The sequence below is a fragment of the Paenibacillus sp. LjRoot153 genome, from assembly GCF_964253085.1.
GTDB lineage: Bacteria > Bacillota > Bacilli > Paenibacillales > NBRC-103111 > Paenibacillus_E.
This window is the reverse complement of record NZ_CAXUQH020000001.1, coordinates 2,190,515-2,248,185: the sequence shown is the minus strand read 5'-3', so window position 1 is coordinate 2,248,185 and position 57,671 is coordinate 2,190,515. Positions and strand designations below refer to the sequence as shown.

The 57,671-nt window shown below is 46.7% G+C and carries 46 protein-coding genes (1 of these 46 cut by a window edge); 6 read left to right on the top strand and 40 right to left on the bottom strand.

Annotated elements, in window-relative coordinates; translation table 11 throughout:
- The 3 genes from ACSQ8P_RS09905 to ACSQ8P_RS09895 form a co-directional block, all read right to left on the bottom strand.
- Nucleotides 1–317, bottom strand: the 5' end (the start) of a protein-coding gene (locus tag ACSQ8P_RS09905; protein ID WP_436235011.1) for an anti-sigma factor domain-containing protein. The gene continues 400 nt to the left of window position 1, outside the view; only the first 317 of its 717 coding nucleotides appear in the window; its start codon is at nucleotides 315–317; its stop codon lies beyond the left edge, outside the window.
- Nucleotides 314–886 carry a sigma-70 family RNA polymerase sigma factor gene (locus tag ACSQ8P_RS09900; protein WP_436235010.1) on the bottom strand — a complete coding sequence of 191 codons (573 nt, stop codon included), beginning with the start codon at nucleotides 884–886 and terminating at the stop codon, nucleotides 314–316. The genes ACSQ8P_RS09905 and ACSQ8P_RS09900 overlap by 4 nt, the downstream gene beginning before the upstream one ends.
- A 138-nt stretch (nucleotides 887–1,024) precedes the next feature.
- Nucleotides 1,025–2,704: a hypothetical protein gene (locus ACSQ8P_RS09895; protein WP_436235009.1), complete on the bottom strand. Its 1,680-nt coding sequence runs from the start codon at nucleotides 2,702–2,704 to the stop codon at nucleotides 1,025–1,027.
- Between the two features lie 264 nt (nucleotides 2,705–2,968).
- Here ACSQ8P_RS09895 and ACSQ8P_RS09890 point away from each other — a divergent pair, with 264 nt between their 5' ends.
- Nucleotides 2,969–3,724 (top strand): DeoR/GlpR family DNA-binding transcription regulator, encoded by a 756-nt coding sequence (locus ACSQ8P_RS09890; RefSeq protein WP_436235008.1) that lies wholly within the window; start codon nucleotides 2,969–2,971, stop codon nucleotides 3,722–3,724.
- Between the two features lie 58 nt (nucleotides 3,725–3,782).
- On the opposite strand, the gene ACSQ8P_RS09885 is transcribed toward ACSQ8P_RS09890, so the two are convergent.
- The 8 genes from ACSQ8P_RS09885 to ACSQ8P_RS09850 form a co-directional block, all read right to left on the bottom strand.
- Nucleotides 3,783–5,042: an MFS transporter gene (locus ACSQ8P_RS09885; protein WP_436235007.1), complete on the bottom strand. Its 1,260-nt coding sequence runs from the start codon at nucleotides 5,040–5,042 to the stop codon at nucleotides 3,783–3,785.
- 160 nt (nucleotides 5,043–5,202) lie between these two features.
- Nucleotides 5,203–6,834: a beta-N-acetylhexosaminidase gene (nagZ, locus tag ACSQ8P_RS09880; RefSeq protein WP_436235006.1), complete on the bottom strand. Its 1,632-nt coding sequence runs from the start codon at nucleotides 6,832–6,834 to the stop codon at nucleotides 5,203–5,205.
- 27 nt (nucleotides 6,835–6,861) lie between these two features.
- Nucleotides 6,862–7,677, bottom strand: coding sequence for a carbohydrate ABC transporter permease (locus ACSQ8P_RS09875; RefSeq protein ID WP_436235005.1), 816 nt, complete (start codon nucleotides 7,675–7,677; stop codon nucleotides 6,862–6,864).
- Entirely contained in the window at nucleotides 7,674–8,558 is an 885-nt protein-coding gene (locus tag ACSQ8P_RS09870) for a carbohydrate ABC transporter permease (protein WP_436235004.1), read from the bottom strand. The genes ACSQ8P_RS09875 and ACSQ8P_RS09870 overlap by 4 nt, the downstream gene beginning before the upstream one ends.
- A 14-nt stretch (nucleotides 8,559–8,572) precedes the next feature.
- Nucleotides 8,573–9,919 (bottom strand): extracellular solute-binding protein, encoded by a 1,347-nt coding sequence (locus ACSQ8P_RS09865; RefSeq protein WP_436235003.1) that lies wholly within the window; start codon nucleotides 9,917–9,919, stop codon nucleotides 8,573–8,575.
- Nucleotides 9,920–10,013: 94 nt separating this feature from the next.
- Nucleotides 10,014–11,612, bottom strand: coding sequence for a response regulator transcription factor (locus tag ACSQ8P_RS09860; RefSeq protein ID WP_436235002.1), 1,599 nt, complete (start codon nucleotides 11,610–11,612; stop codon nucleotides 10,014–10,016).
- Nucleotides 11,609–13,423, bottom strand: coding sequence for a sensor histidine kinase (locus tag ACSQ8P_RS09855; RefSeq protein ID WP_436235001.1), 1,815 nt, complete (start codon nucleotides 13,421–13,423; stop codon nucleotides 11,609–11,611). Before ACSQ8P_RS09855 ends, ACSQ8P_RS09860 begins: the two co-directional genes overlap by 4 nt.
- A 189-nt stretch (nucleotides 13,424–13,612) precedes the next feature.
- Nucleotides 13,613–14,056 (bottom strand): OsmC family protein, encoded by a 444-nt coding sequence (locus ACSQ8P_RS09850; RefSeq protein ID WP_436235000.1) that lies wholly within the window; start codon nucleotides 14,054–14,056, stop codon nucleotides 13,613–13,615.
- 652 nt (nucleotides 14,057–14,708) lie between these two features.
- On the opposite strand from ACSQ8P_RS09850, the gene ACSQ8P_RS09845 reads away from it, so the two are divergent.
- Complete coding sequence (locus ACSQ8P_RS09845; RefSeq protein WP_436234999.1) at nucleotides 14,709–15,389, top strand: DUF559 domain-containing protein; 681 nt, start codon at nucleotides 14,709–14,711, stop codon at nucleotides 15,387–15,389.
- A 217-nt stretch (nucleotides 15,390–15,606) separates the two neighbouring features.
- Here ACSQ8P_RS09845 and ACSQ8P_RS09840 read toward each other — a convergent pair whose 3' ends face one another.
- Nucleotides 15,607–17,373 carry a methyl-accepting chemotaxis protein gene (locus ACSQ8P_RS09840; RefSeq protein WP_436234998.1) on the bottom strand — a complete coding sequence of 589 codons (1,767 nt, stop codon included), beginning with the start codon at nucleotides 17,371–17,373 and terminating at the stop codon, nucleotides 15,607–15,609.
- Nucleotides 17,374–17,581: 208 nt separating this feature from the next.
- Between ACSQ8P_RS09840 and ACSQ8P_RS09835 the strand changes: the two genes are divergently transcribed.
- Complete coding sequence (locus tag ACSQ8P_RS09835; RefSeq protein ID WP_436234997.1) at nucleotides 17,582–18,526, top strand: diacylglycerol/lipid kinase family protein; 945 nt, start codon at nucleotides 17,582–17,584, stop codon at nucleotides 18,524–18,526.
- Here ACSQ8P_RS09835 and ACSQ8P_RS09830 read toward each other — a convergent pair.
- From ACSQ8P_RS09830 to pdhA, 6 genes are all read right to left on the bottom strand, one after another.
- Nucleotides 18,523–20,697 (bottom strand): AMP-binding protein, encoded by a 2,175-nt coding sequence (locus tag ACSQ8P_RS09830; protein WP_436234996.1) that lies wholly within the window; start codon nucleotides 20,695–20,697, stop codon nucleotides 18,523–18,525. The two genes, ACSQ8P_RS09835 and ACSQ8P_RS09830, sit on opposite strands and share 4 nt — an antisense overlap.
- 108 nt (nucleotides 20,698–20,805) lie before the next feature.
- Nucleotides 20,806–21,537: a glycerophosphodiester phosphodiesterase gene (locus ACSQ8P_RS09825; protein WP_436234995.1), complete on the bottom strand. Its 732-nt coding sequence runs from the start codon at nucleotides 21,535–21,537 to the stop codon at nucleotides 20,806–20,808.
- A 187-nt stretch (nucleotides 21,538–21,724) separates the two neighbouring features.
- Nucleotides 21,725–23,140 (bottom strand): dihydrolipoyl dehydrogenase, encoded by a 1,416-nt coding sequence (lpdA, locus tag ACSQ8P_RS09820; protein WP_436234994.1) that lies wholly within the window; start codon nucleotides 23,138–23,140, stop codon nucleotides 21,725–21,727.
- Between the two features lie 4 nt (nucleotides 23,141–23,144).
- Nucleotides 23,145–24,470 (bottom strand): dihydrolipoamide acetyltransferase family protein, encoded by a 1,326-nt coding sequence (locus tag ACSQ8P_RS09815; protein ID WP_436234993.1) that lies wholly within the window; start codon nucleotides 24,468–24,470, stop codon nucleotides 23,145–23,147.
- A 34-nt stretch (nucleotides 24,471–24,504) separates the two neighbouring features.
- Complete coding sequence (locus tag ACSQ8P_RS09810; RefSeq protein WP_057311951.1) at nucleotides 24,505–25,485, bottom strand: alpha-ketoacid dehydrogenase subunit beta; 981 nt, start codon at nucleotides 25,483–25,485, stop codon at nucleotides 24,505–24,507.
- Nucleotides 25,486–25,532: 47 nt separating this feature from the next.
- Nucleotides 25,533–26,615, bottom strand: coding sequence for a pyruvate dehydrogenase (acetyl-transferring) E1 component subunit alpha (gene pdhA, locus ACSQ8P_RS09805; RefSeq protein ID WP_436234992.1), 1,083 nt, complete (start codon nucleotides 26,613–26,615; stop codon nucleotides 25,533–25,535).
- Between the two features lie 218 nt (nucleotides 26,616–26,833).
- On the opposite strand from pdhA, the gene ACSQ8P_RS09800 reads away from it, so the two are divergent.
- Nucleotides 26,834–27,565, top strand: coding sequence for an alpha/beta hydrolase (locus ACSQ8P_RS09800; protein ID WP_436234991.1), 732 nt, complete (start codon nucleotides 26,834–26,836; stop codon nucleotides 27,563–27,565).
- Here the strand turns inward: ACSQ8P_RS09800 and ACSQ8P_RS09795 are convergent.
- The 12 genes from ACSQ8P_RS09795 to ACSQ8P_RS09740 form a co-directional block, all read right to left on the bottom strand.
- A complete protein-coding gene (locus tag ACSQ8P_RS09795; protein ID WP_436234990.1) occupies nucleotides 27,557–28,378 on the bottom strand; it encodes a lipoate--protein ligase family protein in 822 nt (273 codons plus the stop codon). The genes ACSQ8P_RS09800 and ACSQ8P_RS09795 overlap by 9 nt on opposite strands.
- Nucleotides 28,379–28,452: 74 nt before the next feature.
- Complete coding sequence (locus tag ACSQ8P_RS09790) at nucleotides 28,453–30,273, bottom strand: peptidoglycan D,D-transpeptidase FtsI family protein (RefSeq protein ID WP_436234989.1); 1,821 nt, start codon at nucleotides 30,271–30,273, stop codon at nucleotides 28,453–28,455.
- Between the two features lie 140 nt (nucleotides 30,274–30,413).
- Nucleotides 30,414–32,591: a methyl-accepting chemotaxis protein gene (locus ACSQ8P_RS09785; protein WP_436234988.1), complete on the bottom strand. Its 2,178-nt coding sequence runs from the start codon at nucleotides 32,589–32,591 to the stop codon at nucleotides 30,414–30,416.
- 180 nt (nucleotides 32,592–32,771) lie between these two features.
- On the bottom strand, nucleotides 32,772–34,055 hold the full coding sequence (locus ACSQ8P_RS09780; RefSeq protein ID WP_436234987.1) for a peptidase U32 family protein: 1,284 nt from the start codon (nucleotides 34,053–34,055) through the stop codon (nucleotides 32,772–32,774).
- A gap of 25 nt (nucleotides 34,056–34,080) precedes the next feature.
- On the bottom strand, nucleotides 34,081–34,971 hold the full coding sequence (locus ACSQ8P_RS09775; RefSeq protein WP_436239490.1) for a peptidase U32 family protein: 891 nt from the start codon (nucleotides 34,969–34,971) through the stop codon (nucleotides 34,081–34,083).
- Nucleotides 34,972–35,033: 62 nt separating this feature from the next.
- Nucleotides 35,034–36,131, bottom strand: a complete 1,098-nt coding sequence (gene mltG, locus ACSQ8P_RS09770; RefSeq protein ID WP_436239489.1) for an endolytic transglycosylase MltG — start codon at nucleotides 36,129–36,131, stop codon at nucleotides 35,034–35,036.
- 126 nt (nucleotides 36,132–36,257) lie between these two features.
- Nucleotides 36,258–36,557 carry a DUF1292 domain-containing protein gene (locus tag ACSQ8P_RS09765; RefSeq protein WP_436234986.1) on the bottom strand — a complete coding sequence of 100 codons (300 nt, stop codon included), beginning with the start codon at nucleotides 36,555–36,557 and terminating at the stop codon, nucleotides 36,258–36,260.
- The gene (locus tag ACSQ8P_RS09760; RefSeq protein WP_056610485.1) at nucleotides 36,554–36,862 is read right to left on the bottom strand and encodes a DUF1292 domain-containing protein; all 309 of its coding nucleotides are present in this window, start codon (nucleotides 36,860–36,862) and stop codon (nucleotides 36,554–36,556) included. Before ACSQ8P_RS09760 ends, ACSQ8P_RS09765 begins: the two co-directional genes overlap by 4 nt.
- Nucleotides 36,863–36,868: 6 nt before the next feature.
- Nucleotides 36,869–37,285 carry a Holliday junction resolvase RuvX gene (ruvX, locus tag ACSQ8P_RS09755; RefSeq protein WP_068665576.1) on the bottom strand — a complete coding sequence of 139 codons (417 nt, stop codon included), beginning with the start codon at nucleotides 37,283–37,285 and terminating at the stop codon, nucleotides 36,869–36,871.
- A gap of 17 nt (nucleotides 37,286–37,302) precedes the next feature.
- On the bottom strand, nucleotides 37,303–37,563 hold the full coding sequence (locus ACSQ8P_RS09750) for an IreB family regulatory phosphoprotein (RefSeq protein WP_028555746.1): 261 nt from the start codon (nucleotides 37,561–37,563) through the stop codon (nucleotides 37,303–37,305).
- A 110-nt stretch (nucleotides 37,564–37,673) separates the two neighbouring features.
- Nucleotides 37,674–40,301 carry an alanine--tRNA ligase gene (alaS, locus tag ACSQ8P_RS09745; RefSeq protein WP_436234985.1) on the bottom strand — a complete coding sequence of 876 codons (2,628 nt, stop codon included), beginning with the start codon at nucleotides 40,299–40,301 and terminating at the stop codon, nucleotides 37,674–37,676.
- Nucleotides 40,302–40,392: 91 nt separating this feature from the next.
- Nucleotides 40,393–40,560, bottom strand: coding sequence for a hypothetical protein (locus tag ACSQ8P_RS09740; RefSeq protein WP_157256823.1), 168 nt, complete (start codon nucleotides 40,558–40,560; stop codon nucleotides 40,393–40,395).
- Between the two features lie 138 nt (nucleotides 40,561–40,698).
- Between ACSQ8P_RS09740 and ACSQ8P_RS09735 the strand changes: the two genes are divergently transcribed.
- On the top strand, nucleotides 40,699–40,929 hold the full coding sequence (locus ACSQ8P_RS09735) for a DUF3951 domain-containing protein (protein WP_436234984.1): 231 nt from the start codon (nucleotides 40,699–40,701) through the stop codon (nucleotides 40,927–40,929).
- Between the two features lie 381 nt (nucleotides 40,930–41,310).
- Here ACSQ8P_RS09735 and ACSQ8P_RS09730 read toward each other — a convergent pair whose 3' ends face one another.
- From ACSQ8P_RS09730 to ACSQ8P_RS09695, 8 genes are all read right to left on the bottom strand, one after another.
- Nucleotides 41,311–42,420: an SGNH/GDSL hydrolase family protein gene (locus ACSQ8P_RS09730; RefSeq protein WP_436234983.1), complete on the bottom strand. Its 1,110-nt coding sequence runs from the start codon at nucleotides 42,418–42,420 to the stop codon at nucleotides 41,311–41,313.
- A 181-nt stretch (nucleotides 42,421–42,601) separates the two neighbouring features.
- The gene (locus ACSQ8P_RS09725; RefSeq protein WP_436234982.1) at nucleotides 42,602–43,357 is read right to left on the bottom strand and encodes a Cof-type HAD-IIB family hydrolase; all 756 of its coding nucleotides are present in this window, start codon (nucleotides 43,355–43,357) and stop codon (nucleotides 42,602–42,604) included.
- A 126-nt stretch (nucleotides 43,358–43,483) separates the two neighbouring features.
- A complete protein-coding gene (locus ACSQ8P_RS09720) occupies nucleotides 43,484–44,536 on the bottom strand; it encodes a Gfo/Idh/MocA family protein (RefSeq protein WP_436234981.1) in 1,053 nt (350 codons plus the stop codon).
- On the bottom strand, nucleotides 44,536–45,516 hold the full coding sequence (locus ACSQ8P_RS09715) for a Gfo/Idh/MocA family protein (RefSeq protein WP_436234980.1): 981 nt from the start codon (nucleotides 45,514–45,516) through the stop codon (nucleotides 44,536–44,538). Before ACSQ8P_RS09715 ends, ACSQ8P_RS09720 begins: the two co-directional genes overlap by 1 nt.
- A 38-nt stretch (nucleotides 45,517–45,554) precedes the next feature.
- On the bottom strand, nucleotides 45,555–46,727 hold the full coding sequence (locus tag ACSQ8P_RS09710) for an ROK family transcriptional regulator (RefSeq protein WP_436234979.1): 1,173 nt from the start codon (nucleotides 46,725–46,727) through the stop codon (nucleotides 45,555–45,557).
- Between the two features lie 47 nt (nucleotides 46,728–46,774).
- Complete coding sequence (locus ACSQ8P_RS09705) at nucleotides 46,775–47,617, bottom strand: carbohydrate ABC transporter permease (protein WP_436234978.1); 843 nt, start codon at nucleotides 47,615–47,617, stop codon at nucleotides 46,775–46,777.
- Nucleotides 47,618–47,644: 27 nt separating this feature from the next.
- The gene (locus ACSQ8P_RS09700; RefSeq protein WP_436234977.1) at nucleotides 47,645–48,592 is read right to left on the bottom strand and encodes a carbohydrate ABC transporter permease; all 948 of its coding nucleotides are present in this window, start codon (nucleotides 48,590–48,592) and stop codon (nucleotides 47,645–47,647) included.
- Between the two features lie 63 nt (nucleotides 48,593–48,655).
- A complete protein-coding gene (locus tag ACSQ8P_RS09695; protein WP_436234976.1) occupies nucleotides 48,656–50,107 on the bottom strand; it encodes an ABC transporter substrate-binding protein in 1,452 nt (483 codons plus the stop codon).
- A gap of 311 nt (nucleotides 50,108–50,418) precedes the next feature.
- Between ACSQ8P_RS09695 and ACSQ8P_RS09690 the strand changes: the two genes are divergently transcribed.
- On the top strand, nucleotides 50,419–51,591 hold the full coding sequence (locus tag ACSQ8P_RS09690) for an ROK family transcriptional regulator (protein ID WP_056610466.1): 1,173 nt from the start codon (nucleotides 50,419–50,421) through the stop codon (nucleotides 51,589–51,591).
- A 135-nt stretch (nucleotides 51,592–51,726) separates the two neighbouring features.
- Here the strand turns inward: ACSQ8P_RS09690 and ACSQ8P_RS09685 are convergent, their stop codons facing one another.
- Entirely contained in the window at nucleotides 51,727–55,773 is a 4,047-nt protein-coding gene (locus tag ACSQ8P_RS09685) for an FIMAH domain-containing protein (protein ID WP_436234975.1), read from the bottom strand.
- A gap of 764 nt (nucleotides 55,774–56,537) precedes the next feature.
- Nucleotides 56,538–57,608 (bottom strand): AI-2E family transporter, encoded by a 1,071-nt coding sequence (locus ACSQ8P_RS09680; RefSeq protein WP_436234974.1) that lies wholly within the window; start codon nucleotides 57,606–57,608, stop codon nucleotides 56,538–56,540.
- Nucleotides 57,609–57,671: the final 63 nt, after the last annotated feature.

Sequence of the window (57,671 nt, the reverse complement as noted above, 5' to 3'; positions counted from 1 at the left end):
ACAATGCCTACGACGATACCGAGTACGATTACTGCGGTTAATCCATAGATCCATGTAAAAGATCGACGCTTCTTGTGTTCTTCTGGTTCCATTGTAGCAATAGACTTCATCACTTGCTGCTTTAAATCCGGCGGAACTTCCAATTCTTCCATGTGGAAAGGTAGTGTAAACCAGACGGATTGCAATTCTGGCAGCTCTTCTCTGCATGAGTCACAGGTACGCAGATGCCGTTCGAAAGAAGCACGTTCCCATTCCGTACATTCGCCTGTTAAATAATTAATGAGATAGCTGCAGTCAATAGGTTCTTGTCCTTTCATACGTCACCCTCCCCTCGTGATGTCAAATGCTTACGAAGTATTTTTAAGCATTGATGTAGTCGGCTCTTTACGGTGCCTACTGGTTCATTCTTTTGGGATGCAATCTCACTTAACGAATAGCCTTCCCAATACATCATTTCGATCAATTCAATCTGATTCGTTGACAAATGCACATAGGCTTGTTGAATTTGTTCAACCGTCGACTTACGGGATAAGACCGACTCTGGAGTCGCTTCCCCCGAAACAAGTGCATGCTCCCACTCACGAGGCTCAAATTGAATGACTTGGTTGTGTTTACGATTTTTGCGTAAATAATCAATCGTAATATTGCGTGTGATCGTAATGATCCAATTGACGAATACGCCTTTGCTGGCATCATAGCCCTTGCCTGTTGTCCACAGACGCGTAAACACCAATTGTACGATTTCTCTAGCTTCCTGCTCATTCTTCATGGATTTCATAGCAAACGAGTATACAAGCTTAGCATAACGATCATAGAGCTCTTCCAAAGCAGAATGCTCTTTCGCCATAATTAGCTTCATAAGCTCCCCATCTGTTCGATTTCGCATAGCTTGGCTCTCCCCGAGTGAAATTGATGTCAATTAACTCTTACATTACCATATTTTCAGCTCGTATAGACAAAAACTCCAACCTTTCCGCATCAAGCAGAAGGTTGAAGTTCACAGTTACAGCTTTTCTGTTGCCTGTTACCTGATTTCAGTTTTCGTTGGGTCTAGTACGAACCACACCTTGCCTACATTTTGTCCAGTTGTATCCCCAGGGTTTTTATCTTTAATCCAATAGTACAATGGCCAACCTTTATATGTGTTTTGCTTTATTCCGTCAGTTCGAGTGAATTCGCCAAATTCACTTGCATTTAAATCACTCGACACAGTCAGATTCGCATCATAGAAAATCGGCCAGTTCACAATACATTGACCAACACAGGAGTTCACATCGGCTTTATCTTTTGTAAACAAGTACAGCGCCATGCCATTTGCATCGACCAAATACGTGCCAAGTTGATCAGATTTGCTTGTTTTCACCGAACTATTGACGGCTTTCGTACCGCTGAAAGTTACTGGATCAACAAGAAACCATACATTACCCACATTTTGTCCCGTCGTGTCACCCATCTTCTTATCGTCTACCCAGTAGTATAAAGGAAAACCTTTGTAGGTCGTTTGCTTCTTCCCATCCGCACGAATGATCGTTCCAAAATCAGCCGAGTTCATTCCTGTAGGTGCAGCAATGTGATCGGCATAGTATAAAGGCCATTTCTCCAAGCATTTTCCGGCGCAGTTGCTGACGCCTTTCGTATCTTTGTCGTAATAATAAAGTGACATGCCCAACGCATCCGTCAAATAGTTGCCAAGGTCGGCTTTGGTCCCTACTGCAATCCCAGCTGCCGGCTTAATGACATACCAAAGTTTACCAACCGCATCGCCTTTCGTATCCCCTGCCGCTTGATCCATAGCATAATAGTATAAAGGCCACCCTTTGTACATCACTTGCTGCTTACCGTCTTTACGCATGAACACACTAAAATCGGCTGCGTGAAAGCCTGCAGGCACCATCAGTTTATCATCGAAATAAACGGGCCATTTCGCTAAGCAAGCATCTACACAAGAATTCAGATCCCCTGCATCTTTTGTAAAATAGTAGAGTGTCATTCCCTTGGAATCAGCCAGATAGCTTCCTAGCGTATCGTTTTTCTTTAATTGTAATGATTTGTATGTAAGTTCTTCCAGCATATTCGCTGCAAGGATACCCTTCTCGGATAACACAGTTGCGAGTGTTTTGTCAGTGCCTTTCAATGACGCGCGCAAGGCTTCAATTGTCGCAGTTGCCACATTCATGTTGACGACTTGCTGTACACTTGCGATTTTGGATAAACCCTTCTGCTCAGCAAAAGCAAGTGTCTGGGCGAACTCAAAATCTGTTCCTTGCTTGTAACCGACGGCTTCCAATAACACCTTGTAATAAGCCTGAGCTGTGATGCCAGACAAGGGATCAAATTGGTCTCCGCCCGTGCCTTGCCAACCTAGCTCAGGGTGCGCTTTGAGGTAACCAAGAACCGCTTGGCCCTCTTTATAGACAAGACTCGCATCCTTAAAATTATTCATCCCACTGTAAGCTAATGCCTCAGTCTCCAGCCCTTTTAAACGTAGAAACATAATCGCTGCTTGAAATCTCGTTGTAGACTTATTTAGATATTCAGTCGTAAGTCCGCTGCCGTCTCCTTGTAAGATACCCAGATCGCCTGCCACATCTGTCTCCGATTTCACATGCATTTGCTCAGCTGCAATCGCAGTCAAAGCGGTCAGACCCATGACAACACCTAGAAGTACAAAAGCTGAAATGACTAATTTCTTCAAATATCTCATACCCGTACACGCCTCCTTAGTTGGGGTGAAGCAAACTCAACTTCTGGTTGAATGCTTTTCCTAATAAGGTAACGAAGCGGCATTGGTATCGGTTTGTACTTCTTCATAAATTAATCAAAAAGATTGAATGAAACAACATTTGATCCGATGGACGACCTTCCTTCGCCATGATAAGATATAAGGAAGCGTTATTTTTGGCAAAATAAGCATATTAACATAGAATCGTTACTTAGCTTTCCAGAGGGAAAGCTGTTAGGAGGCACCATGGGAAAGACCGATGTTCGCCGAGATGCCATCATGCATGCAATCAAAGATAAAGGCTCCATTGCCTTGACGGATATTGTGAAGCAATTCAATGTCTCTGAAGCAACTGCACGACGAGATCTAGAAATTCTCGAGCAAGAGAAACGCTGTATCCGCACCTTTGGCGGGGCAGTGCTTGAGAGCTTGAAAGTGGAAGTCCCCTTCTTTAATAAAATGGACCTCTACACCGATGAAAAGAAAGAAATCGCCGACAAAGCCCTTCGTTACATCGAAGATGGCGATATTATCGGGCTAACAGGTGGTACAACAACGACCTTCATCGCCAAAAAGCTGAACCAATTCAAAAACTTAACCGTCATTACGAATGCCGTGAATATTGCCTACGAGCTCATCGGCACGCCGGGGCTGCAGCTGATTCTAACTGGTGGTGTGATTCGCACACAAACCTTTGAGCTATCAGGTCCGCTGGCGAATGCCACACTCGACAATCTCAGTATCCGCAAAACATTCATGGGCTGCGATGGCATTTCCCTCTCCCGCGGCATGATGATCTACAATGAGCTTGAAGCAGAGACGAATCGCCGTATGATGAAGCAATCTATGGAAACATATCTCGTGGCGGATCATTCCAAGTTTAGCCGAAGCTCTTTGTTTGTTATTGGCGAGGTACAGGAAGCTGTTGGCATCATTAGCGACTCCGCCATTACACCTGAAATGAAGTTGGCGTTCAAAGAATCCGGAACACCATTTCTTTAAAAACAAAAAGCGATATCGCTGGCCATCAAAGCCCAGAGATATCGCTTTTTTCATTCTTTTATTTCAGTTCACTGCTCGGCTGTGGAATTGGAGCAGACTTCATTTTCAAAGACGGCACCATAATACCAACACCGATAACAAAGAGCAACGCCGATGTGAGGTAGATCGATTCAAGTGAGAAAGACGCTTTAATCGTCCCCGCCAGACTCATCGTAATGACCATGGACCCCATAAAGAGCGGCGTTAGAATACCATTCACGCGCCCAACGAAAGATTCCTCGGTATTCCCTAGAATCAACGTACTAATTCCGATCTGGATAGCTGGCATCACAAGACCTGAGATAAACTGCATTAGAAGTGCCAACCACACTAAATGTGTAACACCTAGCATAGCAAAAGTGACTGCGCTGACCGCCATACCGATGGTGAGCATCGCTTGTGGGGATATTTTTTTGGCAAAGGCCATCGTTACACCACCGCCTACAATCATAGCAGCCCCATTCGCCGCCATGAACCACTGCAAGCTCGACTTCTCTAAGCCCAATTGCTCAGTTACTAGAAAAATGCCAAGTGGGCTTATCAACCCAATCGCTAGACCAGCAACGGCAAAACAACCGCCAAGGATGACTAGCATACGGTTCCTCAACACATATCGGAAGCCTTGACCCATTTCCGTGAAAATATGCGTAGTGCGCGGCTCCGATGTATCTTCTTTCATATCTTTAGGCAGGAATGTAAGAACCAAAGCTGACAACAGGAAACATGCTCCCATGATCGCCACGGCCGTTTCGATTCCGAAACGATAATAGATGAATGAGCCCAGCATTGGCCCCAAAATCATGAAAATCGCCATCATCGATTGAAACATCGACATCCCTAATTGCATTTGTGAAGCAGGGACATGTACTTTAAATAGCTTCATGTTGGAAGGTTGGGAGAATTGGGAGAGAATCGAGGATACCAAGGTAGCAAAGAAGATCGCTTTCCAAGATCCCATATACAACGTGATCAAAATAACAAACACAGAAGCTGCGCTAAGTAAATCACACCACACCATCGTCAGCTTTGGCCTCCAGCGATCGGCGAATGCCCCGCCAATGAAGGAGAAGATAAATATCGGAGCAAACTCCGCTACGGAGATTAATGATAGTGAGTAAGGATCATTATTCGTCATGTCCGTCACATAAAGCAGAATTGCAAAGTTACGTATCCAAATTCCGATTTGAAGCAAAATGCCTGAAATCATAATTGTTTGAACGAATCGATTGGTAAAAAAAGATCGCATCGTTGGCTCAGATAGAGCGTTTGCTTGACTCATTTGAAAAAAAACACCCCTTTATAATTAGATCGCTTGTGAAATGCGTGAAATGTGCGCATTGTTCCTACGTAACGGGAAACGAAAAGTTTCACAAGCCTTTCTGATTTTACTAAGAGATGATGAAAGTTACTAGATATAAATTCTGTATATTTATTTTCCCCTAGTCCTGTCTCCATCCAATCGGGTATTGCTCCGATAAGGTCACAGGTAACCGCCCAACAGCTTCTTCACGCCCAAGCAACACATTAGCAAGAGAAACCATCGCTAGCGGTCGATTCTCATAGCAGGCATAGTACGTTTTCACTTCAGGGAACTCAAGCAAGTCATACGGATTACGTCCTGCCGCGACGATTAGATGCAGCCCATCCAATTTTGCCAAAGCTCTGACCAACGCGGTTTGACCTACGGAGAAGGTCGCATTGTAGGTGACGATAACGACTTGCTCAGCATTTTCACAAACCTTGATCATCTCTGCAATATCCTCATAACTTGGTTGGAGCCCTAAGTAAACTTCACGAACCGGCTCCCCAGTCAACTCGGACAACACGCTGCCTAGAGTTCCCTCACGATCAACAACCTCATCGATTTCCGTCCCCGATTGGACTTCTGTCCAGATCACGCAAGTTTTATCGTTAATTTGAAGGTTCTTACCAACTTCATCCTTTACCTTCGTGATGCTTTTACGACTCAGTTCTTTTGCTAGCTCCTGATGCTCTGGTGTCGAGATCGGCCCCTCCGGAAGCGGAGTTAGTGTATCAAAACGTATTTCACGCTTATATTTGTACGTCATAATACGTAGAACAGACTCATCAATGCGCGCTTCAGCAATTCGACCGCTTTCCACTGCTGCAACGACCGCTTCTATAGCTGCAATCTGACGCTCCCATGCATGACTAACCAACAGAATATCCGCGCCCGCTTCTAATGCGCGAACTGCACCTTCCGCTACGCCAACCCCTTCAGAAATCGCCTTCATCTCTAAGCAATCCGTCACGATAAGTCCTTTGAAGCCAAGCTTACCGCGCAGTAATTCCGTCAGTATCTTATACGATAACGTCGAAGGTACACTACTGTCTTCCAACGCTTTAAAGACCACATGTGCGGACATAATCGCATCTACGCCGCCTTCAATCGCCTTGATGAACGGGGCTAGCTCCAGCTCCATCAATCGCTCCATGCTATGCGGAACCACAGGTAAATCATGATGCGAGTCCGCCGTGGTATCCCCATGTCCAGGGAAATGCTTCACCGTTGCGATTACACCCATGTCTTGCAAGCCTTTAACAGCGTGAGTGCCCATATCACTGACAATTGCTGCCGTCTCACCATAAGAACGGACACCAATTACGGGGTTTAGCGGGTTATTATTAATGTCTAAACAAGGAGCTAAGTTCATATTTACGCCCATTTGACGAAGCTCTTTGCCCATCACTTTCGCGCTGGCATAAACGCCAGATGGTGCAAAGGCAGCACCCAACGCCATATTCCCGGGCAGTAACGTTGCTCCTTTTTCAACCCGTGAAACCATTCCACCTTCTTGATCCACCGAAATAAACAACGGCTGACCGCCACTTTTGAGGGAGATGTCTTGCAAATCGGCAGACAGTTGAGCAAGCTGATGAGCGTCCATCACATTACGACGGAAATAAATGACGCCGCCAATCCCGTACTCCTCGATTAATCGTGTAATATGAGGATTCGGTTCCAGTGCGTCAAATCCACAAGCGAATAATTGGCCAACCTTTTGCCGTAAAGTGAGTGGCTTATAGTTCGAATTTCCTGCTGATGACATGTATGTACACGCTCCTTGAGAGTTTATTTAGGCTTTGATATTTTCTATGATGCCTCTCTGTAGAAGGAGATACATCACAACAACCGGAATTATACTGATCATGATCGCCGCGCATAGCGAACCATAGTTCATATTTAATTGGTCATAGAAGGCTACCATACTCACGGGGAGCGTCCTCAGCTTCTCTTTGGTCAGAAATAAATTAGCCATAATAAATTCATTCCAGCTCGTTAGAAAGTTCAACATGAATACAGTAAACAGGGACGGAAGGGAAATCGGGACGATGACACGACACAATAACCCGTAAATGGAGAGCCCATCCATGATACCTGCTTCTTCCAATTCATTCGGGATAGAGGTCAGGAAGCTGCTTACCATAAATACGGTCCAAGGCAAACCTAATGTCACATAAGGCAGAATTAAAGCTAGCGGTGTGTTATACAGATGCAAGCTCCTTAGCAGCATATACAAAGGGACCAGCAAGGAAGCTGCAGGCACAAGCAGGGCCAAGATCAGAACCCTTTTCAGAACAAGACTTAGCCTTGGAAAAGACATTCGAGTTAGCGCATAAGCGGTCGCAGTTCCTAGCGCTAGTGAAACGATAGCTGAAACCGTCGAATTGATCACACTATTCATAAAATAATGGCCAACATGTGCGCCAGTCCAAGCATTCCAATAATTCGATAACGAAAGCTCTGTTGGAAAGGACCATGGCTCTGTAATAATTTCTTTATTTGTTTTGAAGGACGAATTCAGCATCCAACCTAATGGAAATAAAATCAACCCGATGTAGATCATCAATACCGCATGTGGGAAAACACGACGCAGGAGGCTTCCTCTCACACTCGCACCTCCTCCTGTTTTCTTGTGAACCAGCCGAATACAGACGTTAATATAGCCGTAAAGAGGAGGATCAGCACCGCGATACTGTTAGCGTAGCCATATTCGCCGATACGATAGGCTTTTTTGATCATATAGGATGCCATAACTTCCGTTATGCCATAGGGATTTCCGCCCGTCATGACAACCACAATGTCCATGGCTTTCATGCCACCCGTAATAGATAAGAGCATCATAACCACGATGACGGGTCTAAGCAGCGGCAAAATGATCGACCAAGCTTGCCGGATGCTTCCTGCGCCATCCATTTGAGCGGCTTCCACCAGATGCTTCGGAATCGCGTAGATCGCAGTTACCACGAGTACCACATAGAACCCCATCCATTGCCAAGCGTTTGTGATCAAAATGGCGAGCATCGCTGTCGCCCCATCTGCCAGCCAAGCATGCTGCCAGCTCGACAAACCGACAGCTTCTAATACTTGATTAAGCAGCCCCGCCTGTGGATGATAAATAAATTCCCAGAGCACACCTACAACCGCAGTCGATAAAATCGTTGGAAGGAAAATCAAGGCTTTATATAACCCGATCCAACGCTTTATTTTACTCACAAGTAATGCGATAGCTAATATAATGGGAATTTGAATCCCGATGGAAAAGGCAATGAAGTACATATTATTCCGCACGGCAATCCAGAAATAGGGATCTCGAAAAGCAGCTGCGAAATTGTCCAGCCCATTAAATGTTGCCGGGGAGATGCCGTTCCACTCCGTAAAACCGTAACGCAGCGACATCAGCATTGGATAAATGAAAAAAATCGCAAATAGAAGCAGCGTCGGCAAAGTAAAGAGCGTGTACGCCCATGCATTTCTTCCCATTTTGTTCATATGTCATCCTACTACTATTTGGAATGGGTTTCTTCTTTGTTCGAAGCGTCTTGCTGCTTCTGTAATTCTGTCATTAGTGTGGCCGGATCTGTTCGCCCGCCAAGCAACTCCTGCATCCCGCGTTCAAGCTTTTCGCGAACCTTCGTTTGAATGCGGGAATCGAAGGCTGGGAAGGTTCCTTTACTATTGGCAAACACTTGCAATATTTCCGTAATCAATGGATTCACTTGACTCGTATCCTGCAGCTTCATCGCCGGTGGCATGCCCTCTTCAACGAGCTGCCTCTTCTGCATGGATTCTGTATACATTTGCTTAATAAATTCTTTGATTGCCTGCAATTGTTCTGGGGTCACCTTTTGGGAGAAGCCATAGGCATTGGACCAGCCGCCATTAATATACCCGTCACCAGGCCCACCCATGGAAGGGAAGTTCATGAAGCCGACATCACGAGCAATGACTGATTTCTCAGGATCAAGAAGCGGTGTGTTCGCCCAGCTGCCATCAAACATGAAAGCTGCGTTTCCACTGCTGAACGTATTTTGCTGCTCGGCATAAGCAAGTGCTAAACTGCCATCTTGAAAATAGTCTTTCTGAATGAGCGTTTTATACTGTTCAAAAGCTTTCAATACCTCTGGGTCCGTCCAATGCTTGCTCCCATTCAGGAAGCCCTCGATCGAATCCGCGCCTGCCGTGCGCACCCACATCGTATTAATCATCATATTAATAACCCACGAGTCCTTTGCCGCCATGGCAAAAGGGGTGATTTTGGCAGCTTTCAGCTTCTCTGCTGCGGCTACCAGCTCGTCCCAGGTTTGGGGCAGCTTGATTCCCTGCTCGGTCAAAATCTTTTTGTTATAGTACAGGCCTTCCACATAGCCTGCCATCGGAATCCCATAGATTTTTCCATTCACCGTAAACTCTTCGAAGCTATAGAACTTATCTGTTAACCCAAGCTCTTGCAGGATAGGGGTAAGGTCCAGCAGTCGATTTGCCTTCACATAATCCTTCGTATCCGTCCCTCCGAACAGGTCGAATATTTCTGGCGGATTACCTGCAGCCATTTCTGCTCGCAGCTTTTCGAAACGATTCACCTTATCCTCCACACCATCTAACGTAATCGTCAACCCTGGCACTTTGGCTTCAGTCGCTTTGACAACTTCCTGCAGCATCGCGAGTCGTTTCTTCTGCGTATCCTTCACCTGTGTATGCCGAATCGTTAGTAGAATGGGTGCATGCTGGACGCCTTTACCACTAGACGCATCACGCCCTGGATCCGTTTTATCCGAAAAAATACTGCATGCCGACAACATGAACGTGAGAGCCATGACACCTGCGCTCCAAATCAGTGTTCGTTTTCTCATCCACTCGGTTCTCCTTTAAGCTTACCATTTAAGTATAATTGAACCCCTATACGTACTAAAGACAGATAAATTCCTAATCTAGGGGCAAATTCCTCTAGTTCCCTTCCTTTCGCTTATCACGATACTCGGAAGGAATTTCGCCAGTAAACTTCTGAAATACCTTGGTAAAATAGCGCCGTTCGATATAGCCCACGCATTTCCCAATATCCGTAATGCTTTTGTCACTGTGAAGCAACAAGGATTTCGCCTGCTCCATCCGATGCTTCGTGACATGCTCCACAAAGGTTTCCCCAAAGTGTTGTTTAAATAACAAACTGAAATAGCTCGAGCTAATACCTAAGGAGCTGGCTATATCCTCAATGCCAAAATCCGTTGAATAATGCGTTCGGATATACTCCTTGGCAGCAGCCATGAGGAGTTCACTATTTTTCTTTTTATTCGTACCTTCGAGCCCGTTCGATACAAGTTGTACCATTACCTGCAGCAAATGCGGGATACTTTCGCTTTTATCCAGCTCACGCCAAATCTGTTCTTCTTCCTGATTATCGAGGGCATTCATTTCACGCAGCTCTCGCAGCACATGCAAAATCAAATAGTGCAGCATCTGATACGCGCGAGCAAACGATCCTTCCGACAGACCTTCCAGCAATAATTTAAGACGATCCAGCCCATCCTCGGTCTTCGGACGATTCAGCTGCTTCATCCCCGTAACGATCTCCTCTACCAAAAACCAAAGCGAACTATTCGCGTCCGAAGATTCTTTGACCTCTTTGTAAGGAAGCACAGATTGCTGCTTATCTAAATTCAACTGCATAAATCTCTGCAGCTTTCGATACGTATTCCCTAGCTGTTGCAAACCTACTGGCCCTGGAAAGTAGCCCACGCTAATCCCCAGCCTCACAGATTGACTTACATTTCGTTGCAGCTTAGCAGCCAACTCACGCAATTTCATATCTACGGAAGTAGGGTCTGCCTCCTCCCACGCCATGAGCAGAGACCATTCCCCTTCACGCATCTGAAGAACTGTGAACTGTGATTTTTCGTCTGCCAAAGAATCCTGTAGGACATTCCGCACAGCGAAGTTCCACAGCTTACGTTCTTGTTCGGTCCACAGCAATGATTTCTGAGAATAATTATCCACATCGATAATGGCGAATACATATCGCAGTGTCTCTAGATCCCCCTGATCAATGGGAAGCTGAGTACTCGCCGTAATATCGGAATAGTCCATCATGATATCCTGCAAAATCTTCTCGTAGGCCAAACTTCTGATTTTCCCCCACTTGAGGAGTTCTTCCTGTTGATTCTGTTTCTTCGCTCGAATTTCGCCGGCAAGCTTACGAATCGAATTCTCAAGCTCTTCGTAATTGATCGGCTTTAAAATATAATCACTAACCCCCACCCGCAGGAGTGAGCGCACATAGTCGAAGTCCTGATACCCCGTCACCATCAGCACCGTGCAGTCTTCATTGATTTCCCGAAGCTTATGGATAAACGTAATTCCGTCCATTTGCGGCATCCGAATATCACTCATCACGATGTCCGGGATATGCTGAACACAGAGCTCCAAGGCCTCCAACCCATTTTTGGCTTTGCCTACAATATCGATTTCAAGCTCTTCCCACGGAATGACCGCTTGCAAATTACGTAAAATGTTAGGCTCATCATCTGCCAAAATCGCTTTTAACCTCACCCTACATCCCTCTTTCTTTTCGGAATAACAACCTTCATCGTCGTACCTTGACCTTCTTGTGAACAAATAAACATCCCGTAGTGCTCTCCATATTGAATCCGAACGCGATCGGCAACATTACTTACACCAAGGCCTCTACGCTCTTCATTCGATTCCAGAATTTCACGAAATGGCGTCTCCATCTCGGTTTTATAATGGAATTTCGCTAGCTTTTCGTTACTAATACCAACGCCGTTATCCGTTACATATAGCCCAATACGATCCCCTTCGTCCACAACCTTCACCGAAATTAGTCCCATATAATCAATCGGTTCAAAGCCATGCTGTAAGCTGTTCTCGACCAAAGGCTGCAACGTCATCTTCAAAATCTCCTCATGGAGCAGTTCCGGAGGCGCCTCAATGGTATATTGAAACTGATCCTCAAAGCGGAACTCCTGAATTTCCAAATAGCTGCGCAAATGCTCAAGCTCCTGCTTTAATGTAATCTCTTCCCGGTTCTCCATCCCGATTCTCAGCAAATTCCCAAGCCGGATCACCATCTGGCTGACTTTCTTCCCTTGGTTTTGGATGGCTAGTACATTGATGGACTCGAGTGTATTAAAAAGAAAATGAGGCTTAATCTGCGCTTGCAGCAGCATGAGCTCGGCCTTGTTCTTGCGATCCTGCTGGCGCTTCACCTCTTCGAGCAGATCCTCGACCCTTACAACCAGACTATTAAATCCTCTCGCTAGCGCTGTGGTTTCATCCTTTCCGCTCACTTCCAAACGGGTAGTCAGATCACCACGCTCCACCTTTTTCATAGAGGACAGCATGCGAAGAATCAGTTGAATAATACGCCTTACGAAGACAAGGTTATACACCAGGGCAAAGAACAAACAAATAAACGTAATGCCTGCCACCAGCTTCATAATCGTCTCGATTTCTCCAGCGACATACTTCCATGACGTGATCGATACGACACTCCAATCCTGAACCCCCATCCCATTAATATTCAAATGATAGAGGGATATTAGACTTTTTTCATTTTGAAAATCGGCCTTGAAACTGTAATTGTTGAATCCAAGATCCAATTTACCCTGGGTTAATTGCAGGACATTCGCCCCTTCTAAGCTTTGTTTATTATCGTAAAAAATAAGACCATTTTTGTTGATCAGCAGATATCGTTTGGAACTTTGCTCGCTCGTATTGAAGGATTTGAATATCTGATCCAGCTCATTAAATTTAAATTTCAACAGCATATAGCCGAGATTATCCATCGTCCAAAAATCCTTCACCATTCGCGCTTGATAGAATTCACCGCGGCCTGAACCAAACTCCTTGAACTCGGAGGGTCCAATCCAGAGTGGACTGCCATTCAGCTCCTGGATGTGCTGGAAGGCCATGCTTTGCTGAATCGTTTGCCAGGGAATCGAGCTTCCGCTCGTTCGTCCAGCGCTAAAGGATTTGCCGCTATTGTTGTAAATGACGACGGATTGAACAGGCGAGTAGGTAAGAATCGAGCCGCGAAGCAGCGTATCAAATGTATTCAAATCATACGAGGAAAGGGGATCCGCATTCGTTTTCGCAGCATCAATCGTACGATAGATGCCTTGAATGCTATCTTTGACCATCCAGAAATCGGAGAAATAGTTCGCTTCCTTGAACATGTAGTAAATATTACGGGAGATCGCTTGCAGCGTGACTTCTGTTAAATCCCCATATTTTTTCTCAATTAGCTGCTGGGAGACCGTGTACACCGCTGACCCTAGGACGAATAAGGGGATGATGATGAATAGTAAAAAACCGATAAATACTTTCTTGTTCAGATTCATCGCTGCACTGCTCTCCTTCAAGATAGACTAGGACATCGGACTCGTTCAAACACTTCAGTTCGGGCAACCTTCAATGAAACTTCAATGAGACTTCAAGTGCTGGAGTCAAATAATTCAGTCGAGCAAACTTCAAGCGTTGGAGCCAAAGACTTCAGTCGAACAAACTTCAAGCGCTGGGGTCAAACACTGCTACGCTCCCAAGACTCGAATCTCGGGCTCGACGCTGATATGTACATTGCCTCGCAAGGCTTTGCTAATCATGCAGGTTTTTTCCGCACGGAAGGCCGCTTTGCTTATTTTATCCAGTTGAGCTTCGGTCATATGTGGTGGCACAGAAATACGAGGACGATGTACGATCGCATTTGCTTTCATCGTTGGTCGGTTCTGGACGTAGATGTGGGAATGGAGTTCAAGGGATACGATGCCTTCTCTTGCGAGCAGCGTGCCCAGTGTAATTATGTAACAAGTTGCCGCGGCGCCGAGCAGCATTTCTTCCGGGTTCGTTCCCACACCGGGTCCGTCAAATTCGCTTGGTACGGAAATTGATGTCTGGAAGCCATCTGCTTGGAGGTGACCGGTCCCATCTAGACCGCCTGTCCATGTGGCCTTAAGTTCAAAAACTTGCTCTGGCATGGGAAGTGCGCCTCTTTTCTTTATGTCATAAGCGCGGTAATAGCGCCCAGGTATCGGGTACAAAGACCCTAGCCATCTTTAACAAACCTTTGGTTGATTTGATTTTATTGTAAAGGAAGAGCGCAGGATTCACCAGCCAAGAACAACATAAAAAATCGTTCCCGCACCTGATCAGCACGAAAACGATTATCTAAACTTCAATTGATCTCTATGAAATTGCGTAATTCATGTGTTGGAATCAAAACAATGAAAGCCCTACCTCTCTTCCATCCTTGCGGCTCCAATGACCGCGCCAGTGCGAATTGCGTTACAAACACTTACTGCCGAAACACTTACGTTGCCTCGGGTTTACCATAAATGAGCTGATGGACTGCGCATTGGGAGAAAAACAAACAAGGAGAGGGGATTACTTTCTTCTCGCTAATCGTTCGTGTGGGGTAAATGAGGCTAAATATGAAGTGTTTATATGGTTTCATTTCAATCAACTTTAATATTATATAACAATAGTACAAGCGTGTCAATACGATGGTGATATACGGAAAGTGTGTGCTACAATATAGAAATAGTTGGACGTAAAGCATACGCCGCTTTTCTAATTTCAGCCTTGGCTGATATAGAGAAGCGGCTTTATTTATTTCAAGGAGGCATCCACATGAAAGTTGAATTTGAAGTTGCACATGACAGCTTTATCGCTTACCACGCGTCTACTCGAAAAGGTGACTCTCTTCGCAGATTGTTGGATGGCCACAGTCATGCTGAGAAATTATTTCTTTTGCAGGTTTGGTGGCCGGCATTTAAAAGCTTTGTCGATCTTCATCCCGAATTTGAAGTGAAAGACTTCCGAGATGGAACCCGATTCCTTGATTTTGCTTTTATCAAACATACACTCAAACTTGCTATCGAAATCGATGGTTTCACAACCCACGCCTCGCAAATTAGCCGCTCCCAATTCTCGGATCACCTCATTCGTCAGAACCACCTTATCATTGATGGCTGGAAAATCCTCCGTTTCTCCTACGACGATATCAAAGATCGCCCACGCATGTGCCAACAAGTCTTACAACAATTTATGGGCCGCTATCTGGGCATGTATGATGGCTCAGTCAAATTGATGAGCTACGTGGAGAAGGAAGTCTTGCGTTATGCGATTACCAGTGAAAATCCCCTTACAACTCAAGATGTATGCCAAGTACTCACTATCGAAGCTCAGAAAGCACGACAACTTCTCAAGGTCATGCATGAGAAAAACATGCTTGAACCCGCAGGAAAAGGGACACAACGGATCAGATGCTACCGCCCTACAGCTGAAATACTTCAGCAAATGATGGGATAGTGCGAAGAGATACGGCGGGTTCGACTCGTTCAGCTCCAATAGTGATGTTTTTCATCACTAACTTCATGATTTGCGGCTGATTTGCCTCGCTCCACCTACTTTAGTGATGTTTTACATCACTTACTGCATCAATTACGGCAGATTCGACTCGATCCGGCTTCTATAGTGATGTTTTTCATTACAAAAACCCGCAGGCACACACGCCCGCGGGTTCACTCTACACCTTAAATTTCTGCAGCGAAATTTGCAATTCTTCCGCCAGTCCAGCCAATGACTTGGCAGAATTCTCAATTTCCTCCGTGGTAGACATTTGCTGCTGACTCGCAGCCGATGTCTCTTGGCTGACGGAAATCCCCGTCTCCGAAACGGAGCTCACAATGCGCATCACTTGCTCGATGCGCAAGTTCGCATCTACGAGCTGGTGGATGTTCCGGTTCACATCTTCCACTTTCGTATTCACCTTCTCGACCGAAGTCTCGATATGTACGAACGATTCCTGCGCTTCCTCCGATATCGTCAATCCCTCTTGCACTTTCCCTGCACCAGTATGCATGGAACTTACTGCTTGATTGATCTGTCTTTGGATCGTCGACACCAGATCCGTAATGTTACGTGCAGAAGTGGACGACTGCTCCGCAAGTTTACGTACTTCCCCAGCAACGACCGCGAAGCCACGCCCAGCTTCCCCCGCACGTGCTGCTTCAATCGCTGCGTTCAAGGAAAGCAGATTCGTCTGTGTCGAAATCTCATTAATAACATTGACGATTTCACCAATTTTGTGTGCATTTTTACCCAATGCTTCGATAACTACATTAACATCACGAACCGCGTCCGAAATCTCAGACATTTGCCCCGCGATCGAAACCACCGATTGCTTACCATGCTGAGCGGCCTGCGTCGCTTGATTCACCAGCGCAGCAACCACTTGTGCAGACTCATCAATTTGCTTCGTACTAGTCAGCATAAGACCAACTGCCTCATTCGCTTGTGTCACTCCAGCAAATTGCTTATCGAAATCTTCCGACAACTGCTGACTGGACGTTGCAACCTGTTTCGCTGCTAGAGAGCTTTGCTCTGAGCTAGCAAGAAGCTCTTGAGAACTCGCTGAAAGCGTTAAAGCATTATCTGAGATTTGCATAACTAAGCTGCGTAAGCTTCCCGTCATGACATTAAAGGAATTCGTTAATTTACCGACCTCATCCTCATAAGGGTAGTCCCCTTTAACGGACAGATCTCCACCTGCTGCCTTTTCCATGTTTTCTTGGAGTTTGCGAATAGGCGTAGAAATGATCATATTCAGCGCCAAAGCGCCCATAGTCATCACAACAATCGCAATAATGATCGTAAGTATAATGACCCAATGCGAGGTTGCGGAATCCGAACTACTGGATTTTTGGAATTGTTCAGCTGCAGATTCTTTGAGCCCGACGAGCTTATCCAATGCTTCTACCGTTTTATCACCTTGTGGAGATACTTCATTATTGTAAACCTGATAAGCAACTTGATTATTTTGCGTCGCTTGATCCATAGTTTTAGTGACGAATTCACGGTATTTCAGATTCATCTCCTCGAAGCTTTTGAAAGCCCCAGCCTCTTCCTCATTGAGCGCAATCCCTGCAATTTTTGTAACTAATTCTTTATTCGTACCTGAGTTCTCATCCAACTTGGCTTTGAGCTTGGCCTTATATTTCACATCCGTGGATAGCATCATCTCTAGCAAATTAGATTCGGTTTCATTGAAATTTGTTTTTAGTTGATTAATCCATTTGACAGATAGCAGACTTTCCTCGTACATTCTAGTAGAGTTGCTAGACATCTTGTCCATATAATGATAGCCCGTGATACCCACAATTAATAAAAATAAGATAGCAATCGCATTCATGAACAGCAATTTAAAACGAAGTTTCAGATTACGAAGGATGGACAGGTTGACGTTGAGCTTTCCTGTGCTATGCATGCTGTTCAATTTCGATTCGAATTTCAAAGTTACCCATTCTCCCCCCGAGTGTAAATCATAAAGCGGTTTCCCTCATGGAACATAACCTAACATCAGAATTAATTAATTTACCTATGGTTTATTTTACAAAACAGCGCCCCTTATGTAAAGGAAAATTCGTCTAAAACCTAAGTACAGCAATCGTTTTACTTACCAAAAACTACCACTTCAACGAATAGATAAGGGGCAAACACACATGGAATCAATCGGAATCATCGTGAACCCGCTTTCAGGCAATGGCAGAGGAGCTAACATATGGGGAGAAATCCAATCCTACCTCCAAGAGAATCGAATCTCTTATCTAGCCAAATTAACAACCCACGCAGGTGAAGCGACGCAACACGCCATAACGTTGATTCAAGAGCATCACGTTCAGCGGATTATCATCATTGGCGGAGATGGCACCGTTCATGAAGCAGCAGGCGGAGTTTGGCAGCTACATAACAGCCATAGCTCCTCCCCAATCTGCTCGCTCGCTGTTATTCCAGCAGGAACAGGCAATGATTTTGCGAAAGCCTACGGCATACCTAATCATCCACTTGAAGCTCTACAAATTGCCCTTCATGCCCCCAACACAGTGCAAATTGACCTTCTCCATGCTATTCATATTAATCAAGTTGCGGTTAATAGCATTGGCGCAGGCTTTGACGGGATGGTCGCCAAAATTACGAACGAAGCCAGCTACAAAAAATTCCTAAACCGCCTAAGACTAGGCAAGCTATCCTATTTCATTTCTATACTTCGTGTGTTCGCAACTTATCAACCATCCACCGCTTGGTTAGAAGTAGACGGCAGCGTAACAAAATTACCTAATATGTGGCTGGCTGCCGTAGCGAATATTCCTTTTTACGGAGGTTCGATTCAAATATGCCCAACTGCAAGTCCAACTGACGGTATGGCCGATGTTGTTGTTATTCAAAGTAAAAGCCGCTTTCGCCTCCTGCCCGTTCTTTTCACCGTGTACCAAGGCAAGCACACACAGCATCCTGCTGTATCCTTTTATAAAGGAAAATCGATTTCTATTCGAACAGAAAAGCCCTTGCTTGTCCAAGCAGACGGGGAGTTCGCTGGCTCCACTCCTCTTCAAATCGCACTCATTCCCGCTGCTATTTCCGTCATCCGTTCAAAACCCACAGCTTAAGCTGTGGGTTTACTTCCTTCATCACTCGCTAGTGCCCATTGTTTCATCGTCACATAATCAATCTTTCCACTCCCCAATAGCGGCAGCTTCTCGATATAACGAAACTCAGAAGGCATATAAATCGCCGGCTGCCCCTCCTGCCTCATCAACTCGCGAAGCGCTTCATGAGGACTCACCTTACTTGTGTGATAAACAATGATTCGCTCACCTTTTCGCCGATCAGGCACATGTACCGCAGCGCAGACCGCAGGTTCCACCAAACTCTTTGATACAAGCTCTTCCACCATGAGAAGCGATACTTTTTCGCCACCTATTTTAGCAAAAGACTGCAAACGTGCTTGAATGAACAAGTATCCTTGATCATCCAACGTCACAATATCCCCTGTGCTATACCACTCTGAAGCAGGAACGAAGCCCCGACTATGAATCAAATACCCTTTCATCACGTTCGGACCTCTAACTAGCAAGTGACCACCTGCCGCAATCCCTTCAACGTTTTCCACAATAGCCTCAATCCCTGGCAGCAATTTGCCTACTGAACCTTTCTTTCCATGCATCGGTGTGTTCAGTGAAATAACGGGAGTCGTCTCCGTTGTTCCATAACCCTCTAGAATGCGAATCCCGAATTTATCCTGCCAAATTTGACGAACTTCCACTTTCAGCCTTTCAGCACCAGCCACAACATATCGCAATGAATGGGCAAAATCATAAGGATGCGCCGTTCTTGCGTAAGCTCCAAGAAACGTGGACGTACCGAATAAAATCGTAATATTCCGGTCATAAACGAGCTCTGGAATGACTTTGTAATGCAAGGGATTAGGATATAAAACCAGCTTCACTCCCGAAAGAATCGGAAGCATCGTCCCCGCTGTCAGTCCGAACGAGTGAAACATCGGCATACTGCCAAGCACGCTATCTGAACTATTAAAAGCAATAACAAGCCTCGCCTGCTGTATATTCGCCCATATATTTCGGTGCGTCAGAACGACACCCTTCGGTTTACTCTCACTGCCTGAAGTGAATAGCACAGCTTCATTAAGACCAGCACCCACTGGCCCCTTCTGCCGCAGTAAAAGGTCCAACAAACCATGGAACTTATCTTGTAAAGTTAGCGCTTCCTTAACGTCCTCGAGATAAATAATGGAGTAGATCCCCCTAGCACCCTGGATAAAATCCGATAGACCTGCCTTCTCGATAAAAACTCTAGATGTCAACACAGTACTCACTTCGGCCGTTTCACAAGCTTCCAGCATCGCCTGCCTGCCGGCAGAATAATTCAATATCGCTGGCGTTACGCCTAATCGGAATAGTGAAAACAACGTCACCACATGCCCCGCGGCATTGGGCAGCAACAGTGCTACTCGCTTCTGCCCCTGAAGAAGCTTCCCCAATCGAACTGCCAATGTATAACTAGTCAACCGTAGTTTCCGATACGTCAATGCAGAATTACTCATCACATCTTCGCAAATAACCCTCGATTGACCATGCTTATGAGCCGCCAAAAGCAGTTCATTGAATAAGTTAATCTCTGGCCGGAGTCGACTTTCAAGCAAATGATGCAGCAACTTATTGCGGATCGCCTCCGTTGCATGCTCCTTTTGAACTTTTCTCGTGAAGCGCTCATCAGCTGCAGGCACTTGAAAAGCTTCACCAAACGCAATGTTCACCTGTGGGAACCAGCGTTGTTTGATTTTTCCACGTAAATACGATAGCTTCGAATGCTCCAAACCTTCAATGGCGATCGGCACAATTTGAGCCTGAGATCGTAGGGCAAGGTACCCGATGCCGCCGTATATTTTCATCATGCCACCTGTCGTCGTGATCCGTCCTTCTGGAAAAATGACAAGTGGAGTTCCACTTTGAATCGTTTTCAGCATTTTACGAACCGCATAAGGATTGGAGGAATCCACAGTCATATGAGCCCTGAAGTGGAGTACCCACGCAAATCGCTTCGCAATGTTCGTATTTACAACAAATGCCGCATCTTTAGGCAAAATTAAAGCGAGCATCACCGCATCCAGCAACGATACGTGATTCGGGATAAGCACCGTTTTTCCCGTCATAACGAGATTCTCCATGCCTGTCACTTTCACCTTAAAGGCGAACAGCACAAACAGACGCAAGCACGGAAGTAAAAGCCTTACTAGCGTAACGAACATCCATTTGAACATGGAAATTCCCCCTATTGGTATCTCGTTCGAGTCTGTCAATAGTTCATTGTATGCGGGAAAAAGAAATAAGACCTCGGCATGTGTATGCTTCGGTCTATTTATTCTTGGCTATGTATTTAGATATGCTTTCAACCTGCCTGGAAAATCTGTGATAATCCCCGTGACTCCTGCTTCGATCATCCTTTGGTAGTCCGAAAGTTCATTCACTGTGTAGGGGTAGACAGCAAGTCCATCTGCCGTGGCCAAAGCCATATCCGCTCGATCAAAGGAATGATGATGCGGATGCAAGGAGTAGACCTCAACCTCAAGCAGCTTCGCATATGCCGCATGGTCAATGAGATTCGCTGCATACAGCAAGCCTACCTTCAACTCAGGCTCTGCCCGTTTTAAGCGCTGAATCACTTTATGGTCAAAAGAAGAAACTACGACATCCTCGTACCGATTTGCCTCTTGCAAAAAAGCCAGCAGCGCTTTCTCCATACGCCCCTCATAGGCATGTTTCACTTCCACATTGACGAGCGTACCCTCCGGCACTAGATCAAAAACCTCGCTTAGTAACGGTATGCGTTCCCCTTTGAACTTCTCCGAAAACCAAGCTCCCGCGTCTAGCCTCTGGATATCTGCCCATTGTTGATTGCAAATAAGTCCTGAACCATTTGTTGTTCGATCCAATGTTTCATCATGGCAAACGACAATCTCGCCATCCTTTGTAATATGTATATCCAGTTCAATAGCTTGTGCGCCTTGCTCTAGGGCCAACGCAAATGAAGCCAGCGTATTCTCTGGCGCTTCGCCAGCCGCGCCGCGGTGTCCAATGATGATCGGTTTCGGTGTATGCATATTCAACGCTCCCAACGTTTTAGCTTACATGACTTGCTCTACAAATTATATAAGCAGCCGATTCGAAGCGTCAATCGTCATGATTTTCCCGACCTCCTCTAGAAATTAAAAGAGTCCCGTAGAGCGGCTTTTCAGCCAAACTCTCGGGACTTTTATCTAAAGGCAAGGAATAACCGTATGAAATGAATTATTTACCCAACTGGTGAATCGGGTGTCCAAGTGCACCTTCAGCAGCATCCATGATCATTTCTGTCAATGTTGGATGTGCATGGATCGTAAGTGCGATATCCTCCAAGTTAGCACCCATCTCAACCGCAAGCGCTAGCTCACCGATCAAGTTAGAAGCTTCTGGACCTACGATTTGACCACCAAGCAATTGGCCTGTTTCTTTGTCACCGACAAGCTTTACGAAGCCTTGAGCCGCGTTCAAAGAGTTCGCACGTCCGTTAGCCGCGTAAGGGAATTTACCAATGGTAACATTGATACCTTGCGCTTTCGCTTCGGTTTCGCTTAGACCAACGCCAGCAATCTCCGGATCGGAGAATACGACAGCAGGCATTGCTTTGTAATCAACGATACTCGCTTGACCAGCAATCGCTTCAGCCGCCACTTTTGCTTCATAGGAAGCTTTGTGTGCCAAGGAAAGACCAGGAACAACATCACCGATTGCGAAAATGTGAGGAATGCTCGTTCTACCTTGGTTATCGACTTCAATCAAACCGCGGTCTGTCATTTTCAAGTTAATGAGGTCTAGACCAAGCTCGCCATCTGTGTTCGGACGACGACCAACAGTTACAAGAACGTAATCTGCTGTGACTTGTTTCTCTTCGCCTTTAACTGTGAATGTAACCGTAACATCGTTGTCTGTTTTCGTGCAGGACTGTGCCAACGCTTCCGTATGAACTTCCACGCCAACTTTCTCTAAGTTCTTAGCAACCAGCTTCGTTAATTCTTTCTCGAAGCCAGGAAGAACGTGATCAGAGCCTTCCAACACAGTAACTTTCGTACCGAATTTCGCATACGTTTGACCAAGCTCGATTCCGATATAGCCACCACCGATAACGATCATGCTTTTCGGAATTTCAGGCAAGTTTAAAGCTTCTGTCGAAGAGATGATTCTTCCACCGTAAGGGAAAGCTTTCAACTCAATCGGACGGGAGCCCGTTGCGATAATACAGTTTTTGAAGCGGTAACGCGGTGCTTCTGCATCATTGAACACACGTGCTTCGTGCTCGTTGATAAACATCGCTTCACCTTGGAACGTTTGGATCTTGTTGCCTTTGAGCAAGCCGCTAACGCCGCCTGTTTGTTTGGCAACGATGCTGTTTTTCCAAGCTTGTACCTTCGCAAAGTCCACTTTCACGTTCTCTACGGAGATCCCGATGCTGTCGGCATGCTGAGCGTGCTCATACGTATGTGCTGCTGAGATCAAAGCTTTGGATGGGATACAACCGCGGTTCAAACATACGCCGCCCCAAGCATCTTTATCAACAATAAGAACACTTTGACCCAGCTGTGCTGCACGAATCGCAGCAACGTAACCGCCAGGACCTGCACCGATAACCAACAAATCTATATCTAAAGAAGCATCTCCTACAACCATGATGTTACACCTCCAAGACGAGAAGCTCTGGATCAGCCAGAAGCTGTTTGATGTAGTTCAAGAAGCTTTGTGCTGTCGCTCCGTCTACGATACGGTGATCGAAACTCAAGGAAAGCGCCATAACGTGTGCTGCAACGATTTGTCCGTTTTTCACAACTGGTTTCTCTGTGATACGTCCTGCACCTAAGATCGCAACTTCAGGGAAGTTGATAACCGGTGTGAAGAACATACCGCCAACGGAACCAATGTTCGTGATGGAAATGGTGCCGCCTTTCATTTCATTCGGAGACAATTTGCCTTCGCGACCGCGCACAGCCAAATCTTTAATCGCTGCTGCGACAGACCATACGTTTTTACGGTCAGCATCATGGATAACAGGAACCAGCAAACCGTTGTCTGTATCTGTTGCGATCCCGATGTTGTAGTACTTTTTGTAGACGATTTCTTGCTTCTCTTCGTCGATCATAGCGTTCATAACCGGGAATTGACGGCAAGCTGCAACCAATGCCTTCACGATGAAAGGAAGGTATGTCAGTTTCACGCCTTTTTTCTCAGCTAGAGGCTTCGTGCGCTCACGAAGAGCGACAAGTGCCGACACGTCGATCTCATCCATCAATGTCACGTGCGGAGCCGTGTACACGGATTTCACCATCGCGTTCGCAATGATTTTACGGATGCCTTTGAACGGAATCCGTTCTTCGACGCGATCGCCTGTTGAAACTACCTGCGCTGCTGCGGCAGGTGCTGTTTCGCCAGCTGCTGCTGCTGGAACAGCTTCCGTTGCTGCCGGAGCGGCTGTGCCAGCTCCTCCAAAGCCTAGCACGTCCTCGCGTGTTACGCGGCCGTGCTTCCCTGTAGGCGTCACCTCTGCGAGTGTGATGCCTTTCTCTCTTGCCAGCTTGCGCACGCTAGGCGTCGCAAGCACTTCGCGGCCCGCGCCACCTGTTGGCGCGGCTACCGGTGCTGCAGCGGCCACAGGCGCTGCTGCTACTGCTACCGCTGCTGCTGGAGCAGCAGGTGGTGTTGCCACAGCCACGGCTGGAGCCGCGTGGCTGGATCCGTGATGCATCGAAGCCGCAGGCATCTCGCCTGTCACTTCAATCGTCATCACAAGCTCACCGATTGTGCAGACTTGTCCATCTTTGACAGCAACGCTGACGATCTTGCCTTCAACTGGACAAGGAACTTCAACGACTGCTTTATCATTCTGTACTTCCATAAGAATCGTTTCGTCAGTTACGGTGTCACCCGCTTTAACTAACATTTTCACGATCTCGCCTTCATGTATGCCTTCACCAAGCTCTGGGAACTTGTATTCAAACAATGCCACGTGTACGACCTCCTGTTACCTTCGACTGGGTGAATTAAAATTCAAGTACTTTCTTAATTCCAGCAATAACGCTAGCTGGACTTGGCAACCAAGCATCTTCGATTTGTGCAAATGGATACACCGTATCTGGTGGTGAAATACGTAGAACTGGAGCTTCCAAATGTAGAATCGCTTTTTCATTAATTTGAGCAATAACCTCTGCCGCTACACCAGATGTTTTTTGCGCTTCTTGAACGATAATCGCGCGATTTGTTTTCTTAATGGAAGTTACAATGGTGTCAATATCCAATGGAAGAAGTGTACGAAGGTCGATAACTTCAACTTTCACACCTTCTGTTTTTTCGATTTCTTCAGCGGCTTTCATGGAAGTGTGAACCATAGCGCCGTAAGTAATGATGGTAACGTCTGAACCTTCTTTGACAACATTCGCTTTACCAAGCTCGACTGTGTATTCGCCTTCTGGTACTTCGCCGCGGAATGCACGGTATAAGTTCAAATGCTCCATGAAGAAAACAGGGTCATTATCGCGAATAGCTGCAATTAGTAGCCCTTTCGCATCGTATGGATTGGAAGGAACAACGACTTTAATCCCAGGTGTTTGAACAAGAAGACCTTCAAGTGCATCTGTATGAAGCTCAGCCGCTTTAACCCCGCCGCCAAATGGCGTACGGAATACGATTGGGGAGTTATAACGACCGCCGGAACGGTAACGCATACGAGCTGCTTGCACGCAAATTTGGTCAAGTGCTTCGTAAATGAAACCTACGAATTGGATTTCAGCGATTGGGCGGAAGCCTTGTACGCCTAAACCAACCGCAAGTCCCCCAATTGCGGACTCAGCAAGAGGCGTATCGAATACGCGCTCTTCGCCGAATTCTTTTTGTAAGCCTTCTGTTGCACGGAACACGCCACCAACATTACCAACGTCTTCACCGAACAAAATAACATTAGGATCTCTTTCTAATTCTACGCGCATCGCGTCTTTTATCGCTTGAATCATTGTCATTTGTGCCATGACTACTCTGTGCCTCCTAAAGTTAAAACTTGTTTCGAACGTTTGCTCTATTTATACAATTCTTTTTGTTCTTCTAGATGTGAAGGTGTAACTTCGAACATGGAGTCGATCAAACCAACGACTGTCATTTTCTCTGTTTCTTCAGCTTTTTTGATGTGCTCAGCAACAGTAGCTTTCGCTTCTTCCTTCACTTGAGCTTCCTCTTCTTCGCTCCAAAGACCTTTCTTCGTCAAGAACAAACGCATACGTGTAAGCGGATCTCTTGGTTCCCAATCGGACTCTTCGTCTTTGGTACGGTATTTCGTCGTGTCATCGGCCAAGGAATGTGGACGGAAACGGTATGTCAATGCTTCGATCAACGTAGCGCCTTCGCCTCTGCGTCCTCTTTCAGCTGCTTCTGTAACAGCTTGAACAACAGCTAGAACGTCCATGCCGTCAACTTGCACGCCTTTGATACCCGCAGCAACGGATTTATGTGCAACAGAAAGAGCTCCTGTTTGTTTCGAATAAGGAGTTGTAATCGCGTAACCATTGTTTTGTACAAAGTAAATGACAGGCAATTTAAATGCGCCTGCAAAGTTCATACCTTCGTAGAAATCGCCCTCGGAGCTTCCGCCGTCACCTGTGTATGTGATTGCTACACGCGGTTGGTTGCGCTTTTTGAAAGCCATCGCTACGCCTGTTGCGTGAAGAATTTGTGCGCCGATAATAATTTGTGGCATAAGTACGTGAACATCTTGCGGAATTTGTCCGCCATGTTGATGACCGCGGGAATACAAGAATGCTTGATAAAGTGGAAGACCGTGCCATACCAATTGCGGCATATCGCGGTAACCTGGGCAAATGAAATCGTCTTTATTAAGGGCAAATTCGCTTCCAATCATGGATGCTTCTTGACCTGAAACTGGTGCATAGAAACCTAGACGGCCTTGACGACCTAGATTTACTGCTCTTTCATCCCACACGCGTGTAAATACCATTCTTCTCATTAATTCTTTTAATTGTTCATCGCTAAGCTTCGGCATTTTGTCGGGATTTACGACTGTGCCATCTGGAGCAAGAACCTGCAATGGCTCAACCTTTTCTGTGGTCACTTCATAATTTGCTTGGCTGACAAGTGGCTTACTCATACCATTTCACCTCTTATATGATTTTGGTGCCTACTATCTGAACTTCTGTTATAGTATTATTATAATCCTGTTTTGGTGAATTGTACACCAGTAGTGGCGGGGTATCTCACCTTTTTTACTGACAGTGAATAGTACAGTTTAACAAAATATATAATACAGTTTATAGGGAAACAACAACTGCTATAATACACCTACCCCCATTGAGAAGGAGATCCACGATGACAGACGACTCCCGTTTGTATAAGCGTACTATTGTAAAAGATGAAGTAACCTCGAGCCTGCTCGGAGAAAATCGTCCCCTGCGGATTTATCTCCCCCCTGGATATAACGAACTGCTTTCTTATCCCGTTATTTACTGCCAAGATGGTGAACAGTTCTTTAATTTCGGCAGAATTGCTACAACCCTTACTCGATTAATCCTAGATGAGGATCTGGAGCCTGCCATTGTTGTCGGTGTCGACGTGAATAATGCGAATCGAACGTCCGAGTATGCGCCTGAAGGGGAGCGTCATGATGCCTACTGTCAATTCTTCGCAGAGGAGCTTCTTCCTTATGTAGAAAGTCGTTATCCCGTCCGTACGGAGCGTTCAGAACGCATTCTTGCAGGAGATTCACTTGGAGGGACAGTTTCCTTGCATCTCGCCTTAGATTATCCTAGCCTTTTTTGCCGAGTTATATCCTTATCAAGCGCATTTTTCGACATAACTCGTGAAAGAATTAAACAAGAAGATGACTTATCTTGGTTAGAGATTTATATGTTGATTGGCACAGAAGAAACCGACGTTACAACAGAGCGGGGCACCTTCGATTTCGTCCGGGAAAACAGACTGACGCACACATTTCTGCAAGACAAAAATGCCACGCTTCACTATACAGAGAAACCTGGCAAGCATATATGGGGCTTTTGGCAACTTGAACTGCCAGCGGCGCTGCATTATTTTTTAGGATGAAATGGCATAGCGATCCTTCATCAGCGTAATCATATCATCAATCTGTGAATCGTCGGGATAGCCGGCGATTTCCTCAGCTTGACCGAGCTGAATGCCTCGGCTTTTCATCACCTGTCGTAACTGCTCAACAAACTGCTCCGCTGTTAACGGTATGTGCAAACACTCTGCTAAGCTCGACATGCTTTCCTGCACAACAATCGGATAATCATGTTTTGTTGCTGATACGGCAGCCCTCTCATAAAAACCACGAGCTAATGCAGCCTTCTCCTCGCCGCGGCCTTCTACGATAATGAAAGCTTGTACAGAAATGGCAAGCTGCTGTCTGCGTTGTGCAATGCCGCAAAATTTACGCCCTCCAATGCTCAGATCGAATTCTCCTGGGCAAAATGAACCAATAATTTCCCCTTGGTCAATACGATTTGTAATGGAAGCCATCACCTCTCGAATCAATCCGACCATCAGATCGAAATCTTTGCGATGCTCCATATCACCCGCTTCCTTCGGGAGCAGTAAGGAAATATTAACGACTCCCTTATCTAACGGCACTGCCGCGCCACCAGAATTACGTACAGCGGTATCATAACCTTGACTTCGCAGCCATTCGTCTGCATTCGCTGCGTCTGGCAATCTGCTATCTCTTAATCCCATAACGAACGCACGCGGGTGCCGCCAAATATGTAAGATGGGAGATGTTCCATGCCCAATTTCACGGCATAAGAGCTCTTCTAAAGCAAAAGCATATAATATCGGTTTAGGTTCTGTGTCATTTGAACGATCTAGCAATCGTAAGGTTGAAGGCAGTTGGGTCGCCATAAGGTTAGGTCTCCTGAGTTTAGTATATGTCATCAGCATGGATAGCCAAATAGGCTTAACATCCATCATACCTGTTATTTGCTGTTTGACAACCCTTGGCTCGCCAAAATGTCCATGATCCCCTTAAATAAAGGAATCGCCTTATTACTTTCTGTTGGGTCTGTATTTTTGATTACGACGGATACGGCATATCGAGGAGCTTCCACAGGCCCATAACCAATGAACCATTGATTCACTTTCTCTTGGTTGCCAGTTTGAATTTGTGCTGTCCCTGACTTACCTGCCAGCTTCCACTTCGCGCCTTGCAGACTTTGACCCGTTCCTTCTGTGACAACCTCCCTCATCCAACTCAGCAAGGTACGACTCGTTGCCCCTGATATTTTGCCATCATCAGAAGCTAAACTTTTAACAGGAAATGCCTCCATCTCACGCCCCGTTTGATACTGGATTTCTTGCACAACCCTTGGGGTAAAGCCCTTCCCATTATTCAACAAGGTCACAACCAAATTCGACGCCTGTAAGGGAGTCATTCTGACATCCCTTTGGCCAATCGCCGTTTGCATCAAAACCCCCTCATCATTCTCTGGGGTATGTGCAGCAAATAATTGCCCTCTCTCCTCGGAATCAAATTGTTCAAAAACATCTCTCGTATCCGTTTTCCCTGTCCAGCCTACCTCATTTAATACACCTAGCTTATTGGCATATTTCTCTAGTTGAGCGGCTGTTAGCCGCTGCATGACGTTCGCAAACACGATATTACATGATTGTGCAAAGCCCTCTTCCAAGGTTAAAGGTCCGTGCCCATCTTTCCTCCAGCAAGTAAAGCCATACTTCCCAAGTGCCCCTTCACAATCAAAAGTTTCCGTAGGCGTCACAACCTTCTCATCCAATGCTGCTGCGGCTACAATTGTTTTGAAAATCGAACCAGGCGCTGTCGCCTTAAGTGCGTAATTACTCCAATTATTACTGGCTAGATCCACCTGCAACGGATTATAGTTCGGTCTGCTTGCCATCGCGATGACATCGCCTTGCGCTGCCTCCTGCACAACTGCCGCTCCCTCGCGAATATTCAGCTTATCCATTAAGGCTTCAATTTGCTGCTGCACACGGCTGTCTAAGGTCGTAATTAACTTCACAGGGTAGAAAGAGTTATCCGGTGCAATCATCCGTGCGTCCAAACCCGCTAGAGGCCTCTTTCCCGCATCCGTGAAATATGAAATTGAGGTTTCACCCACACCGCGAAGCCATGCGTCGAACGACTTCTCAAGGCCTGCTCCCCCAATTTTCGTGGTCAGAGCAACTCGCCCTTTTTCCAAATCCGAGCCGTAGATCTGCATCACACGATCTGGATTTTGACCGATAAAGCCAACTAATTGACGCGCCGTCATTCCAGTAGGATAGCGGTCTTCCATTTCTACGACCTTAATATTGGCTAACCCTAACCCATCTATCTCCTGTACTTGTTGCGAACTCAAGGAGAGTGCCTTCCCCCCATCTTGTGTCCCCCATACTTGCGGCTCTTTCAAATTACGAGCAAATGCCACCCAGCTTTCTTTATTCGTCTTCAAAATGCGAGCAAGTTGGCTCACTTCCTGCCCATTCATCGTAAATTCGCTATTGATCGGGAAAGCGACTAACGCTTTCACAATTTTGCCAGTCAATGGCTGTAGATTGCGATCCAGTATCTCGCCTCTTCCGCTCTCTAAGACAAGTGCGCGTTGCCTTTGAATCACGGAATTTTTCACCAAGTTGATTCCTCGTGATGAATAGCTTTCCGTTGCGGCGATTTGGATCCAGAATAACTTGCCGAATATACCTACAAACAAAAGCAGAATCAAAAAGAGCATCAAAAACATACGTCTTTTCTCCATCGATGATAATTGATTCTCACTCATTGTACGATCCCCTTTTCTATGGCTCAAAATGACCTTATCGCTTTCAGTATCGGCATTCTAACTTCACATCAAACCGCTTCCACTCTGCGAAAATGCAAAAAAATCCACCCTCCTAATGGAGAGTGGACTCGTCTTCGCTATTATACTTCGAATTTGGATAATGTATCGGTCAATGATTGGGACAGTTGATCCAGCTTGTCCGATAATTTCACCAGACCATCACTAATGCTCAGCTGTTCGGAGCTTAGAGAAGCAACTTCCTCGGAAGTGGCCAACGATTCCTCAGCAACTGCACTGACATTCGTCATCGCATCAGACAGCACCACTTGTGATTGTTCCAGCGTAGAAATGGAATCACTTACGGTGCTCAACTGAACAATAAAGCCACCCATATGATTCGTTACTTGTTTGAAAATCGTATCTGCTTCCTTAACAGCCATAATCTGCTCTTGGAAGATTGGGGTTGCTGTTGAAAGAACTTTGACGGTTTCATCGATCTCACCTTGAATCGTTTCCGTAATTTGACCAACAACATCAATAGATTGTTTAGACTGATCAGCAAGCTTACGAATTTCATCCGCAACAACCATGAAGCCTTTGCCCGCTGTACCTGCACGTGCCGCTTCAATTGTGGCATTCAAGGACAAGATATTAGTTTGCTTCGAAATGTTATTCAAGAGATCCAGAATTTTACGGATCGAACGTGTACTTTCTTTCAGACGATCCACTTTATCAACCATGGAGCGGATCATTTCTTCCGTCAGATTCGTTTTGGCAATAAGCTCTGACATGTACTTCGTTCCCAGCTCACTGGATGTTTGTACATCCGCTGCCGCAGTTCCCATCTCAAGATTGGCTTCAATTACTTGCTTCATTTGAATGCCGATATGGTGCGTCAGCTCGTTGCCCTTCTCAGACTCTGTCGCCAAACCGCCTGCGCCATTGGAAATCTCATCAGTCGCAACAGCAATCTCTCTTGCCGCTGTAGCCGTAACTTTAGAGGAGTTCGTCAATTCTTGCGCCGTTTCAAATACAGCCTGTGCAGACGTACTCGTTTGCTGTACCAGTGTCGTGATCTGCTGCATCATCACGTCAAAGCTTGCACCTAGCTGTCCTATCTCATCCTTAGACTTGTAATTCGCGCGAACCGTAAGTTTACCTTTGGCACCTTGCTGCATCAGGTTACGCAGATTAATGAGTGGACTACCAATCATTCTAGCTACGATAATACCAATGATGACGGCTGCGATTGCTGCAAATAATGCGATCAGGAGCGTGTAGTTGTAAATTTTCTTCGCGTCTTTCACTAGCGCGCTAACTGGAATATCACCAACTAAGTTCCAACCCGATACGGCTGACTTGTAGAAAGCAACCAAGTGGTCATCCTTTGTGATAAAAGAACCATGTTCTTCTTCAATCTGTTCCTTCGTGAGTTGGATGGATGCTTCCTTACCAATCCCACTCATATCTTTTAACGCGATATTCTTATTCGCCGCATTGGTAATGATGACATTACTGTCATCCCCTAATGACATTCCACTTAGCTCTTTTGTCAAAATATCTGTACTAAGCTCTAGGACTAGAACAGCTGTTGACGAGTTCGTTAACGTATTACGCATCAGACGGCTAATCGCAAACGTATTCGAGGAGCTGCTGGAGTATCCTTTGGCTTGACTATCCAGCCATGTTACTTTACCCGCATTTTCAATGGTTGCTTTAAACCAATCTGTTGCATTTGTATTTTCAGATAATGAACTGCCGCCAGCACCTGTAATGACGATCAATTTACCATCTGGGCGATACAAATGGAGCGTTTTAATTGATTTGTTGGAGAAGGTCACTACGTTTAATTTCTCTGTTAATTGACGTGTAACATCTAGAGCTTCATAGGAGGATGCCTCCAATTTAGGAACCTTATCAAGTAGTTCCTGCAATTCTTTATTCAGCATGATTTGTAGCGATACATCATCAAAGGTCTGATATAGGAAATCTAATTTCTGACCTGCTTGTGTCACGGTTTGTAAACTGGATTCGGACACCTTGTTCTTAATAACACTTTTGGAGACGGAATACGAAATCATCCCTACTGTAAGAACGAAAACCAGAATACTTACAAAAAACATCAGAAATAACTTCATACCCACTGATTTCACGGGATTTTCGAGCCTAATGTTGCTCGGTCCTTTGAATCCGTATGTACCATTCGGTGAAGCTGATCCACCACCTGCAGTGTCAACATTTCGACCCCTTCGAACTTGACCAGTTGCTTGAACTACTTTGTTTAAAATTGAGCGGATACCTTGGAGTCTTTTTGTCATTTCGTTCACCACCATTAGTTTCTAATTAACCTTCTTTTGATTACCTAACAAATGAAAAGGTTTACATGCATTGATTACATAAATTTCGACAACCATTTCCAATATCCTCTATAAAACGATATAAAATAATAAAAAAAGCTTTCTCCAATATAACCCACACTGGAGAAAGCTTCCATGGTACTATTTTCCTGTTTTCTTTCGCATCATATCCCACTTTTTAACAGGATTCTCTACTTTTATCTGAACTAACTGTAAGGGATGTCTAGCCGCGGTTAATTCTTGACCCGCTTCATCTTGAATAACGCCAACCGTTTGTTTAAATTGCGTCCCTTCAGGACCGAAAAACTCAATTTCTTGGCCTGGCTTGAAATGATTCCTTTGCTGAATAAGGGCAACACCAGTTTCTGCGTTATACCCCATAACCAATCCAACGAAATCAAAGCCAACGACCTTATCTTCTGGTTCAAAAATGTGATCCTCATGACCTGGTGCTTCATAAAAGAATCCATCGTTCAAAGGGCGATTCGCCGCTTTATGAATCTCATCCTGCCAAACAGGATTGAGCTTGAAATGTTCAGGATCCTCGAAATAAGCATCAATCGCCTGACGATAGGCATTCACGACCGTTGCCACATAATGAATGCTCTTCATTCTGCCTTCGATCTTGAAGCTATCCACACCAGATTCGATCATATCGGCAATGTGGTCAATCATGCTCAGATCCTTGGACCCCATGGTAAAAGCATCGTCATCCTCAGCAAACATTGGGAAATCCGTTGCCAATGGCGCATCAAGCGGCTGATCCTTTGTGAAGAGATCATATTTCCAACGACACGATTGCGAGCAGCCTCCGCGGTTCGAATCGCGATCCGTAAAGTGATTGGATAACACACACCGGCCCGAATACGAACTGCACATAGCGCCATGAATAAAGGCTTCAATTTCGACATCCACGTGCGCCTTGATTTCATCGATTTCCTGCATGCTAACCTCACGCGCCAATACGACACGTTCGATGCCTTGATCTTTCCAGAACTGAACCGTTTGCCAGTTCATCACGGACTGCTGCGTACTAACGTGAACTTCGAGCTCAGGAGCAACGCGTCGACACGTTTCCATGATGATGGGATCTGCGGCAATAATAGCAGAAATACCAACCTCTTGCAGCCCGCGTAAATACTCATCTAAGCCTTCAATATCCTCATTATGTGCATAGATATTCGTTGCCACGAATACTTTGGCGCCATATTGCTTCGCAAATTCGACCCCTTCACGCATTTCCTCTTTGGAGAAATTGTCGGCATTCGAACGTAAACCATACTTCTGTCCACCGATATATACAGCATCTGCGCCATAATGAATCGCAAATTTCAGCTTTTCCAAATTACCTGCTGGAGCTAAAAGCTCCGGCTTATCAAGTCTTACACGCTTACCCCTGGCTCGTGCTTCTACGGCTGTAGTCATCTAGGAGAGCACCTTCTTTCTTCGATCAATATACCTGTTCTTTATAGAAAAACCCGAAACTTAGCTCACGCTCAGGATCTTGAAGCGCCACAATCGCATCCAGCCACTTTTGATGAAACTCATAGCCTTCAGGATTCGCAATATAAGCATCAATCGCAGCGCGATAGCTTTTTACGACCGTTTCATTGTACTCTGATGATTTGAGCAAGCCTTCAATTTTCAAACTATCAATATTCCCATCGATAAGCTCTGGCAAATTCTCAAGCATACAAAAGTCTTCGGAACTCATAATGTGCGTACCATTACAATCCTCATAGACAGGATAACGTTGGTCGCGTCGTTCGTGTTCAATAAGAAATAGTCCACGCTCTTTCGAACGGTCCTCTTCCGTCTTTGTCCCTTGATGTGCCATATAATTTTTGACCAGCTCGCGCTTGGAGTGATAAATATTCGTAATCCCATGCACTTGAACTTCAACAGCAATCTCTGACTTCGCTTTAAAATCAAGCACCTGTTCCATGTTCAACTCTCTAGCGAGAACAACACGAACTGCGCCTTGCTTACCCCAATAATTCGCGGTTGCATAATTCGTCGAGGTCATTTCCGCATTCCAATGAAGCGGCAGCAACTCAGGTAATTGACGAGCCGTCATGAGGACAGCTGGATCTCCGAAAATGATGGCGTCAACGCCATGTGCCTGGATGGCAGCTAAGTACTCCTTTAAACCTTCGAGTGTTTGATTGTCCAAAATATTATTGACCGCGACATACACTTTCGCATTCCGTTCGTGAGCCCATGCGACTGCTTCCCCGATCTCGTTCAGCTTCACTTCGCCAGGCAGCCGAAGCCCATAGCGATCTTCCCCTATAATTACGGCATCTGCACCTGCAAGTATCATTTGTTTCAGATCAGCCATTGAACCACAGCTGATGACTAATTCTGGTTTATTCACGTGCTTACCTACCTTCTTCTGTCAACTTAATTCGTGGCCTTCTTACTATTGGCAATATTCTTCTTGTGCTCTTCAAAGGTTTCTGCAAACAAATGACCCATGGTTCCATCCTTCTTCGTCACATAGAAAACATATTTCGTTTCTTCTGGATAGATAGCTGCCTTAATGGAAGCCAGACTAGGGCTTGCGATTGGACCTGGAGGTAATCCTGTATTCAAATACGTATTATACGGACTCTGGATTTGAAGATCCTTTTCCAATAAACGCTCTTTCGACTTCTCGAATAAATACTGTACCGTCGCATCAATCTGAAGTGGCATATTCATTTTCAAACGGTTCACGATGACCCCGGAAACAGTCGCACGCTCCGTATCAACAACTACCTCCCGCTCGATCAACGAAGCAATCGTCAGCATCTGGTGTATGGAGAGATTACGAGCCTTCAACTTGTCCTTCCAATCAGGTGGTAGTGTCGCAAGCTTCTTCTCTAGTTGCTCTAATGAACGTTCGACGAATTCCTTTTCGGTAGAGCCTTTCTTAAACTCATACGTTTCAGGAAATATATATCCCTCAAGCCGATGTCTGACATCTTTAGTATCCGGAATGGATGCTGTTGACTCATTTTTAAAGCCCGCAGGATCATCGACAAGCCCCAGAAACGTTTCTTTGTTCCAAGAGCTCTGTTCACTTACTTTGGCCGCAATTTGATCAATTGTATAGCCTTCAGGAATCGTGATGCGAATCATTTCTTCCTTCACAACATCTCCCTTGTTGAGCTTATCAATCATAGCTTCAAATGTCATGCCTGGCTTCATCGCATATTCACCAGCTTGAAATTTGGAGCCCTGCTTTTTAAACTTTAAATAGTACGTGAAAATGGAAGAATTCTTAATGAGTCCCTTTGCTTCTAATTCATCTGCAATCTGTATCGAGCTGGAGCCTTGGGGAATGGATACACGGACTTCCTGATCAGAAGCATCAACTGGCTGCAGCGCACTCGCAATAAACAATCCAATGCCACCTGCTGTGCCGAGAACAAGCAACACAACGATACTAAAGCTAAGCAATACCCATTTCAGTACTTTACGCTTAGGCTTCTGTAATTCTTCTAGCTCATCATCCATATACACAACGCTTCGATTCCTCCTAAGAATGTCCATCATCTAGCCTTTGGCTGTAGCTTACCTTACTAGCATTAACCATATGCACAACAAAACCGAGCGGATATCATCCGCTCGGTTATCTACTTCTCACAAATCGTCTTGCTCAGGGAAAACCATTTCGTCGTATAACTCCGAAACCGTTTCCCACTCATCGTCATCGTCAATGGTAACTAGTTCATATTCACCGTCAACATTGGAAATGACACGAAAAAGGGCAACTTCCTCTTCCTTCTTCAAGGCTTCCGATTGCATAACAGCATATGTTTGGTTCTCATAAACGAATTCTTTCAGAAGTTGATACACCGTCGACTCACTTTGGTCGTCAGACAACAGGATATCATCCCCGTAAGTTTTGCGCAATACATCCGAAGGTGTTGTCAAACTCATGCTTCTTCTTCCTCATCGAACTCCGCCATTAAGGTGTTGAACGTTTCTTCCACAATGTTCCACTCTTCTTCATCATCGATGGTGAAAAGTTTCAAGTCTTCGCCGTCGTCGTCTTCTTCATAACGGAACGCATACACTTCGTCGGATTCTTCGTCTCCGCCGTCTGTAGGCACGACCATCATATATTTCTTATCTGAACCGTCCACTTCGAATTTCATGATAACCTCGAACTCTTCTTCGTTGCCTTCATCGTCCGGGATGTAAATGATTTCTGGTTCTTCTTCACGCAATTCTTCTTTGGACATGTTCATTCACCTCTTCATATTGGCATCCATATACCCTTGTAGAATAAGCTGTGCTGCCATCTTATCAATGACTAGCTTCCGTTTCTTCCGGCTTACATCTGCTTCAAGAAGCGTCCGAGTGGCGGCTACGGTTGTTAATCGCTCATCCCATAGGTGTACTGGTACACTGATCTTTTGTTTTAATTCTTCTGAAAATGCAATCGCAATCTCGCCGCGGGGCCCAATCGTATTGTTCATATTCTTGGGCAACCCGACAACAACCTGCGATACGCCATATTCATTAACAATCTGTATAAGCCGTTCAATGTCTTCTCCCGGCTTATTGCGGCGAATCACTTCAAGCCCTTGGGCCGTCCATCCAAGCTCATCACTTAAGGCGACACCAATGGTTTTATCCCCATAATCCAAGCCCATCCATCTCATGCTGGTTCTCTTTTCTTCTATTTGTGTTGACCCAGATAAGCACGAACTAATTCTTCAATCAGTTCATCCCGTTCCCGTTTACGAATGAGGCTTCTCGCATTATTGTGACGCGGAATGTAGGCAGGATCTCCCGAAAGCAAGTAACCAACAATCTGGTTAATCGGATTATACCCTTTTTCCTGAAGAGCATCATACACCGCCAGCAATACATCCTTCGGCGAAGTTTCGATCTCTTCCGCCTTCACATTGAACTTCATCGTTTTGTCCATGGAACTCATCAGGAGCACCCCACTTCCTTGTGACCTTTGTAAAATAATTGAAAAAACTTGCTTTATACATGTGATATATTCTCTATGGTTTTAAAAATTCCTGTCCATTAGAAAAATAATTATACGAATTGGGAAAGTAGACCCTCTACACTAGCTAGTGCTGCTTGCAATTTAGATGCATCCTTACCACCAGCCTGCGCCATGTCTGGACGACCGCCACCGCTGCCGCCAACTGCCCCCGCGACTTCTTTAATAATTTTACCCGCATGGAAGCCCTTAGAAACCAGATCAGGCGTTACAGCAGCAACCAGATTGACTTTATCTTCAGCAGCAGCGCCGAGAACGATAACAGCCGAACCCAACTTCCCTTTCATCTCATCGACGATGTTACGAAGAGAATCCATATCAGCCGCATTGACTTGCGCAGCCAGAACGGAAACACCAGCAACTTGTTTCACTTGATCTGTGAGAGAACCTGCCTCAATACGATCGAGCTTACCTCGCAGTGACTCATTCTCGCGCGCCAGCTCTTTCAGTTGCTGCAAAGTAGCATCTACACGTTTAGGCACATCAGTGATATTCGACTTCAGCAAACCAGCCGCTTCTTTCAACAATTGTAACTGCCCATCTAAATATTCATAAGCGCTGCGACCAGAAACAGCTTCAATCCGACGTACGCCGGAGCCAATTCCCGATTCACTTACAATTTTGAACAAGCCGATTTGACCTGTATTTTGAACGTGACAGCCTCCACATAGCTCTAAGGAATAGTCGCCGACTTGTACAACGCGAACGATATCGCCATACTTCTCACCGAACAATGCCATAGCGCCCATTGCTTTCGCGTCTGCGATCGCTTTGAGGGAAATATCTACATTCGTGCTATTCCAAATTTGTTGATTCACTCGTTGTTCCACATCTTGCAGCTCTTCACTAGTAATGGAACCGAAATGAGAGAAGTCAAACCGCAAGCGATCTGGCTCAACGAGGGACCCCGCTTGATTAACATGCGTGCCCAGAACTTCCTTAAGCGCTTTATGCAGCAAGTGAGTCGCTGTATGGTTCTTGATGATATCCGTACGTGGTGCGGACGCTACAATCGCTTCTACCGAGTCACCTTTACGAAGTACGCCAGATTCAACAATAACCTTGTGTACATGTTGGCCATGCGGCGCTTTCATCACATCAACAACCTGCAGGGTCACTTGACCATTACGAATCGTACCGTGATCGCTAACTTGGCCACCGCTCTCTGCATAGAAAGGCGTACGATCTAGAATGATCTGACAAGTCTCACCCACACCAACAAGTTCCACGAGCTCATTCTCATGCACAATCGCTTCGATATTAGCAGTAACTACCAATTCATTATATCCAACAAATTCGCTTTTAATCGTCAATTCGGACAGTGGTCCGCCTTGAACCTTCATGCCGCCTTCTTTGTTGCTAGCTGCACGAGCGCGATCACGCTGCTCCTTCATGGAAGCATCAAAGCCGGCACGATCAACAGTTAACCCCTTCTCCGACGCAAAATCCTCCGTCAAATCAAAAGGGAAGCCATAAGTGTCATACAGCTTGAATGCGTCCGGCCCGCTAATTTGATTCGTGCCCGCTTGCTGCGTTTTCTGAACCATCTCGGCAAGAATGATCAATCCGTCGCTCAACGTCTCGTGGAAGCGCTCTTCTTCTGTACGGATTACCTTCTCGATAAACTCACGCTTATCTACAACCTCCGGATAATAAACACCCATAATGTCGCCAACCGTAGGCACTAGCTTGAATAAGAACGGTTTATCCAACCCAAGCACTTTCCCATAACGTACTGCCCGACGCAGCAAACGGCGAATGATATAGCCGCGACCTTCATTTGAAGGAAGAACGCCATCCCCAACGGAGAAAGCTACTGTACGGATATGGTCAGCGATGACTTTAAGAGCCACATCATGCTCTTCATTCACGTGGTAAGCAACACCTGTGAGCTCACACGTTTTCTCAATGATCGGCAAGAACAGGTCGGTATCAAAGTTAGAATCCACATCTTGCAGAATGGAAGCGAAACGCTCCAAACCTGCGCCTGTATCAATATTTTTATTAGGAAGCGGTGTGTAGCTGCCATCGGAATTATGATTGAACTGTGTGAATACCAGATTCCACACTTCTAGGAAGCGCTCATTTTCACCACCTGGCCAGCATTCCGGATCCGACAAGTCACCATATTTATCGCCGCGATCGTAGAAAATTTCAGTACAAGGACCGCATGGACCTTCTCCAATATCCCAAAAATTATCTTCTTTGAGCTTATAAATACGCTCCTCTGGAATGCCAATTTGCTTGTTCCAAATTTCAAAAGCTTCCTCGTCATCTTCGTGAACGGTTACCGAGATCCGATTCGGATCAAAACCGATCCATTGCGGATCCGTTAAGAATTCCCACGCCCAAGGAATAACTTCTTTCTTGAAGTAATCACCAATGGAGAAGTTGCCTAGCATTTCAAAAAATGTATGGTGACGACGCGTTTTACCTACATTCTCAATATCATTGGTACGGATACATTTCTGAGCATTCGTAATCCGTGGATTCTCTGGGATTTCACGTCCATCCAGATATGGCTTTAACGGTGCAATTCCAGCATTAATCCACAATAAAGATGGATCGTTGTGCGGGACTAATGAAGAACTCGGCTCAACCTTATGCCCTTTACTTGCGAAAAATTGCAACCACTTCGAACGAATTTCACTTGCTTTCATCTTTGTGAGCCTCCATATTTAGGATAAGTTTACAAAAAACAAAAAACGCCCCTGCAGCTAACAGGGACGAATCATCGCGGTACCACCCTGGTTATTGGTTTCGTACTCCCCTTGCCAACGGCGTAGAGCGAATCCAATCTCCTTGTGCGGATTTGTAACGGGTCCAACCGGTGGAGTTCATCCACACTCCGAAACGAGCTTTGGGCCATCCTAGCACCGAAAGGTTCTTCCAGCCGATCTTCGCAGTTTTCGCTGCCAAGCGGAACCTCTTCTCTGACGATGAGCTATGGCTTACTAAGTTTCATCAACGCTTTAATTCACATATAGATAAGGCAAATTATAACTTTATGGGGGTTGCCTGTCAATATTAGGGCATTTTACGGTAGAATATAGTCATATGGAGGTGCTTCACATAGATATTTCAACACTTACTTTGCTCGGTCTCATTTTCCCCATCTTCGTCTTAATCATTTACATAATGGTGAAAACAGTCATTAAGAAGCAAATTCCGGACAGCCGTTACAATCCGTTTGACTACATAACGGGGCAATCACATGTCGAATTTCAAGAACAAAAGGAACAAAAAGAGGAAGATGACAGCCAGGGTGATGTGATATTCCAGAATTAATTAGAAAACGAGCCCGCGAATCCGCGTTGCTCCGTTTTTGTTCTTGCAGAATTTATTAGAATTAATTGTGTGAAGCGGCAAAGAAACAGTTTTTTGCAGAATTAGTTAGAAAAAAATTTACTGAGCTCCATTTCCAATTGTATAAATATGCATAAACAAATTCAGAAGCAACACGATGTTCAAGAATGTCTACTTGAAGTCGATCCATTCTTTTCCCCCACATAAGAACCAGTTCTCATAACGGTTTCCGCTTTGGCCGTATTCCGGAAGACACTCAAATTGGGAATACCAGCGTACTGCGCGAAGCTTGGAAAGTCGTATGTAATATCACGACAAGCCGGTTGCAAATCGCTGCCGGCTTGATTGTGCGCTATGTAAATATTATAAAAGCAGTGTTTTTAGAACTGGTTCAAGTGCGTCTGCCATCCGCAGAAAACCAAGATCCGTTGGATGCGAGCCGTCTACTGTGCATTCGAAGAAATCTTCATTACCGAGAGATCCCGAGCCGTCGAAGAAATAAATATTCAAGTCACCTTGCTCCCGCAACTCGTTAACGAGAAATTGTTCGAAACGCTTACGTTCGATTCTGGCTTCGTACAAGTGTGGGGTCAGCTCCTCACGCGCGTAACGAATTCGTGAGACTACCAAAATCGGAGTTAACGGATGCGCCCCCCTATAAATTCCAATAAATTCCGGAAGTGTCCTACGGAAAAGTTCGGTGCTCACGCAATTGCCTTCATAATCAATGACCATACACGCAGGGTCATTAATCTGCGAAATGATTTCGGCAACCTCCGGCTCTCCCTTGCCGCTTCCAGAGAAACCAAGATTAATAAATTCCAGCGGAATTCTTCGGCTCAAAATGTTCGTATAAGCCATGCCAGGCCGCGAGGCGCAGCCGCCTTGCGTAATCGAAGTTCCATAGATGACTACTTTCTTTCCGGAAGCATAGTTGGGAGGAGCGGTTACGGTTGCGCCCTCATCTAAACCGATCCATATCTCCTCCACCCCTTGATAGAGCGGCAAGTTAAGGACGATATTACGCATCGAGGCATTCCAATTGGTAAATAACGCACATTCATACTCGGTGAGAGTGAGGTCATATTTCGTTGTGTTGACGTACCTTAGGGGAAGGAGACTGTCGGGAGAACCCACGTAGCAATCGATGCCGCATTGTCCGGTTGCCGGCATATGTACCATATTGGCTTTGCCTTTCAGTTTCACCCTTACCGATAGAGAAGAGGAATCCGACTGAAACCGGATTTGTCCTCCTGCAGTATGATTGGCTAAGCGATCGACGGCTTCCGGAGTAGCCCCGGATGGTAAAGTCGGCAATCTGCGATAGATTTTTTCTTGCGCAAACCAAGCTAACCCGGAAATTTGAAAAGGCTGCTCCATAGGGGAATACCAATGAATCAAGCCACCGAACGTTTCATTGGGACGCATTCCGGGATCGTATTGCTCTATCAGATTCTTCTCTTTTTTTTCCACATGACCATTCCTTCCATAAACAATGGTGTATAATCGTTTACGACCCAATTCTTATTTACAGGAATGCAAGTTTTGCCTGTACTTTGATTACTGAAGGGGAGCGGTGAAGTTTACGACTATGTTCTCCCCCTACCTTTATACCGGCACTAACCCCCGGCTCTCAGGCCCCTTATACAATTGATCAGAACTCGGTTATGTCCAGACCAAAAATAAATTTTTGCACTACCTTGGCGACACCGTCCTCGTTGTTGGACGCAGTGACTGCATCAGCGATCGCCTTAACCTGCTCCTCAGCGTTGCCCATCGCCACGCCAAGCCCAGCCGCCCGCAGCATCGAAATATCATTCTCGCTGTCGCCAACCGCCAAGACCTGCGCCATCTCGACGCCGAGCAACCGGCAAACCTCCCGCACGCCGCTTTCCTTCGTGATCCCCTTGACAGAGATCTCCACATTGACCGGAGCGGAAGAGGTAATCTCCAGTTCACCCCAGCCGAACAGCTCCTCACGGATACGCGCCACTACCCCCAAATCGTCATGCTTCATGCCAAATTTCATCCAATCCTTTTCGAACAGCTCTTCGCTCCAATTACTCTGGCCGGACAGGCTCTCCACGGAATAGCCCCAGAAATGCGCATCTTCCCGGAGAGCCAGGTCATGCAACCGTCGAACCGTTTCGCGGGGCAAATAGGTGCGAGCCATCAACTGGTTCGGCCCTTCCCAAATCTCCGCTCCGTTCAACATAACCATAGGCGAATCGAGCTCCAGTTCCTCCCAAAAAGAGCTTGCGGTCTGCATCCCCCGCCCTGTAGCGAACATTACGGTTACCCCATGATCCACAGCTTTCCGGAGCCACTTCTTCGTTTCTTCCGTCACCTGCTTATCGTCGGTAAGCAGCGTGCCGTCCATATCCAAAGCCAGCAATTTATATTCAAACATTCCCTTGATCTCCTCTGCGCTTTCTATCCGATTACAGCAACAAACTGTAGACAGGCACTCGCCCAAAACTTCCAATAGCTTGCCCGTCATAAACCAGGTCGGGGTTCTGCGACAGCTTATTTCCTGCTAAGCCTTCACGCGTCCACTTTCATCCAAAGTTACCGGCTCACCCCGGCGAACCGACTCGTAAGCCGCTGCAGCGACAGCAGCCGACCGAAGGCCGTCCTTGCCGGTAATCGGCACTTCCCTATTGTTTCTTATCGCATCGATGAAAGCCTTCACCAGACTGCGGTTCATATCGTCTCCCCAGTGGCTCCACTGGGCTTTCATTCTCTCGTCGCTGTAGACCTCGCTCTTCTGGCCAAAGGCATCGACGGTAAGCAGACCGTTCGTTCCTACAATCTCCATCGTAACATCGCCCCAGTAAGGGAAGGACTTCGTGCGTGACCAGCTGGTATCGATCGAAGCAAAAGCTCCGTTCGCGAACTTCACGTGCAGTATCCCGGCGTCATCCACTGGAATCTCATGAAACAGGGTCGCAGCTTCAGCGTACACCTCCGTTACAGGACTGTCCAACATCCAGTTGAGCAGATCCATGACATGAACGGAATGGTCCAGTAGGGCGCCTCCACCCGACAGCGCAGGATCAATGAACCAACCTCCTGGCATGGTACCTCGGTTCGAGCCTTTCACTCCAACGACCTCGCCGATCTCGCCCCTGTCGATCGCTGCCTTGGCCTGCACAACTGCAGGAAGGAAGCGGCAGGGAAACGCTGTCATCAGCCGGACTCCGTTCTTCTCGCAGGCAGCTACCATCTGTTCCATTTCCTCCACGTTCAAGCCTAGCGGCTTCTCACACAGCACATGCTTTCCCGCTTCCGCTGCGGAAATCGTGACCTCGGCATGATGAACGTTCTCCGAGCAGATGACCACCGCATCACAGCCACTGCTCAGCAGCTCACGGTAATCCGCAAAATAACGGATTTCGGCATCCTCCTGCAAATACGGCTCCACCCGAGCACGGTTCTCATCCGCTATGCCCGCTACCTTCACACCTGGTAGCATCCTGAGCTGGCGATAGAAGCCGGCAGCATGGCCATGGGCGAAACTGATCATACCTATCTTTACAACATTCGTTAACTCAGTCAATACGTCTCTCCCCTTCCTGTCCAACTTCATCACTGTATACGTACCGGACGACCTGTGGCGGCGGATTCAATCGCAGCAAGGCCCGTCTGCAGCGCACTTCGGGCGTCAGCGATCGTTATGTCCGGCTCGGCGCCGGTCTGCAAACATTCCACGAAATGAGCGAGCTCCAAGTAATACGGATTATACATAGAAGGGCTTTTGGGAAGCGTGAGAGCAGGGGTCTCAGGCAAATCGTTATTTACTTTGAACATCTTGAGCGAAACGGCTTCCTCACTGTTAAAGCGGATGACACCTCCACTGCCGGCCAGTTCCACGCTCGTCGTGAAAGGGCCCGGAAAGCCCCAATAGCCCTCGAGATGCGCAATCCCGCCATTCTCAAAACGCAGGGTAGCCAGGGCATAGTCGAGACCCTCGTGCCTACGGTTCATTGCATACACGGATACGGCCTTCCCGAAGATGCTTTGAGCAAAATCAATATCGTGAATCATTAGGTCGAGGATCACTCCACCGCTGATCTCACTATTGGTGTACCAAGTCTTCGCAACACCCGGATTACCGCCCATCCGTCTTGTATGCAGCACTCCGGGCTTCCCGACTACTCCATCTGCAGCCTTGCAGCGTATATCGGTATAGCTTGGGAAGAAGCGAACCACATGACCGATGAACAGCCTTACTCCCTGCTGCTCGCAGACAGCAGCCATCTCATCCGCTTCCTCGAGCGACAAGGCGAATGGCTTCTCGCAAATGATATGCTTCCCGAGACGGGCGGCCCTGAGAACAAATTCCTTATGCATATGCGTTGGTAAGCAGATATCTAAAACCTCCGGACACGCCTCCGACACCATTTGATCGAAATCCGAAAAAGCCTTTGTCTCCAACCTCCCGGCAAGCGCCCGAGCTGCTTCTTCCTGCATATCACACACACCAACAAGCTTAATACCGGGCATTCTAATCCATTCAGCCCCATGGGTACGGCCCATTGTACCACAGCCGATTACAGCAATCTTCATACAGGATTCTCCTTTTCGCAAAACAGCCTTAACCCCCGTTAAATAACTGATAAATGTATCGGCGGAACGTCGAAGAACCGGTTCATGACCAGCCCAGCCGCCAGAACCGAATCGTCCGGTGTCTGCTCCAGCCGAAGAAGTCGGACCTTACGGCAGGATTCCGGAATGTTCTCCAGAATACGCTTTCTAAGCGGGTCCATCAGATAATTTCCCGTATGGTCCAGCACCTTGCCGGTAAACAGTACATGATCTGGGTTCAAGAAGGTGATCAAGTTACTGAGGGCGGAGCTTACCGCCTCGGACATCTTTGCAAGCCACTCCCGCGCAACCGGATCCCCTTCCCGAATCCGATGCCCGAACTCCTCCAGCGTAAATCCCAGGTTGCGTTTCATTCCGCTTCCAGAGACCAGCGTAGTCAGGCAGCCCTTGGCTCCGCAGTGGCACGGCAGGGCTTCGATGCCGAAGAACGTTTTACAATGCCCCAGCTCGCCCGCCACATGTCCGGCCCCCGAATTCAGTTGCTTGTTCATCACATGAGCTCCGCCGATGCCGTAATCCAATTTTACTGTCACGTTATGATTCGATGCAGCCAGGCTTCCGTTCAAATTTTCCACAAGCGCAAGCAGGTTCGCGTCATTCTCCAGATAGACCGGCAGGTTGTAATGCTGCTCAAGCCTTTCCCTTAGCGGGAAATTCCGCCAATGCAGACCGGAAGAAAGCAGCACGACGCCGTCCGTGGAATCGACCAGCCCCTGGATACTGCATCCGATGCCTTTGAGCTGGTTCATCTTCGGCACCCGTTTTAGCAACTGGTCGATCACCTTAACGATGCACTCGACCTTATTCTCATCATGGTCTTCATTACTACCGGAAAACATCGTTTCCGTGACTTCGCAGATGGGTACATTCCGGAAATCAACCAGTGTACCACGCACGTATTTGACCGCAACCTCGATCCCGATGGCGAATAAATTTCCGCTTTTGACGACAAGTGGAACGGGCTTGCGGCCCACCCCGTTTTCCAACGGAACATTTTCCTGCAGAATATCTTCTCTAAGCAGCCTGTTTACAATGTTCGTAATCGTCTGCGGGGTCAGTCCCGTTTTCTCCGCCAGATTTACCCGGGAGATCGGCCCTTCTGCGTAAATCAATCGAAGCACCTTCTGCTGATTCACAGACTTCAGCCATTTACTGCTTGTGTTCTCGTTCATTTGTGCACAAGACAGCTCCTTCCTATCGCTATCCCTTTTCTCTCTACCTAGCCCTTAACCGCACCTAAAGTGGCGCCCTGCATAATCATCCGCTGGAACAGCATGAACACAATGATCGAAGGCACCATCGCAATCATCACCCCTGCAAACAACGTAACCCAATCCGCCGTAAACTCCATCATTTTATTGGCTTGGTACATCTGCACCGCAATCGTGTATTTCTCGGGATCGCTCAAGTAGATGAACGGACCCATAAAGTTGTTATAATATCCGAGGAACTTGAAAATGGCTACGGTAACAATCCCGGGAGTAGAAAGCGGCACGATGACTCGCCAAAAAACTTGAAAGATCGAAGCGCCGTCCATATGCGCACTTTCCTCCAAATCCTTGGGCAGCGACTTCATAAAGCCTCCCAGAAGCATCAAGTAGAATACACTTTCCCCTAAGGCGGACAGCAAAATCAAACCCGTCAGGCTGTTGGTTAAATGTAACTCTCGCATGATTACGTATTGAGGAACCAAGGCATTAATGCCGGGAAGGAATAACGAAAGCATGATCAAGCCCCAAATGAGGTTCCTTCCCTTGAATTCCATCCTTGTCAGCGCATAGGCATTAAGTGTAGTAAAAAAGAGACTTACTACAAGGCTTCCTCCCACATAATAAAGTGTATTTAACAAGGATTGACCGAAGCCATATTCGGTCCAGGCAATGACATAATTCGACCACTGCTGCTTTTTGGGAAGGCTCCAGATGTCCTTGAAAAATTCCGGATTGGACTTCAGAGACTCATAGAACACCCACACCAGCGGAAACAGGATTGACAAAGCCCACACATACAGTATCAAACGCCACACAACGTCCATAAACGTCATTTTTTCCTTCAATTTCATCTTCTCCCCTCTTAAAAAAATATGTTCCTAGTACTCTACGCCCCGGTTCGGAAGAAACTTATCCATCAGCAGTTTGGCCGTGATCAAGATGACAAACAGAATCATACCGACAGCGGATGCGTAACCGTAGTTGATGTACTCTTTACCGAAAGCAAGGTTGAACATATAGAGACCGATTACATCCGTGGAGCCGGATGGGCCGCCATTAGTCATAATCAGAATAAGCTCGAAAGTCTTGAGCGTGCTGATCACGAGGAACAGTGCGCTGACCCGGACGACGGGCAGAATGAGCGGCAGCGTAATCTTGAATAACCTCGTCATATGTCCTGCGCCTTCCATAATAGCCGATTCATACAGCGACTTGGGAATGCCCGACATAGCATTTACAAAAATGATGACATAGAGCCCGACGCCTCCCCAAACCCATGGTGGGATCAGCGCCCACAGTGCCGTACTATCGTTGCCCAGCCAATAAAAATGGTTCATATCGATCCCGAGCAGCTTCAGGCCGCTGTTAAGCAGGCCGTATGTGCCGTCATATATGAACGCCCATAATAAAGCAACGACGACAATCGATAAAACGTTCGGAAAAAAGAACAGGATTTTCAGGAACTCATTTTCCACATAACTCTTGTATGTGACCAGATAAGCAAGCAGTAAGGAAATAAGCACGACCAGCGCCGGTACCGTCGCCATAAAAATAAGATTGTGCTTAAGCGCCCGCCATACATACTCGTCCTGAATCGCGGTAACAAAGTTGCTGAGCCCTACAAACTTGGAATCCGTAAGCCCGTCCCAATCCAATAACGCATAGTAAACGGATAAAACATTCGGAAACAGCGTGAACAGCAGATAGCCCCCGAACGGCGGCACGACAGCCAGGATGAGAAAAATCCACTTCTGAGTCCGCGCTTTATCCAGTCCCATGCGGCCGGAATAAGAGGGTTTAACTTTCACTACAGTAGGTTCGGACAAAGGAAGTCAACTCCTATCAAGGGAAATGGAAAAGCGGAGAGGATCCCCTCCCCGCCTATAAACTTATTTCTTCTGAGCTTCTACGGCTTTCTTGAGCAAAGCGTCTGCTTCTTCGAGAATCGGCTTCGGATCCTGCTTGCCTAATACGATCTTCACCGTGGCTTCTTCCATCATCTTATTGGCTTTGGCCAGGTTCGGATCGGAGATGCTAACGGTTCTGTGCGGCTTATACGACCGGGCATCGTTATCCTTAATATACTTCAGAATCGCCTGCGCAGAGGTGGAGAGCTTAACGACTTTACTCGAATCGTCAATCAAGTCTTTTCTCATCGGGAGGGCGCCCGCTTTTTCTGCGGCAAACTGCTGGTTATCCAGCGTCATCAGCCACAGAATGAACTCCTTGGACCACTTCTTGTTCAGATCAGGCTTGCCGGCCCACATGTATTGGAAGTTGGTGATTCCGCTTCGGATCCAAAGTTTTTGTTCCACCTTATCCCTGAACGGCACCGCCATAAAGCCCCATTTGAAGTCTTCCGGAGTGGTCTTCTTCATTTCGTTCTCCACATGGCTTCCTGTGGAAACCATCGCGGCCTGTCCTTGAATCACCTGCATCTGGGACTGGGTATGGTTTAACGCCGGCAATCCTTCCGGGAAGTATCCCTTCTTGCCAAGCTCATACAGGCGGTTCCAGTGTTCCAAGCTTTCCTCGCTGGTAAATTGAGGGCCATTGTACGTTTTATAGTTCTCGATTACCTTATCTGCGTTTCCTTTGATATCGGCCAGCTCAAACAGCTTTGCAGGTCCAAAGGCCCAGTCATAGTAATTAGGGTAAACTCCCGGGAAAGTAATCGGAGCAAGGCCGTCCGCCTTAATTTTGGCAAGCAGGTCGTTAAACTCGGCCCATGTCTTCGGATTCTGGTTCCAGCCCTTCTGCTCGAACAGCGTCTTATTGAAGAACAATCCGCCGTAAGAGCTCGAGGTGGCAAACTCGTATACCTTTCCGTTCACCTTGGTGAACGATTCGGCGAGGCCCGGCATCATGAGTTCCTTCATTGCTTTGCCCGGTACGTCCGGAAGCTTTTTGTCGAACATGTCATCGAAAGGCTCGAGCTTACCGGCTTCTGCCAGGGAAATGATGCCTTGTGCTCCGGACGGCGGCGTGGTGTTGAAAATGTCGAACATGTCGTTATCGTTGCCTGCGGAAACTTTCGTTTGAATCATGCTCTTCATGTCCGCAGATGCTGTAACGTCGAAGGAAACGTTCGGGTATTTGGCCTGGAAGGATTTTACGGCATAATCGAACCATTCCCTTCCATAGCCTCCCATGAAGAAGCCGATCTTCAGCGTCACTTTTTCCGTCTTCGACAGCCCGTTTTCGTAGACATCTTCTTTAGTCTGATTCTGAGGCTGACTCGCGGAAGGCTTTTCCGTTTTTCCTGTACACCCTGCAAGCAGAGAACCTGACATAGCAACTGCCAAGCTTAAAGCCGTAAGCTTTCCAAATTTGTTTCTCATACTTAAACCCCCCTCGAATTAATAAAGAAAATTGATTTATTAAATCCAATAATACAGTGTAATTGTTTGGCGATGATTATCGTTTTGTAAGGGATCTGTTAAAAATCGCTGATTAATAAGGTTTGAACGCGCTTACAATTTACACTCTATTAATAAATCAATTTTATTTATTATTATCCTACCTCTTTTTTCTTGTTGATACAATAGAAATCTTTCGACAAAATCCCTGACTTTACCCAGTAATGTCCTGCGTGGTAAACTAATTTCTACTAAGAGAATAAACGTGTTCAGTTCAAGGAAGAGGTCGACTTATGTCCACATTGAAACATGCAAGCCACACGCTGCTTAAATCCATAAATCAGCAGAAGGTGCTGCATCTGATCTATTCGGAATGTCCGATCTCCCGTGTAGAGCTAGCTGGAAAAACCGGACTTAGTCAGCAAACCGTCACCAACATCGTCAACCGGCTTCTCGAGGATCAAGTGATCGTCGAAGGCGCACCGCAATCCCTTGAGAGCGGCAGCGGCCGTAAGCGCGTCCCCCTGCTGCTTAACGGTTCCCGATTCAGTGCGATCGGAATTGAATTGTCAGGCACATCGGCACGGGGGGCGGTATATAATTTTCAGCACGTCCGCTTGGCGGAAGCTGAAGTGAAGGCAGACCGTTACGAGACCGAAGAGGACTTGCTCCGGGTGATCCGCAGTGTAATTGACAAACTCATGGGCCAGATCCCTGACCCTACCTTCCTGAAAGGAATCGGCTTCAGCGTCCATGGACTCGTTGACTCCTCCGAAGGCATTCTGCTTCGCTCGCCGGGGCTCGGCTGGAAGCGGATACCGCTTGCGAAGCTGCTCGAGGAAGAGTATGGGCTGCCCGTCTTTCTGGAGAATGACACCAATCTGCTTGCGCTCAACGAAAATATGGGCGGAAGTCTGATTTCCTCCAAAAACAATGTGACACTTAAATTAGCCAGAGGCATCGGGGGCGCCATCGTCGTAGAAAAGCTACTGGTCACCGGCTCCTCCTTCGTAGCAGGCGAGGTTGGCCACTATAAGGCGTTTATGCCGCCCTACGATTATGAGTGCTACTGTGGTGGCAGAGGGTGCCTAACCACATTGGCTTCCTCCAGGGGCTTGCTGCGGACGCTCGGTCGGAGTTGGGAGCAGTTCAATGAAGCTGTCCGCGCCGTAGACCCCGAAACCGTTAAGCTGAGCGAGGTGGTGAGGACGGCGATCGTTTACGCCGTTGCCAATATCGTCACCCTGCTCAATCCGGACAGTATTCTGCTCACCGGGTTTATGCTCCCGGTATGGGGGGAGTCGTTCGTCGACGAACTCAAAGCGCGGGTGATGGCCCAAGTACCGGAAACGTGCCGGAACGTAGAGTTTCTACACCTTACCGACGTGGAGGACGAGACTGCACTGGCCGTCGGGCTTGTCGTGCAGAGCGTGTTCAAGATCCCGCTCGATAGCCTGTCGCTGTGACTGGCAGTCACCGCTCGGTTGTACATCAGTAAACTGGAAATACAGGGTTATAGACGATATTTTCACAACGAAAAACCCCTGGAAGAGATGAGCAATCTTCCAGGGGCTTTTGTTTATTTGCGTCTTCCAAGCAGGTTATCGGTTCCAGACTCGAAGCAGGGCCGCAGCTTTATCATTCATCCACTGCCTGGCGTCGGCTGACGCTAGTTCTTCAAGTGCTTTATTGTTGAGATGCTTAATAAAGTCCTCGATCTTCTTGGCTGCCTGATCCTGCTGTCCCTTCTGCACATGGCTCTCCGCCTGGCTCAGCGCATTCTCCAGCTGTTTGGCCAGCGGATGGGTAACCTTACCGGGGGCAATAAAGCGCTGCAGGCCGTTCTGCAGAGCAGGCAGGTCGATCGATGTCTTAAAACTTACCGGCTCGCTGAGCACAGATTCTGCTCCCGACGAGTGCACAGCCTTGACCTGGAACGAATACGACGTATCCGGCTCCAGTCCCATCAAGTTGTACACCGTGCCAGTCACAGTGGAGAGGGCTCCATGACTGCCGTACACCTGGTAGGTCACGCTGCTTCCGTCGGATGCCATTACCGGTGACCAGCTCAACTGCGCCGAACCCGCGATCACGTTTGCAACCTTCACGTCTTGCGGCGCTTCAACGGTAAGGCGGGTACGGAAGGACCAAATATCCGAGTACATCCGTCCTCCGAAGTTGTCCTCCGCCAGTGCGTACCATTCATAATTCGTGCTTCCTTTCAGGCCGTTCCAGTTGACCATAGCTGTAGAACCGCTGGCAGCCTGCGCCGATCCAATCGCATCGTTAGCGTACACTTTTACCGTCATCGCGTCGGTCGCCACTCTTTTCACCATCGGCTTCAGGTCCACCGAAAGTTTAAACTCGTCCTTGCTCGGATCGTAATAATTGTAATCATCCAAATACGGTGAATACGTATTAACATAGACGGTATCCGTCTCCGTATCAAAATGCAAAAGCTTCAAATATCCATTGCCGCCGTTCGGAATGCCCTGATAATCATTAAGAATCTGGTGCACTTTGCGATCCGGCTGTCCGTCCTTGTTATCATCAAGCTGGTCGGTACGCAGTGCACTTCCGGTGAAATGACCGCTCATGACCATCCATACGTTAGGATTCGGAACTACTACTTTCTGGTAAATCTCGTTGCCAGTTGCGGATCTCGTTGCGTTATTTTGCAAATAATTATGAACCACAATGGCCGCTTTTCGATCCGGATACTGCTTCAGAACGCTGTTCATCCAGTCCATATCCTCATCATTCATACCCCAGCCCATGTAGACGAAAATAAAATCGTTGCCGCTTGCCGATATCAGGTCATAGTGACCTTTGTTATCTTTGTACGACTCTCCGTAGTAAGGCTTATCCTTAAAGCGGTTCTCTCCGAAATACTTCGAGAATTCCGAGTAATCCGGCACTGATGTCGCTCCTCCGTCGAACACGTCATGGTTGCCCGCGACTAAACCCCAAGGAATTTGGGCGTCTTCCACCACCTTCATAAACTTATCCGCACGTTCCCACTGTCCTTTGATGCCTGCGGAGTTTACAATGTCCCCCACTTGCATCACATATTGAATATTCATCGATTCTTTGGCGTCGCGCAGGAAATTGACTTGGGACTCAAAATACTCCGGCTGAATTTCCGCGTAGATCTGTGTGTCCGGGATAGAGGCAATGGTAAAATCGTACTGCTCACGGCGCGGAATCTCGTCCTGAATCAGGACTTGGACTTTGCCGTTTCTTGCATAATTGCCGCCGTCCACCGCCGCTGAGAGGTTAAAGTCTTCCTCGGAAATGGCCACTGTGGACGCTAGGGAATCCCACTTTGCCGCAGTATGATTCCATGCGTACAAACCTACTTTACGACCCTTGAGCGAATGCCCTTCCCAACTTAGCTCGAGACGATCGCCGGCGCCGGTTTCCGCCATCACTTCCACTTCAAAGCGCTGATAAGGAAACTGTTCAGTAGAGTCACTAGTGACGTAACGGTCATCGGAGGCTCCGGCGGCTGTTTGTTCTTCGGCGGTCAGCTGCGTTTCTCCCGGACTCGTCAAGGTCAAAGGAGGCTCTACATCAGCCGCATGCTTGTAAGCGGTCACTCCCGCGTCCGCGGCGGTGATCTTTTGCCCTTTAAAGAACTTTACGTTCAGCGGGTCGCCGGTCGGATCGGAAACCGATACCTGCAGGCTCACATTCGTGTCCGTATCCTGTGCATCGTCCGCCGGCGCCGCTAGGAGCGGCTTACCCGGAAGCTCTGCAGGCGTTGTGAACTTGATTGTTTTCTCCGTCGATTTGCCCCCGGCGTCTACAGCCTTAAGCACAAGATTATGCTCCCCCGGAGTGAGAGCTGCAGAGGAGGTGGAATACGGAACCTCAATAAGCTTACCATCCAGATTCACCTCGAAGGATTTGACGGAGGAAGCCGCATCCGATGCGGAAGCTTTTATCTCAAAAGCCCCTTTGTAAGTACTGCCTTCCGTAATATTCGCAGTTACAACCGGACCTTGATTGTCTACCATCACGCTCGCTGTGTCCTTGCTGCCGTCAGGCAGAGTCACCTCGACCCGATGAGGTCCGTCAACGGCTGCTGCGGTGTTCCATCGGTAGGAGATCCCGTCCCAATAGCGCTCGGGAATCGTGAAGTTGAAGTACACAACCGGAAGGAAGCGTCCGTTATCTCCCATGTCCAATATGGTGGCCGGATTCGCATATTTCGGGTCACGGATGACCGTCCCGTCCGCCAAAACAAGCCGGACATTGCGGATATTGAAATCATCCAGGCCGGGCTCCGGCTGGTTCTCATAATAAGGTCGGGTTGATGAACCCGCTCGCAATGCAATTGGATTCGCCTGACCGTACTTGAACAAATCGGGCCGTACCGGCACCACCATGGTTTTGTAATCATTGGTTTGGAACGGAATCAAGTACAGCGTCTCGCTGCCCATGGTGGTCACGTTCTGCCCTACATTTATGTCGTCCGCTTCAAATACAAAATAAGCCGTTTTCTCCATGGCTCGTTCCGTTGGACTGACCGGCTGGCCGTCGATCGACAGCGACATGGACCCTGCGGTGGTAGACGAACCGATCAGAACCCGCTCACCAGACAGAACATAGCCATCAAGAACGTTCAGCGCAGGGCTTTTCTCATTCCCAGCCAGGCTGATCGTTTTTGGAGCCGTTGACGTTGTGTTGAAGGTATCGGATGCTTGGAAATAGTAGTCGAGTGTCGGGCTCCCGAACCATTCCATCATCTCCAACGAGTAGCGGAAGCGTCCGTCAGCGCCGCGAGGCGAGGTTACCATTTTATAATTCGTCGTCTTGTTGGATTTATAGTATAGATTAACGGACGCAAGAAGACGATCATCTGCCGCTTCGGCCATCAGCTCAATTGGCTTGATCAGGTCAATGCCGGAGTGATCTGAAAGATCCTTTACCGACGGCGGGACAGGGTCGTTCACAGTGAGGACAGGCTCCGCGGGTACATTAGCCGGGTTGAAGGTTCCCGGGGAGGCCGGCAACGTCTTGGAGCTGAGCTTCTTCATATCGAGACTGCCGGCGTCTGGAACGCCGTACTCAATACTCATATCCGCAGCTGTATCGATCACGCCTGGATTAAAGCTCGCACGTACAATGTCGGTTCCTGTATTAGTAGCTACTACGAGGGTTCTTTCCCTCAGGTTGTTAAGACCGCCGGGAATCCGGACAATGTCTTTATTTTCAACGAGCGAGGTTTGAAAATGCTGATTAAAGTCAGCCACCGTCTTGGGCTCCCCTGACGCCGTAACCGCCCAGAAAACCATGGCCTGCTTAGGCTGGATGATAATCTGTTTATCGGTGTAAGGCCGCCAGAATAAATCCTGGCCAGGCTCTCCCGGGTACCTGTATAAAATAGAATAGTCCTTGAAGTCGATCGGCTGGTTGCTGTTGTTATAAACCTCTAGGTACTCGTAGGGATCCTCTCCCAGCGCATCGTCTCCACCCGAATCGGGGACCATTTCAGTAATGAGCATGCGGGGGATTCCAGCTACCGCTTCGAGTGCGGCTGCGCTTTCTGTAGCTGCAGCGCTGCTAAGCTGCAGAAGAGAGCTGGCGGCAAGGTGCGCGGCCATCAGGCAGGTGAAGCTGCGGGTTAACAGTTTCTTGTTCACTTGTTAGTCATCTCCTTGTTTTCAATTTTCACATGATTTCGAAGTACAGGAAATAGCTTCATTCGTTTATTCAATTAATAAATCATTTAGATTTATTAATTACCGATAATATCATTCGCCATCAATGCAACGTTTCCTCTTTTGTTTTTGTAAACATTTTTTTAAGATATGGCGATGGATTATAAGTGAGGGGTGTAAGCAGAGCCGCGGCATATTTTGATAGCGGAGATTCCAGTTCAAGCTGCGATGACCCCAAGTGGGGTACATTAGTTTTTTCTTAATCATAGATTACTACCCATTCAAAAAAAGAAGCAGACAACAACTGTGACTCATCAGATGTCTGCTTCTTTTTGTATCTTTATTCATTAAATTATATAAAAATATTTTTTAAGTATTTCCGAAACAAAACGTCTAATAAGCTATTCTAAAAAAATAATAAAAAAAAATATAATAATAGGAAGGAAGGATGATAAAGACAAGCATCTGAAATAGTCATTTACCTCGTTTAATTTTATCAGAGAATCACCGTTGACAATGATTCTCAATAGAAGTATACTAATTTTATTGATAATGATTTTCATTATCGAACTTACAATAACAGCTTGTTTAATACTCACTTATTCCGTAGTCCATTTCATGGTTTACGTATGGGCCACAACCTTTTCTAACTCCTCAACCCTCGTGCAAAACCCTTTGACCATGATCCCGCAAGTCATGGCTCAAGGGGTTTTGTGCGTTTTTTGCCTGTTTCCAGATCAGAATACCTAGGTTGTTGGCTTATGTACGAAGTGGATGAACACATGCTGGACGATGACTTTCATCACGGCGAAGAAGGGTACCGCTAAGATCAATCCCACAACCCCAGCTACCTCTCCACCAACAAGCAAGGCGAAAATGATAAACAGCGGATGCATGTGCAGCGTCTTACCTACTACTTGAGGCGATATCACATTCCCCTCGAGAATCTGCACGGTTAAATTAACAAGTGCAACGAATAGCACCAATCTCAACGAGACAGTTGAAGCCATAATAATGGCAGGTGCCGCGCCAAAAAAAGGCCCCATATACGGGATGATATTGAAAATCGCGACAACGCTGGCAAGCAATAACGGGTATGGCATTCCGATCAGCCAATAGCCCAAATAAGCTAGCACGCCAATAATCAAGCACACGAGGAGCTGTCCTCGAATATAGTTACCAAGCGCCGTATCAATGTCCATGAGTAGGGAGACGGTTTTTTTGCGATGCTTCATCGGAACGATGGCTAGCGCTGTTTTCTCGATAATCTGGAAATCCTTCAAGATGTAGAAGGCCAGGAATGGCACGATGAAAGCGATAAAAAGCATATTGATCGTCGTTCCAATTTGATTCATATAATTGGCAACCGCCATGGAAATCTTCGTCTCCAGCTTCCCTATAGAATGATTAAATCCATTTCGAACGCTGTCAGGCAGCAGTTGATTTTGATTAAAGCCATCTACAAGGGATTGTGCCCGCATCGCCATTTGCGGCATATGTTCATTTAATTCAGCAGCCTGCTCCACAAACATCGGCGTCATATTCATAATAATAACCGTCACTGATGTGATAAACACACTATAAATCAGCAATACGGCAATCGTTCTCGGCACTTTGCGTTTGTTTAGAATCGTGACTACAGGATTTAAAATATACGAGATGATTATCGCTATGAAAAACGGCATCACAATCGCTTTAATGAATGTGAAAAAGTGAAACAATATAGGTTTAATCAGCAAAAGCAAATATAACCCGACTAAGATTAATAAGGCATATATCATCCCCACAAACCATTTATTACTCAAAAATCGTTCCATGCTGCCTCCACCTCTGTCATTTGAATTCAACGTAACGTTCATACAGTATGTGTACTAGCTGTC

Coding starts and splice junctions, on each gene's coding strand:
- ACSQ8P_RS09900 (WP_436235010.1), bottom strand. CDS start 886: ATGCGAAATCGAACAGATGGGGAGCTTATGAAGCTAATTATGGCGAAA.
- ACSQ8P_RS09895 (WP_436235009.1), bottom strand. CDS start 2,704: ATGAGATATTTGAAGAAATTAGTCATTTCAGCTTTTGTACTTCTAGGT.
- ACSQ8P_RS09890 (WP_436235008.1), top strand. CDS start 2,969: ATGGGAAAGACCGATGTTCGCCGAGATGCCATCATGCATGCAATCAAA.
- ACSQ8P_RS09885 (WP_436235007.1), bottom strand. CDS start 5,042: ATGAGTCAAGCAAACGCTCTATCTGAGCCAACGATGCGATCTTTTTTT.
- nagZ (WP_436235006.1), bottom strand. CDS start 6,834: ATGTCATCAGCAGGAAATTCGAACTATAAGCCACTCACTTTACGGCAA.
- ACSQ8P_RS09870 (WP_436235004.1), bottom strand. CDS start 8,558: ATGAACAAAATGGGAAGAAATGCATGGGCGTACACGCTCTTTACTTTG.
- ACSQ8P_RS09865 (WP_436235003.1), bottom strand. CDS start 9,919: ATGAGAAAACGAACACTGATTTGGAGCGCAGGTGTCATGGCTCTCACG.
- ACSQ8P_RS09855 (WP_436235001.1), bottom strand. CDS start 13,423: ATGAATCTGAACAAGAAAGTATTTATCGGTTTTTTACTATTCATCATC.
- ACSQ8P_RS09850 (WP_436235000.1), bottom strand. CDS start 14,056: ATGCCAGAGCAAGTTTTTGAACTTAAGGCCACATGGACAGGCGGTCTA.
- ACSQ8P_RS09845 (WP_436234999.1), top strand. CDS start 14,709: ATGAAAGTTGAATTTGAAGTTGCACATGACAGCTTTATCGCTTACCAC.
- ACSQ8P_RS09835 (WP_436234997.1), top strand. CDS start 17,582: ATGGAATCAATCGGAATCATCGTGAACCCGCTTTCAGGCAATGGCAGA.
- ACSQ8P_RS09830 (WP_436234996.1), bottom strand. CDS start 20,697: ATGTTCAAATGGATGTTCGTTACGCTAGTAAGGCTTTTACTTCCGTGC.
- ACSQ8P_RS09825 (WP_436234995.1), bottom strand. CDS start 21,537: ATGCATACACCGAAACCGATCATCATTGGACACCGCGGCGCGGCTGGC.
- lpdA (WP_436234994.1), bottom strand. CDS start 23,140: ATGGTTGTAGGAGATGCTTCTTTAGATATAGATTTGTTGGTTATCGGT.
- ACSQ8P_RS09810 (WP_057311951.1), bottom strand. CDS start 25,485: ATGGCACAAATGACAATGATTCAAGCGATAAAAGACGCGATGCGCGTA.
- pdhA (WP_436234992.1), bottom strand. CDS start 26,615: ATGAGTAAGCCACTTGTCAGCCAAGCAAATTATGAAGTGACCACAGAA.
- ACSQ8P_RS09800 (WP_436234991.1), top strand. CDS start 26,834: ATGACAGACGACTCCCGTTTGTATAAGCGTACTATTGTAAAAGATGAA.
- ACSQ8P_RS09795 (WP_436234990.1), bottom strand. CDS start 28,378: ATGGCGACCCAACTGCCTTCAACCTTACGATTGCTAGATCGTTCAAAT.
- ACSQ8P_RS09790 (WP_436234989.1), bottom strand. CDS start 30,273: ATGAGTGAGAATCAATTATCATCGATGGAGAAAAGACGTATGTTTTTG.
- ACSQ8P_RS09785 (WP_436234988.1), bottom strand. CDS start 32,591: ATGACAAAAAGACTCCAAGGTATCCGCTCAATTTTAAACAAAGTAGTT.
- ACSQ8P_RS09780 (WP_436234987.1), bottom strand. CDS start 34,055: ATGACTACAGCCGTAGAAGCACGAGCCAGGGGTAAGCGTGTAAGACTT.
- ACSQ8P_RS09775 (WP_436239490.1), bottom strand. CDS start 34,971: ATGGCTGATCTGAAACAAATGATACTTGCAGGTGCAGATGCCGTAATT.
- mltG (WP_436239489.1), bottom strand. CDS start 36,131: ATGGATGATGAGCTAGAAGAATTACAGAAGCCTAAGCGTAAAGTACTG.
- ACSQ8P_RS09765 (WP_436234986.1), bottom strand. CDS start 36,557: ATGAGTTTGACAACACCTTCGGATGTATTGCGCAAAACTTACGGGGAT.
- ACSQ8P_RS09760 (WP_056610485.1), bottom strand. CDS start 36,862: ATGTCCAAAGAAGAATTGCGTGAAGAAGAACCAGAAATCATTTACATC.
- ruvX (WP_068665576.1), bottom strand. CDS start 37,285: ATGAGATGGATGGGCTTGGATTATGGGGATAAAACCATTGGTGTCGCC.
- ACSQ8P_RS09750 (WP_028555746.1), bottom strand. CDS start 37,563: ATGAGTTCCATGGACAAAACGATGAAGTTCAATGTGAAGGCGGAAGAG.
- alaS (WP_436234985.1), bottom strand. CDS start 40,301: ATGAAAGCAAGTGAAATTCGTTCGAAGTGGTTGCAATTTTTCGCAAGT.
- ACSQ8P_RS09735 (WP_436234984.1), top strand. CDS start 40,699: ATGGAGGTGCTTCACATAGATATTTCAACACTTACTTTGCTCGGTCTC.
- ACSQ8P_RS09725 (WP_436234982.1), bottom strand. CDS start 43,357: ATGTTTGAATATAAATTGCTGGCTTTGGATATGGACGGCACGCTGCTT.
- ACSQ8P_RS09720 (WP_436234981.1), bottom strand. CDS start 44,536: ATGAAGTTGGACAGGAAGGGGAGAGACGTATTGACTGAGTTAACGAAT.
- ACSQ8P_RS09715 (WP_436234980.1), bottom strand. CDS start 45,516: ATGAAGATTGCTGTAATCGGCTGTGGTACAATGGGCCGTACCCATGGG.
- ACSQ8P_RS09710 (WP_436234979.1), bottom strand. CDS start 46,727: ATGAACGAGAACACAAGCAGTAAATGGCTGAAGTCTGTGAATCAGCAG.
- ACSQ8P_RS09705 (WP_436234978.1), bottom strand. CDS start 47,617: ATGAAATTGAAGGAAAAAATGACGTTTATGGACGTTGTGTGGCGTTTG.
- ACSQ8P_RS09695 (WP_436234976.1), bottom strand. CDS start 50,107: ATGAGAAACAAATTTGGAAAGCTTACGGCTTTAAGCTTGGCAGTTGCT.
- ACSQ8P_RS09690 (WP_056610466.1), top strand. CDS start 50,419: ATGTCCACATTGAAACATGCAAGCCACACGCTGCTTAAATCCATAAAT.
- ACSQ8P_RS09680 (WP_436234974.1), bottom strand. CDS start 57,608: ATGGAACGATTTTTGAGTAATAAATGGTTTGTGGGGATGATATATGCC.